This is a genomic window from Castellaniella hirudinis, assembly GCF_047468865.1.
Lineage (GTDB): Bacteria > Pseudomonadota > Gammaproteobacteria > Burkholderiales > Burkholderiaceae_B > Castellaniella > Castellaniella hirudinis_A.
Map to the genome: position 1 here is coordinate 1 of NZ_JBLGTV010000003.1, position 56,843 is coordinate 56,843.

General features: G+C 65.7%; 50 protein-coding genes and 2 rRNA genes (1 of these 52 running past the window's edge). 32 read left to right on the forward strand and 20 right to left on the reverse strand.

The window, feature by feature from the left end; translation table 11 throughout:
- Together ACMHYJ_RS05480 and rrf are read left to right on the forward strand one after the other, a co-directional pair.
- Window positions 1–184 (forward strand): 23S ribosomal RNA (locus tag ACMHYJ_RS05480); the annotation flags it as partial.
- Window positions 185–497: 313 nt separating this feature from the next.
- Window positions 498–610 (forward strand): 5S ribosomal RNA (gene rrf / locus ACMHYJ_RS05485).
- 218 nt (window positions 611–828) lie between these two features.
- Here rrf and ACMHYJ_RS05490 read toward each other — a convergent pair.
- From ACMHYJ_RS05490 to ACMHYJ_RS05530, 9 genes are all read right to left on the reverse strand, one after another.
- Complete coding sequence (locus tag ACMHYJ_RS05490) at window positions 829–2,292, reverse strand: Nramp family divalent metal transporter (protein ID WP_414245207.1); 1,464 nt, start codon at window positions 2,290–2,292, stop codon at window positions 829–831.
- A 170-nt stretch (window positions 2,293–2,462) separates the two neighbouring features.
- Window positions 2,463–3,101: a Maf family protein gene (locus ACMHYJ_RS05495; RefSeq protein WP_414245208.1), complete on the reverse strand. Its 639-nt coding sequence runs from the start codon at window positions 3,099–3,101 to the stop codon at window positions 2,463–2,465.
- Window positions 3,101–4,546 (reverse strand): pyruvate kinase, encoded by a 1,446-nt coding sequence (pyk, locus tag ACMHYJ_RS05500; protein ID WP_414245209.1) that lies wholly within the window; start codon window positions 4,544–4,546, stop codon window positions 3,101–3,103. Before pyk ends, ACMHYJ_RS05495 begins: the two co-directional genes overlap by 1 nt.
- A 116-nt stretch (window positions 4,547–4,662) precedes the next feature.
- Window positions 4,663–5,133 carry a 23S rRNA (pseudouridine(1915)-N(3))-methyltransferase RlmH gene (rlmH, locus tag ACMHYJ_RS05505; protein ID WP_414245210.1) on the reverse strand — a complete coding sequence of 157 codons (471 nt, stop codon included), beginning with the start codon at window positions 5,131–5,133 and terminating at the stop codon, window positions 4,663–4,665.
- Between the two features lie 57 nt (window positions 5,134–5,190).
- Window positions 5,191–5,607: a ribosome silencing factor gene (gene rsfS / locus ACMHYJ_RS05510; protein ID WP_414245211.1), complete on the reverse strand. Its 417-nt coding sequence runs from the start codon at window positions 5,605–5,607 to the stop codon at window positions 5,191–5,193.
- A complete protein-coding gene (gene nadD / locus ACMHYJ_RS05515) occupies window positions 5,604–6,224 on the reverse strand; it encodes a nicotinate (nicotinamide) nucleotide adenylyltransferase (protein WP_414245212.1) in 621 nt (206 codons plus the stop codon). Before nadD ends, rsfS begins: the two co-directional genes overlap by 4 nt.
- A complete protein-coding gene (hemF, locus tag ACMHYJ_RS05520) occupies window positions 6,215–7,117 on the reverse strand; it encodes an oxygen-dependent coproporphyrinogen oxidase (protein WP_414245213.1) in 903 nt (300 codons plus the stop codon). The genes nadD and hemF overlap by 10 nt, the downstream gene beginning before the upstream one ends.
- A gap of 11 nt (window positions 7,118–7,128) precedes the next feature.
- The gene (gene purD, locus ACMHYJ_RS05525; protein WP_414245214.1) at window positions 7,129–8,427 is read right to left on the reverse strand and encodes a phosphoribosylamine--glycine ligase; all 1,299 of its coding nucleotides are present in this window, start codon (window positions 8,425–8,427) and stop codon (window positions 7,129–7,131) included.
- A complete protein-coding gene (locus ACMHYJ_RS05530; RefSeq protein ID WP_414245215.1) occupies window positions 8,424–9,155 on the reverse strand; it encodes a YebC/PmpR family DNA-binding transcriptional regulator in 732 nt (243 codons plus the stop codon). The genes purD and ACMHYJ_RS05530 overlap by 4 nt, the downstream gene beginning before the upstream one ends.
- A 129-nt stretch (window positions 9,156–9,284) precedes the next feature.
- Between ACMHYJ_RS05530 and ACMHYJ_RS05535 the strand changes: the two genes are divergently transcribed.
- Window positions 9,285–10,268, forward strand: a complete 984-nt coding sequence (locus ACMHYJ_RS05535) for a quinone oxidoreductase family protein (RefSeq protein WP_414245216.1) — start codon at window positions 9,285–9,287, stop codon at window positions 10,266–10,268.
- Here the strand turns inward: ACMHYJ_RS05535 and ACMHYJ_RS05540 are convergent, their stop codons facing one another.
- The 3 genes from ACMHYJ_RS05540 to ACMHYJ_RS05550 form a co-directional block, all read right to left on the reverse strand.
- Window positions 10,269–11,279, reverse strand: coding sequence for a class 1 fructose-bisphosphatase (locus ACMHYJ_RS05540; protein ID WP_414245217.1), 1,011 nt, complete (start codon window positions 11,277–11,279; stop codon window positions 10,269–10,271).
- 58 nt (window positions 11,280–11,337) lie between these two features.
- Window positions 11,338–14,040, reverse strand: a complete 2,703-nt coding sequence (gene pepN, locus ACMHYJ_RS05545; RefSeq protein ID WP_414245218.1) for an aminopeptidase N — start codon at window positions 14,038–14,040, stop codon at window positions 11,338–11,340.
- Between the two features lie 124 nt (window positions 14,041–14,164).
- Window positions 14,165–14,533 (reverse strand): H-NS family nucleoid-associated regulatory protein, encoded by a 369-nt coding sequence (locus ACMHYJ_RS05550; protein ID WP_414245219.1) that lies wholly within the window; start codon window positions 14,531–14,533, stop codon window positions 14,165–14,167.
- A 256-nt stretch (window positions 14,534–14,789) separates the two neighbouring features.
- On the opposite strand from ACMHYJ_RS05550, the gene ACMHYJ_RS05555 reads away from it, so the two are divergent.
- Both ACMHYJ_RS05555 and tldD read left to right on the forward strand, forming a co-directional pair.
- Window positions 14,790–15,602, forward strand: a complete 813-nt coding sequence (locus tag ACMHYJ_RS05555; protein WP_414245220.1) for a carbon-nitrogen hydrolase family protein — start codon at window positions 14,790–14,792, stop codon at window positions 15,600–15,602.
- Window positions 15,603–15,623: 21 nt separating this feature from the next.
- Entirely contained in the window at window positions 15,624–17,078 is a 1,455-nt protein-coding gene (gene tldD, locus ACMHYJ_RS05560) for a metalloprotease TldD (protein WP_414245221.1), read from the forward strand.
- A gap of 141 nt (window positions 17,079–17,219) precedes the next feature.
- On the opposite strand, the gene pncB is transcribed toward tldD, so the two are convergent.
- Window positions 17,220–18,419, reverse strand: coding sequence for a nicotinate phosphoribosyltransferase (pncB, locus tag ACMHYJ_RS05565; RefSeq protein ID WP_414245222.1), 1,200 nt, complete (start codon window positions 18,417–18,419; stop codon window positions 17,220–17,222).
- 12 nt (window positions 18,420–18,431) lie between these two features.
- Entirely contained in the window at window positions 18,432–21,272 is a 2,841-nt protein-coding gene (locus tag ACMHYJ_RS05570; protein ID WP_414245223.1) for a valine--tRNA ligase, read from the reverse strand.
- Between the two features lie 183 nt (window positions 21,273–21,455).
- Here ACMHYJ_RS05570 and ndk point away from each other — a divergent pair, with 183 nt between their 5' ends.
- The 19 genes from ndk to rpoD all read left to right on the forward strand — a co-directional run bounded on the left by ndk (window position 21,456) and on the right by rpoD (window position 42,048).
- The gene (ndk, locus tag ACMHYJ_RS05575; protein ID WP_414245224.1) at window positions 21,456–21,881 is read left to right on the forward strand and encodes a nucleoside-diphosphate kinase; all 426 of its coding nucleotides are present in this window, start codon (window positions 21,456–21,458) and stop codon (window positions 21,879–21,881) included.
- A gap of 57 nt (window positions 21,882–21,938) precedes the next feature.
- Window positions 21,939–23,090: a 23S rRNA (adenine(2503)-C(2))-methyltransferase RlmN gene (rlmN, locus tag ACMHYJ_RS05580; RefSeq protein WP_414245225.1), complete on the forward strand. Its 1,152-nt coding sequence runs from the start codon at window positions 21,939–21,941 to the stop codon at window positions 23,088–23,090.
- Window positions 23,087–23,587 (forward strand): helix-turn-helix domain-containing protein, encoded by a 501-nt coding sequence (locus ACMHYJ_RS05585; protein ID WP_414245226.1) that lies wholly within the window; start codon window positions 23,087–23,089, stop codon window positions 23,585–23,587. Before rlmN ends, ACMHYJ_RS05585 begins: the two co-directional genes overlap by 4 nt.
- On the forward strand, window positions 23,584–24,891 hold the full coding sequence (ispG, locus tag ACMHYJ_RS05590; protein ID WP_414245227.1) for a flavodoxin-dependent (E)-4-hydroxy-3-methylbut-2-enyl-diphosphate synthase: 1,308 nt from the start codon (window positions 23,584–23,586) through the stop codon (window positions 24,889–24,891). Before ACMHYJ_RS05585 ends, ispG begins: the two co-directional genes overlap by 4 nt.
- 3 nt (window positions 24,892–24,894) lie before the next feature.
- Window positions 24,895–26,178, forward strand: coding sequence for a histidine--tRNA ligase (hisS, locus tag ACMHYJ_RS05595; protein WP_414245228.1), 1,284 nt, complete (start codon window positions 24,895–24,897; stop codon window positions 26,176–26,178).
- A gap of 8 nt (window positions 26,179–26,186) precedes the next feature.
- A complete protein-coding gene (locus tag ACMHYJ_RS05600) occupies window positions 26,187–26,825 on the forward strand; it encodes a YfgM family protein (RefSeq protein ID WP_414245229.1) in 639 nt (212 codons plus the stop codon).
- A gap of 4 nt (window positions 26,826–26,829) precedes the next feature.
- On the forward strand, window positions 26,830–27,984 hold the full coding sequence (gene bamB, locus ACMHYJ_RS05605; RefSeq protein WP_414245230.1) for an outer membrane protein assembly factor BamB: 1,155 nt from the start codon (window positions 26,830–26,832) through the stop codon (window positions 27,982–27,984).
- A 1-nt stretch (window position 27,985) separates the two neighbouring features.
- Window positions 27,986–29,371: a ribosome biogenesis GTPase Der gene (gene der / locus ACMHYJ_RS05610; protein WP_414245484.1), complete on the forward strand. Its 1,386-nt coding sequence runs from the start codon at window positions 27,986–27,988 to the stop codon at window positions 29,369–29,371.
- Window positions 29,368–30,447: a histidinol-phosphate transaminase gene (gene hisC, locus ACMHYJ_RS05615; RefSeq protein WP_414245231.1), complete on the forward strand. Its 1,080-nt coding sequence runs from the start codon at window positions 29,368–29,370 to the stop codon at window positions 30,445–30,447. Before der ends, hisC begins: the two co-directional genes overlap by 4 nt.
- Window positions 30,448–30,527: 80 nt before the next feature.
- Window positions 30,528–30,764 carry an RNA chaperone Hfq gene (hfq, locus tag ACMHYJ_RS05620; protein ID WP_414245232.1) on the forward strand — a complete coding sequence of 79 codons (237 nt, stop codon included), beginning with the start codon at window positions 30,528–30,530 and terminating at the stop codon, window positions 30,762–30,764.
- Window positions 30,765–30,905: 141 nt separating this feature from the next.
- Window positions 30,906–32,009 carry a GTPase HflX gene (hflX, locus tag ACMHYJ_RS05625; RefSeq protein WP_414245233.1) on the forward strand — a complete coding sequence of 368 codons (1,104 nt, stop codon included), beginning with the start codon at window positions 30,906–30,908 and terminating at the stop codon, window positions 32,007–32,009.
- Window positions 31,987–33,279: an FtsH protease activity modulator HflK gene (gene hflK / locus ACMHYJ_RS05630; RefSeq protein WP_414245234.1), complete on the forward strand. Its 1,293-nt coding sequence runs from the start codon at window positions 31,987–31,989 to the stop codon at window positions 33,277–33,279. Before hflX ends, hflK begins: the two co-directional genes overlap by 23 nt.
- 9 nt (window positions 33,280–33,288) lie before the next feature.
- Window positions 33,289–34,167 carry a protease modulator HflC gene (gene hflC, locus ACMHYJ_RS05635; protein WP_414245485.1) on the forward strand — a complete coding sequence of 293 codons (879 nt, stop codon included), beginning with the start codon at window positions 33,289–33,291 and terminating at the stop codon, window positions 34,165–34,167.
- Between the two features lie 11 nt (window positions 34,168–34,178).
- Window positions 34,179–35,345 carry an ATP phosphoribosyltransferase regulatory subunit gene (locus ACMHYJ_RS05640; RefSeq protein ID WP_414245486.1) on the forward strand — a complete coding sequence of 389 codons (1,167 nt, stop codon included), beginning with the start codon at window positions 34,179–34,181 and terminating at the stop codon, window positions 35,343–35,345.
- 57 nt (window positions 35,346–35,402) lie between these two features.
- Window positions 35,403–36,698, forward strand: a complete 1,296-nt coding sequence (locus ACMHYJ_RS05645) for an adenylosuccinate synthase (protein WP_414245235.1) — start codon at window positions 35,403–35,405, stop codon at window positions 36,696–36,698.
- Between the two features lie 102 nt (window positions 36,699–36,800).
- On the forward strand, window positions 36,801–37,361 hold the full coding sequence (locus ACMHYJ_RS05650) for a phosphoribosyltransferase (RefSeq protein ID WP_414245236.1): 561 nt from the start codon (window positions 36,801–36,803) through the stop codon (window positions 37,359–37,361).
- 166 nt (window positions 37,362–37,527) lie between these two features.
- The gene (gene rpsU, locus ACMHYJ_RS05655) at window positions 37,528–37,740 is read left to right on the forward strand and encodes a 30S ribosomal protein S21 (protein WP_298015764.1); all 213 of its coding nucleotides are present in this window, start codon (window positions 37,528–37,530) and stop codon (window positions 37,738–37,740) included.
- On the forward strand, window positions 37,741–39,672 hold the full coding sequence (dnaG, locus tag ACMHYJ_RS05660) for a DNA primase (protein WP_414245237.1): 1,932 nt from the start codon (window positions 37,741–37,743) through the stop codon (window positions 39,670–39,672).
- 111 nt (window positions 39,673–39,783) lie between these two features.
- A complete protein-coding gene (gene rpoD / locus ACMHYJ_RS05665) occupies window positions 39,784–42,048 on the forward strand; it encodes an RNA polymerase sigma factor RpoD (protein WP_414245238.1) in 2,265 nt (754 codons plus the stop codon).
- Window positions 42,049–42,113: 65 nt separating this feature from the next.
- Here the strand turns inward: rpoD and ACMHYJ_RS05670 are convergent, their stop codons facing one another.
- Window positions 42,114–42,989: a DMT family transporter gene (locus tag ACMHYJ_RS05670; RefSeq protein ID WP_414245239.1), complete on the reverse strand. Its 876-nt coding sequence runs from the start codon at window positions 42,987–42,989 to the stop codon at window positions 42,114–42,116.
- 9 nt (window positions 42,990–42,998) lie between these two features.
- The gene (locus ACMHYJ_RS05675; RefSeq protein WP_414245240.1) at window positions 42,999–43,703 is read right to left on the reverse strand and encodes an SDR family oxidoreductase; all 705 of its coding nucleotides are present in this window, start codon (window positions 43,701–43,703) and stop codon (window positions 42,999–43,001) included.
- Between the two features lie 105 nt (window positions 43,704–43,808).
- Here ACMHYJ_RS05675 and ACMHYJ_RS05680 point away from each other — a divergent pair, with 105 nt between their 5' ends.
- Window positions 43,809–44,678, forward strand: coding sequence for a LysR substrate-binding domain-containing protein (locus tag ACMHYJ_RS05680; protein WP_414245241.1), 870 nt, complete (start codon window positions 43,809–43,811; stop codon window positions 44,676–44,678).
- Between the two features lie 84 nt (window positions 44,679–44,762).
- Here ACMHYJ_RS05680 and ACMHYJ_RS05685 read toward each other — a convergent pair whose 3' ends face one another.
- Entirely contained in the window at window positions 44,763–46,646 is a 1,884-nt protein-coding gene (locus ACMHYJ_RS05685) for a sigma-54-dependent Fis family transcriptional regulator (protein ID WP_414245242.1), read from the reverse strand.
- 311 nt (window positions 46,647–46,957) lie between these two features.
- Here ACMHYJ_RS05685 and ACMHYJ_RS05690 point away from each other — a divergent pair, with 311 nt between their 5' ends.
- Window positions 46,958–48,484 carry an aldehyde dehydrogenase family protein gene (locus ACMHYJ_RS05690; protein ID WP_414245243.1) on the forward strand — a complete coding sequence of 509 codons (1,527 nt, stop codon included), beginning with the start codon at window positions 46,958–46,960 and terminating at the stop codon, window positions 48,482–48,484.
- 18 nt (window positions 48,485–48,502) lie between these two features.
- Here ACMHYJ_RS05690 and ACMHYJ_RS05695 read toward each other — a convergent pair whose 3' ends face one another.
- Window positions 48,503–49,399 (reverse strand): helix-turn-helix domain-containing protein, encoded by an 897-nt coding sequence (locus ACMHYJ_RS05695; RefSeq protein ID WP_414245244.1) that lies wholly within the window; start codon window positions 49,397–49,399, stop codon window positions 48,503–48,505.
- A 121-nt stretch (window positions 49,400–49,520) separates the two neighbouring features.
- On the opposite strand from ACMHYJ_RS05695, the gene pobA reads away from it, so the two are divergent.
- Window positions 49,521–50,702, forward strand: coding sequence for a 4-hydroxybenzoate 3-monooxygenase (pobA, locus tag ACMHYJ_RS05700; protein WP_414245245.1), 1,182 nt, complete (start codon window positions 49,521–49,523; stop codon window positions 50,700–50,702).
- Here pobA and ACMHYJ_RS05705 read toward each other — a convergent pair.
- Window positions 50,684–51,676, reverse strand: coding sequence for a helix-turn-helix domain-containing protein (locus ACMHYJ_RS05705; RefSeq protein ID WP_414245246.1), 993 nt, complete (start codon window positions 51,674–51,676; stop codon window positions 50,684–50,686). The genes pobA and ACMHYJ_RS05705 overlap by 19 nt on opposite strands.
- 153 nt (window positions 51,677–51,829) lie before the next feature.
- Here ACMHYJ_RS05705 and ACMHYJ_RS05710 point away from each other — a divergent pair, with 153 nt between their 5' ends.
- From ACMHYJ_RS05710 to ACMHYJ_RS05730, 5 genes are all read left to right on the forward strand, one after another.
- Entirely contained in the window at window positions 51,830–52,189 is a 360-nt protein-coding gene (locus ACMHYJ_RS05710; protein WP_414245247.1) for a protocatechuate 4,5-dioxygenase subunit alpha, read from the forward strand.
- Window positions 52,190–52,192: 3 nt separating this feature from the next.
- Window positions 52,193–53,044, forward strand: a complete 852-nt coding sequence (locus ACMHYJ_RS05715) for a class III extradiol dioxygenase family protein (protein WP_414245248.1) — start codon at window positions 52,193–52,195, stop codon at window positions 53,042–53,044.
- A gap of 102 nt (window positions 53,045–53,146) precedes the next feature.
- Complete coding sequence (locus tag ACMHYJ_RS05720) at window positions 53,147–54,175, forward strand: aldo/keto reductase (RefSeq protein WP_414245249.1); 1,029 nt, start codon at window positions 53,147–53,149, stop codon at window positions 54,173–54,175.
- A 60-nt stretch (window positions 54,176–54,235) separates the two neighbouring features.
- Complete coding sequence (locus tag ACMHYJ_RS05725) at window positions 54,236–55,144, forward strand: DUF1932 domain-containing protein (RefSeq protein ID WP_414245250.1); 909 nt, start codon at window positions 54,236–54,238, stop codon at window positions 55,142–55,144.
- 98 nt (window positions 55,145–55,242) lie between these two features.
- On the forward strand, window positions 55,243–56,823 hold the full coding sequence (locus tag ACMHYJ_RS05730) for a methyl-accepting chemotaxis protein (RefSeq protein WP_414245251.1): 1,581 nt from the start codon (window positions 55,243–55,245) through the stop codon (window positions 56,821–56,823).
- Here the strand turns inward: ACMHYJ_RS05730 and ACMHYJ_RS05735 are convergent.
- On the reverse strand, window positions 56,768–56,843 hold the end of the coding sequence (locus tag ACMHYJ_RS05735) for a LysR substrate-binding domain-containing protein (RefSeq protein ID WP_414245252.1). It continues 839 nt past the right edge of the window; only the last 76 of its 915 coding nucleotides appear in the window; the start codon falls outside the window, past its right edge; the stop codon is at window positions 56,768–56,770. The two genes, ACMHYJ_RS05730 and ACMHYJ_RS05735, sit on opposite strands and share 56 nt — an antisense overlap.

Below are 56,843 nucleotides of genomic sequence, written 5' to 3' on the forward strand. Positions count from 1 at the left end.
TAGCTACGTGCGGAAGAGATAAGCGCTGAAGGCATCTAAGCGCGAAACTCGTCTGAAGATTAGGTATCCCGGGGGCTTGACCCCCCTGAAGGGTCGTTGTAGACCACAACGTTGATAGGCTGGGTGTGGAAGCGCAGTAATGCGTGCAGCTAACCAGTACTAATTGCCCGTGCGGCTTGATCCTATAACCTTGCAGGTTGTCCCCTGGCTCACGCCAGGCGCCAACCCAGGCAAAGAGAATAGTGATTCGTGTGTAAGCCCAATTCAATTCCTTGCGTCAACCCACGCAAGCAGCGGGCGGCGCCCAAAGCGCCGCCGCGCAAAACAATCGTACAATCAACCCGTGCAGCGCAGCGTAAAACCTGCTAAACTGCGCAGCTTGCTAAACAAGCCACGCGGCAAAGCCCGCGCCTTGTTAACAAGATGCGCACAAAATGCACATCGTGCTTCTTCCAAATTCGTGAACCAGTCATAAGACTCGTTTACAACCAGTTATGCTTGACGACCATAGCAAGGTGGCCCCACTCCTTCCCTTCCCGAACAGGACAGTGAAACGCCTTCGCGCCGATGATAGTGGGTGGACACCTGTGAAAGTAGGTCATCGTCAGGCTTTTATACCGCAAAACCCCCGCAGCTTATCCGCTGCGGGGGTTTTGTCTTTTGTGCGCCGGCAACGCACCGATGCTGCATCATTCGGGCTAATCCGATCACGTGGTTTACGTGGATCACATAGCCCAGTTCCGGCAAACGCGCATCGCGCACTTGCCGGAACTGGGCCACTTGGAACCGCCTGCTCAGAAAACAGCTTTCCGACTTGGAACCGCCTGCTTAGAACAGCTTTCCGAACTGGTCGATGATCAGGTAAATGGAAAACCCGCCGTAGAACAGCACCGCCCACAGGACGGCGATCAGGCGGACGCCATTCAGGCCGATGGTGCGGGGCAGCATGCAGCGGTTCAGCTGGATCAGCAGCACCGAATACACGAACATCACCAGGCCGTTCAGGGCGGAGGCGATGACCAGCAGCAGCAGGGGCTGGCTGACGCCGGAGAGCAGGATGATGGAGCCAAAGGCCACCATCAGCCAGACCACCAGGAAGTACAGGCGGCTTTCCGTCCAGGTCTTGCTGCTGCGCAGCCAGTTGGTCTTGGCGATGTCGGCCACGATGCGGCCGATCATGTCCAGCACGGTGAGGTTGGTGGACAAGAGCACCACCACGCCGGTCAGCCAGAAAGCCGGGCCGGCCCAGCTGCCGACCCGCTCGTTGAGCGTTTCACCCAGCAGATGGACGAAGTCGAAATTCTGTGCGGTGCTGCCCACCCCCACATAAGTGAAGGCCAGCATCATGAACAGCAGGATGGCCAGCAGCCCCAGCACGAAGAACGTGATGAACTGTTCGCGGTCGGCGACGCGCCACCAGCCGCGCCAGCGGCGCATATTGGCCTCGTCTTGGGGGAAAAAGTGGCCGATGGCGGCGTCGGTGGTTTCTTCTCCGGTGATGGGCGAAACGATTTTCGGCAGCAGGGCGCCCATGCCCATCCCCTTGTCGCGCACCCAGTTGGACTGGGCCAGGTTCATCACCCCGCCGGCCCCGGCGAAGGCGATGGCCCCCAGCAGCAGGGCGATCGGCAGTTCGCCGATGGCATCCGGGATTTTCGGGACTTCGGTGGTGAAGCCGGCGACCAGGGCGGACCAGGATTCGCCGGTCAGCAGCCCGAAGATGATGTACAGCATAAAGAGCACGATCAGGGCCACCAGGAAGAACTGGATTTTTTCCACCGTCTTGTAGACGACGGGAGACACGGTGAGGATGATGCCGATCAGCACCAGCGAGGCAATGGTGATGGGGATGACCGCGCTTTCGGACAGGCCGAAGGCGTAGGTCAGGGCGGTGGAACTGCCGGTTGCCCAGCCTGGCCACATCCAGGGGATGACGGCCATGATGATAAAGAGCCAGCTCCAGGGTTTCCAAAGCCGGGTGAAGCCCGTGACGGCGGTTTCCCCCGTGGCCAGGGTATAGCGCGTGATTTCCATGTTCAGGAAATACTGCGTGAGGATGCCGATGGTGGCCAGCCAGACCAGGGCCAGGCCGGTTTGGGTGGAGATATAGGGCCACAGGACGAATTCCCCAGAGCCAATGGAGCCGGCCAGCAGCAGGACGCTGGGGCCGATGACTTTCTTCAGGGACAGGGGCTCGGGGAGATCTCGGTAGGTGGCGGCAGGCAGATTGGTGCTGCGGATTTCCGGGGCTGGCTGCGAAGGGGATGCGGGACTGACAGCGGGGTCGACCATGTGCAATGCCTCTTGATGTAGACGTTTGCATACGAGGCCGTGCAAGCCGCCACGGCCATCACCGAAGGCTTGCGATATTCAGCAAGTCGTCAGTCATCCTAGAAGCTGCCTGTCCTTTGGTCAAGGCGCTGGCGTCAACTTAAGGGAAAACCCTTGGTGCGGAGCCCGGCTCAACCGCACGGCACGCCAGAGTCGCGCAGCAGCTGCATGGTTTCGTGGGCGGGCAGCCCCATGACCCCGGAATGACTGCCGGACAAATGCGTGATAAAAGCCGCCGCGCGGCCTTGGATCGCGTAGCTGCCTGCCTTGCCGAAGGGCTCGCCCGAGGCGCAATAGCGGTCGATGTCTTCGGTGGAGAGCGCCTGGAAGCTGACCTGGCTGATCTGGCGGGTTTGGCGCAGCGCGCCGTTGACGGCCAGGACGACAGCCGTGTGCACCTGGTGGGTACGCCCGGACAGGCGCTGCAGCATGGCGCGGGCATGGGCGCGATCCCGGGGCTTGCCCAGGATGTCGCCATCCAGGATGACCGTGGTATCGGCGCACAGGATGGGAGCCTCGCGCCAGTGGGCGGGCCAGTCGGGCGGGGTCTCTGGGGGCGTCCCGCCGGCGACCAGCCATTGCAGGGCGTGCAAGGCCTTGTCGCGGGCGGTGCGCCGCACGTAGTCTTCAGCGGCCTCGCCGGGCAGCTGCGGTTCGTCCGGGCCCGCGGGGGCGGGCACGCGCAACACCCCATGGGCCAGCCCCAGCTGATCCAGGATTTCGTGCCGCCGCGGGCTGGCCGACGCCAGCAGGATGAAACCGGACGGCATCAGGCGACGCGCAGGATTTTCAGGCCGTTCGTGCCGCCGCTGTTGCTGTAGAAATCCCCCTTGGTCAGGATGATCCAGTCGCCGGATTGCAGCAGGCCCTGCTGGCGCAGGATGTCGATGGCGGCCTCGCTGACTTCGGCGGGGGGCAGGGTGGCGGCGTCGAAGGGCACGGTGTACACCCCCCGGAACATGGCGGCCCGGCGCTGCGTGGCTTCGTGGCGGGTATAGCAGTAGATGGGCACCCCGGAGCGGATGCGCGACATGATCAGCGGTGTGTGCCCGCTTTCGGTCAGGCTGATGATGGCCTTGATCCCCGGGAAATGATTGGCGGCGTACATGCTGGCCAGGGCGATGGTCTCGTCGCAGCGGGTGAAGGTCTCGCCCAGGCGATGGTGGGACTTGACGCTGGTGGGTTCTTGTTCCGCGCCCAGGCAGATGCGGGCCATGGCCTGCACGGCTTCGACGGGGTATTGCCCCGAGGCCGATTCGGCCGACAGCATCACGGCATCGGTGTAGTCCAGCACCGCATTGGCCACGTCCGAGACCTCGGCGCGGGTGGGGATGGGGCTGGCGATCATGGATTCCATCATCTGGGTCGCCGTGATCACCACTTTGTTCAGGGTGCGGGCGTGCTGAATGATGCGTTTTTGGATGCCGACCAGGCGAGCATCGCCGATTTCCACGCCTAGGTCGCCGCGGGCCACCATGACGCCGTCGCTGGCCCGGATCAGGTCGTCCATGGCGGCGTCGTCGGCCACGGCCTCGGCGCGCTCGATCTTGGCGATGATCCAGGCGTGGCTGCCGGCCTCGCGCACCAGGCGGCGGGCTTGTTCCATGTCGGTTCCGCTGCGGGGGAAGGACACGGCGACGTAGTCCAGGTCGAGTTCGGCGATCAGGCGGATGTCCTGGCGATCTTTGTCGGTCAGGCTGGGGGCCGAAATGCCGCCGCCCCGGCGGTTGATCCCCTTGTTGTTGGATAGGGGGCCGCCCACGGTCACGGTCGTGTGGACGGCGAACTCATCCACCGAGTCGACTTTGAGAATGACCCGGCCGTCATCCAGCAGCAGTTCGTCGCCGGGGGTGCAGTCTTGCACCAGCGGCGGGTATTCGATGCCGACGATTTGCCGGGTGCCGGCATCCACGGGGTGCTGGATGGACAGGGTGAACGGATCGCCCACCTGCAGTTCGATCTGGCCGTCGGCGAAGCGGGCAATGCGGATTTTCGGGCCTTGCAGGTCGCCCATGATGGCGACGTGGCGGCCAAGCCGGTCGGCGATTTCCCGCACCAGGCGGACACGCGCGCGGTGGTCGTCGGCTGACCCGTGCGAAAAATTCAGCCGGGCTACGTCCAGCCCCGCGTCGATCAGGGCTTCGATGCGTTCTGGGCTGGACGTGGCCGGCCCAAGGGTTGCCACAATTTTTGTGCGACGGCGTGGGGCATGCATGCGTAAACTCCGTGAAAGTCCGGCGCAAGGCGCCAGAATGGGTGAGAGAACCCACCAGCATACTCTATCCAGGGCGTCGGGCAAGCAGGCGCCGCCAACCGGGCGCGGGGCCGCGCTTATTCCCGGTGATAGGGATGGCCGGCCAGAATGCTCCAGGCGCGGTACAACTGTTCTGCTAGCAGAACCCGGACCAGGGGGTGCGGCAGGGTCAGGGATGACAGGCGCAGGGTCTGGCGCGCCGTGCTTTTCAGTGCGGGATCCAGGCCGTCCGGCCCGCCCACGATGAGTGCGATGTCCTGGCCCGCTGCGCGCCAGGCCTCCAGGTGCCGGGCCAGATCGCGGGTGCCGAGGTCTTGGCCGTGTTCATCCAGGATGACCCGCCAGGCGGTGGCGGGCAGGGCGGCCTCGATACGCTGGGCTTCGGCCTGCATCAGCTGTGTCGGGGTCTTGCCGCTGGTGCGGGGCTCGGGGCGGATTTCGTGCAGCTCGACCAGACAGTCGCGCGGCATGCGTTTGCTGTAATCCTGCCAGGCGTCCTGCACCCAGGCGGGCATGCGGTGGCCCACGGCGTAAATGCGAAGTTTCATGCGTCTTGATCCGGGTGGCGGCCGCGACGGGGCGGCCCATGGCGCCGATGCGCGGCGTCAGGCATCCAGGTCGTCGTCCGCGCTGTCCAGGGGGGCGTCGTCATCCCAGCCGGCCCGGGCCGGGCCGGTGGGCAGCAGCTTGACGCGCACAGGGTGCGCCCCCCAGATTTCTTCCAGGTTGTAGTAGCTGCGGATGGCCGGTTGCATGCAGTGCACGACGATGTCCCCCAGGTCGATCAGCACCCATTCGCCGGTATCCTCGCCTTCGAAGGCGATCACCTGCAGGCCGTTTTTCCTGGCCTGATCCGCCACGTGGCCGGCGATGGCGCGGGTTTGGCGGTTGGAGGTGCCGCTGGCGATGATGACGCGGTCGAATAGGCCGGTCAGGGCGGTGGTGTTGAAGACCTTGATGTCCTGGGCCTTGGTGTCCTCCAGGGCATCAATGACGAGGCGTTGCTGCTTTTGTAGATTCATGGCGTGCGGGGGGTTGGGTTGGCGGGCGCTTGGTACAGCCCGTGGGTGCGGATGTAGTCGAGCACGGCGGGGTCGAGCGCCGGGATCTGGGTCTGGCCCTGCCGCAGGGCCTGCCGGATGGCGGTGGCGGCGATGTCCTGGGGAGGGAAGGGCAGGCGAACCAGGCCATCGGCGGGCAGGACGGCCTGCAGGGCCGGGGGGATGCGGAGCGCCGAACCCGGGCGTTGGGCAACGGCCAGGCGCGCATGCTGGATGATGTCCCGCCAGCGGTGCCAGCTGCAGAAATTGAGCAGCTGATCGGCCCCCATGATCCAGGTGTAGCGGGCGGTGTCCGGCAAGGCCAGGAGCGTGTCGATGGTGTAGGTGACGCCTGCCCGGTGCAGTTCGGCGGGGTTGACGGCCAATTGGGGGTGGTGCCGACAGGCCAGCAGCAGCATGGCCAGGCGGTGCTGGGCGGTGGCGCCCAGGGCGGGTTTCTGCCAGGGCTGCCCGGCGGGCAGCAACTGAACCTGATCCAGGGACAGGGCCTGGATGGCCGCCAAGGCCAGCGCGATGTGGGCCTTGTGAACCGGATCGAAACTGCCCCCCAGCAGACCCACCCGTGGCGCTACAGCCATGCGCGCGGGGTCAGGTAGGCCGCCAGCGCGGATTCGGGCGAACCCGGCTCGGGGGCCCAGCTGTAGCGCCATTGGGCCATGGGGGGCATGGACAGCAGGATGGATTCGGTTCGACCGCCGGATTGCAGGCCGAACAGCGTGCCGCGGTCGTAGACCAGGTTGAACTCGACGTAGCGCCCCCGGCGGTAGGCCTGGAAGGCGCGTTCGCGTTCGCCGTATGGGGTATCTTGCCGGGCCTGGACGATGGGCACATAGGCGGGCAGGAAGCAGTTGCCCACGGATTGGGTCAGGGCGAAGCTGGTGGCGAAGTCGGGCGTGTTCAGGTCGTCGAAGAACAGGCCCCCCACGCCACGGGTTTCCTGGCGGTGCTTGAGGGTGAAATAATCATCGCACCAGGCTTTGAATCGGGGGTATTTGTCGTCGCCGTAGGGGCTGACCGCGTCATGACAGACCTGGTGAAAATGGCGCACGTCGGCTTCGACGGGATAGTAGGGGGTGAGATCCAGCCCGCCGCCGAACCAGAAGACATCCTGGTCTGGATTCGGGCCGTGGGCCACGAACATGCGGACGTTCATGTGGGTGGTGGGGACGTGCGGGTTGCGCGGATGCAGCACCATGGACACCCCCATGGCCTCCCAGCTGCGCCCGGCCAGGTCGGGCCGGTGGGCGCTGGCCGAGGGGGGCAGGGTCTTGCCCCGGACGTGGCTGAACAGCACCCCCGCGCGTTCGAATATACGGCCGTTTTCGCAGTAGCGCGTCAGGCCGCCGCCGCCTTCGGGGCGCGCCCAGGGGTCGCTGCCGAAGGCGCTGCCTTCCAGGGTTTCCAGCGCGGCCACAATCGTGGCCTGCAGCCCGGAGAAGTAATCGTGAACCTGTCCAACGGGAACGTGCATGGGGGCTCCGCCTAGTCGTGTTTTGGGGGGGTGGCCAAGGCGCGCCAGCCGATATCGCGGCGATACTGGCGGCCCTCGAAGAGGGTTTGGTTGACCGCGTCGTAGGCGGCCTGCTGGGCTCGGCGCAGGGAATCGGCCAGGGCGGTGACGCACAGCACCCGCCCGCCGCAGGTCAGCAGCTGGCCGTCCTGGCGCGTGGTGCCCGCATGGAAGGTCACGCAGGTGTCGGTGTCCGGGGCCAGGCGGGTGATGGGCGCGCCCTTTTGGGGGGCTTCCGGGTAGCCCGCCGCGGCCAGAACCACCCCGACGGCGGTGCGGCGATCCCAGTCGATGTCGGTTTGATCCAGCGTGCCGTCGACGGCGTGGTCGAAGACCTCGGCGAGGTCGTTCTTGACGCGCAGCATGATGGGCTGGGTTTCGGGGTCGCCCATGCGGCAATTGAATTCCAGAACCTTCAGGGCCCGCGCGGCGTCGGCGCCGTCGCCGATCATCAGGCCGGCATATAGAAACCCCGTATAGGGAATGCCGTCCTTGGCCATGCCCTGGATGGCGGGCTGGATGACTTCGCGCATGATGCGGTTGTGCAGGGCCGGCGTGACGATGGGCGCGGGCGAATACGCCCCCATGCCCCCGGTGTTGGGGCCGAGATCGGCGTCCAGCAGGCGTTTGTGGTCTTGGCTGGTGGCCAGGGGCAGGATGTGCTGGCCGTCGCACATGACGATGAAGCTGGCTTCTTCGCCGGACAGGAATTCTTCGATGACCACCTGGGCGCCGGCCGCGCCGAATGCGCCGTCCGCGCCCAGCATGTGGTCGATGGCGTCCAGGGCTTCGTCCAGGGTCTGGGCCACGACGACGCCCTTGCCCGCCGCCAGGCCGTCGGCCTTGATCACGATGGGCGCGCCTTGGGCCTGGATGTAGGCCTTGGCCTGGGCCGCGTCGGTGAAGGTCTGGTAGGCCGCCGTGGGGATGCCGTGGCGCAGCATGAAGGCTTTGGCGTAGTCTTTGGAGCTTTCGAGCCGGGCCGCCGCCTGGGTGGGGCCGAAGATGCGCAGGCCGGCCGCGCGGAAGGCGTCCACGATGCCGGCGGCTAGGGGGGCTTCCGGCCCCACCACGGTGTAGGCGATTTTTTCCTGGCGGGCGAAGTCGATCAGGGCCTGGGTGTCCTGCAGGGGCAGGTTTTCCAACAGGGGGGGCTGGGCGGTGCCGCCGTTGCCCGGCGCGACGTAGATTTTTTGCACCCGGGGCGATTGGGCCAGCCGCCAGGCCAGGGCGTGTTCGCGGCCCCCCGAGCCGATCACCAGGATTTTCATTCGGCGTCGTCCAACACGGCGGTGGTATAGACTTCCTGGACGTCGTCCAGGCCTTCGAGGAGGTCGATGATTTTTTGCATGCGCTGGGCGTCTTCGCCCTGCAACTGGACTTCCGACAGGGCCTTCATGACGACGCCCTGGACTTCGGCGGCGAGACCCGCCTGGTCGAAGGCCAGTTTCAGGGCGGCGTATTGGCCGGGTTCGCAAGTGACTTCGATCACGCCTTCGTCGTCGGTCTGGACGTCGTCGGCGCCGTTGTCCAGGGCGATTTCCATGACGTGGTTTTCGGCCGTGCCGGGGGCGAAGATGAATTGCCCGCAGTGCTGGAACATGAAGGCCACGCAGCCGTCTTGGCCCAGGTTGCCGCCGTGCTTGCTCAGGGTATGGCGAACCTCGGAGACCGTGCGCTGGCGGTTGTCGGTCATGCAGTCGATGATCAGGGCCGCGCCGCCGATGCCATAGCCTTCGTAGCGGATTTCTTCGTAGTTGGCGTCATCCGCCCCGCCCGCGCCGCGCTGGATGGCCCGCAGGATGTTGTCTTTGGGCATATTGGCCGCCGTGGCCTTGTCCCAGGCCAGGCGCAGGGCCGGGTTGGCATCGGGGTCGGGCCCGCCCGCGCGGGCGGCGACGGTGATTTCACGAATGATTTTTGTCCAGAGCTTGCCGCGCTTGGCGTCTTGGCGCCCTTTGCGGTGCTGGATGTTCGCCCATTTACTGTGTCCGGCCATAATGTGTCAACTAGGATAAAACATGGAATCCGTCATTTTACCCGCTACCGGCGCGGTCGTCTGGCGGGGCGGGTTTTCATGCTAGTCTGATCGCATATGGCAGCCCATGACGGGCCGGAGGAATTTGCCGTGGAAAAAACCCGAATCGTTCAGGTTCGCCAGCATGGCGGGCCGGAAGTCATGCAGATCACAGAAGCCGAGCTTCCGGCGCCGGCGCCCCACGAGGTCCAGATCCGCCAGAAAGCCATCGGGCTGAATTTCATCGATATTTATTGCCGCACCGGCCTGTACCCCAATCCCCTGCCGCATGGCCTGGGGTTCGAGGCCGCCGGGGTGGTGGCGGCCGTCGGGGCCGAGGTGCGGCACTTGCAGGCGGGCGACCGGGTAGCCTATGGCCAGGGCCCCATCGGCGCCTATGCGGACGTCCGCAACATTCCCGCCGACCGGGTGGTGGCCATTCCCGACTCGGTCGATTTCGAGCAGGCGGCCGCCCTGATGCTGAAAGGCCTGACGGTTCAGTATCTGTTTCGCCAGACCTACCGCCTGAAAGGCACGGAAACCATTCTGTTCCACGCCGCCGCGGGCGGGGTGGGGCTGATCGCCTGCCAATGGGCGCGCGCCTTGGGGGTGCGCCTGATCGGCACGGCGTCTTCGCCCGAAAAAGCCGCCCTGGCGCGCCAGCATGGCGCCTGGGAGGTCATCGACTACACCCGCGAGGACGTCGCCGCCCGGGTGCTGGAACTCACCGAGGGCCAGAAGGTGCCCGTGGTCTACGACGGGGTGGGGCGCGATACCTGGGAAACCTCGCTCGACTGTCTGCAGCCGCGCGGCCTCATGGTCAGTTTCGGCAATGCCTCCGGCCCGGTCGAAGGCGTCAACCTGGGCCAGCTGGCCGCCAAGGGTTCCTTGTACGTCACCCGGCCGATACTGGGCGCTTATGTGGCCACGGCCCAGGCCATGCAGGCCGCGGCCACGGATCTTTTCGACTTGGTCACGGCGGGCAAAATCCACATCGTGATCGGCCAGCGCTTCGCCCTGGAAGACGCGGCGCTGGCGCACGAGGCCCTGAAGTCCCGCCGGACCACCGGGGCCACGGTGCTGACGCTGGACTGATCAGCCCTGCTGGTGGTAGCGCTGCACGCGCTCGACTTCTTCCCGGGAACCCAGCACCACCCCGACGCGCTGGTGGATGGCGTCGGGCTGGATGTCCAGGATGCGCGTGTCGCCGTCCACGGCGCGGCCGCCGGCCTGTTCCACCAGGAAGCTCATGGGATTGGCCTCGTACATCAGGCGCAGCTTGCCCTTGCGCCCGGACGCCCGGGCGTCGCGGGGGTACATGAAGACCCCGCCGCGAGTCAGGATGCGGTGCACATCGGCCACCATCGAGGCAATCCAGCGCATGTTGTAGTTTTTGCCCAACGGGCCGGTTTCGCCGGCCAGGCATTCGTCGATATAGCGCTGGACGGGCGCTTCCCAGTGGCGCTGGTTGGACATGTTGATGGCAAATTCGGTGGCTTGTTCCGGGACGCGGATGTTTTCGTGGGTCAGCAGCCATGAGCCCATTTCCCGATCCAGGGTAAAGCCCATCACCCCGTTGCCGACGGTCAGCACCAGCATGGTCTGGGGGCCGTAGATGGCGTAGCCCGCCGCCACTTGCCGGCTGCCGGGCTGAAGAAAATCGGCTTCGGTGATCTCGCGTCCGGCGGCGGACGGCGGCGCCTGCAGGACGGAAAAAATCGTGCCGATCGACACATTGACGTCAATGTTCGAGGACCCGTCCAGCGGGTCGAACAGCAGCAGGTTCTGGCCTTTTGGATAGTGGTTGGGAATCCGGTGGATGGTTTGCATTTCCTCGGAGGCCATCGCCGCCAGATTGCCGCCCCATTCATTGGCTTCCAACAGGATTTCGTTGGACAGCACATCCAGTTTTTTCTGGATTTCACCCTGGACGTTTTCGGTGCCCTGGCTGCCCAGCACGCCGCCCAGGGCGCCTTTGCTGACCGCATGGCTGATGGCCTTGCAGGCCCGGGAGACAGTTTCGATCAGGAGCCGAACCTCGGGCGAGACCGCCTGGTGCAGCCGCTGCTGTTCGACCAGATACTGGGTCAAGGTTTTGAATTTCAAGGTATGCCTCGTAAGTAATGAAAAAATCGAGCGCCCCCGCCCGGGCGGGGGGCGTGGATCAGACGTCCAATGCTTTGGAGATGATTTCCCGGACGTTGCGCGACAGGTCGGGGGCGGCCAGCACCCGCTGCAGCGCCGCCCGCATGCCGTCCCGGCATGACGGCTCGAAGCGCGCCCAGTTGTCGAACGCGCGCGCCAGGCGGGCGGCGATCTCGGGATTGAGCGGGTTGAGCGCCAGGACTTGTTCGGCCCAGAAGTCGTAGCCTTCGGGCGTGTGCAGCTGGGCGGGGTTGTCCAGACAAAAGCGGAAGATCACCGCGCGGGCCCGGTTGGGCGTGCGCAAGGTGAAGTCGGGCAGCGCCATCAGGGCGCGGGCCTGATCCACCGTGCAGGCGGGCGCGCTGGCCTGCAGGCCGAACCAGCTGTCCAGAACCAGGGGGTCGGCTTGCCAGCGCTGGTGAAAATCCCGCAGCAGGTCGTCGCAATCCTGGGGGGCATGTTGCACCAGGGCGGACAAGGCCCCCAGGCTTTCGGTCATGTTGCGCGCCTGGGCGTACTGCCGGCGCGCGCTGTCGATGGCGGCAGGTTCTTTGCCCGCCAGCAGGTAGGACAGCGCCAGGTTGCGCAGGGCGCGCCGCCCGGCGGCGACGGGGTCGGGCGAATACGGGCCGCCATCGTCGGCCAGGCTGTCATACAGGCGGCGCCAGTCGCCGGCCAGGGCGGTGCCCAGCGCCCGTTGCGTCTGATCCCAGGCGGCCACGGCGGCCTGGGGCGCCATCGGGCGACTGCGTTCGATCACTTCGCGCGCGGTGGGCAGGGCCAGCAGGCGGGCGCGGTAGGCGGCCGACAGCGCCGGGTTCCGCAGGGCGGCTTGCCAGGTTTCGATCAGGATATCCGCGGGCGGCGCATCGGTATCGTGGTCGGTTGCGGGCATCCGGGACAGCAGGTGGCGCAGCGCCAGTTCCTGGGTGGCGTCCCAGCGGGCGAAGGGGTCGGGATCGTGGCGGGCCAGCAGGGCCAGGTCGGCCGTGCCGCGCGGGGTGTCGATGAGCACCGGGGCCGAAAAACCGCGCAGCAGCGACAGCACGGGGGCGCTGGGGATGTCGTCCAGCACCCAGGTCTGCCGGGCCTGCTTGAGTTCCAGGATCACGGTGTCCTGCCGGCGGCCCTGCCAAGTGATGGGCAGGGGGTGTCCGTCGGCATCCAGCAGACCGATGGCGACCGGCAGGTGCAGCGGCGGTTTGTCGGCCACGGGCGTGGCGCGGGCCTCCAGCCCGACGGGGGCGCATTGCTGGGACAGCGTCAGGCTGAGTTGCCGGCGATCCGGGTGGTACTGCGATTGCACCCGCAGGCGCGGGGTGCCGGCCTGGGCGTACCACTGCCGGAACACCTGGAAATCCTGCCCCGGGTTTTGCCGGGTGTAGATGGATTCCATCACGTCGACGAAATCGTCGCAGGTGACGGCCTGGCCGTCGTGGCGGCGGAAGTATTCGTCCATGCCGGCGCGAAAGCCGGCTTCGCCCAGCAGGGTATGCTGCATGCGGATGACTTCGGCGCCTTTCTCGTACACCGTGGCGGTGTAGAAGTTGCCGATTTCCTGGTAGCTGTCCGGGCGGATAGGATGGGCCATGGGGCCGGCGTCCTCGGGAAACTGCATCATGCGCAGGACATGCACGTCGTCGATGCGCTTGACGGCCCGGGCGCTGGCGGCTTCTTCGGGCGGCAGGCCTTCGGCCAGCATGTCGGCCGAGAATTCCTGTTCACGAAAGACGGTCAGGCCCTCTTTGAGGGATAACTGGAACCAGTCGCGGCAGGTGACCCGGTTGCCGGTCCAGTTGTGGAAGTATTCGTGTCCGATGACATCTTCGATGCGCCGGTAGGCGGTGTCCGTGGCGCTGTCCGGGTCGGCCAGGACATAGGCGGCATTGAACACGTTGAGCCCTTTGTTTTCCATGGCCCCCATGTTGAAGTCGCGCGCCGCCACCACCATGAAGCGGTCGAGGTCGAGCGCCAGCCCGAAACGCCGCTCGTCCCAGTGGAGGGCGCGCGTCAGGCAGTCCAGCGCCCAGTGGGTCTTGGGGCCGCTGCCTTTGTCGCTGTACACCTGCAGCAGCACGGGCCGCCCGCTGCGCGTGGCGTCGCGGCGCTCGATGCAGTCGAAGTCGCCCGCCACCAGGGCGAACAGGTAGGCGGGCTTGGGGTGGGGGTCTTGCCAATGGGCCTGGATGCGGCCGTCGGCCAGCGTGGTCTGCTCGACCAGGTTGCCGTTGGACAGCAGGATGGGGTAGGCCGAAGGCTGCGCCCGCAGGACGACGTCGAAGCGGGACATGACGTCGGGGCGGTCGGGAAACCATGTGATGCGGCGAAAGCCCTGGGCCTCGCATTGGGTAAAGAGCTTGTCGCCCGAGACATACAGCCCCATCAGGGTGGAGTTGCGGGCCGGATGGCAGTGGCTGGCGATGCCCACGGTGAAGGCTTGCCCGCCGGCCGGCGGCGACAGCCGCAGGGTCTGGGTATCCAGCTGGTATTCGCCGGGCACCAGCGCGCGGCCGTCCAGGGTGACGTCGATGAGTTCGAGGTCTTCGCCGTGCAGAACCAGGGGCGTGCCCGGCGCGGTGTGCGCGGCGGGCTGGAAATGCAGCTCGGACTGTACCCGGGTGGTGTCGGGGTCCAGATCGAAGGCCAGCCTGACGTGGGACAGGCGATAGGGGAAAGGGGTGTAATCCTGGCGATGAATCGTCTGGACGAGATCTGTGCGCATGATTTTTCCGTAAAGCCGATATCAGGCCTGTATTGTAGTCGGCCGGCAGTACGGGGGCGGCGTGCCGCGCCCAGCCAGGCGCGGCGGTGGCGCGCCACGGGTGTGGCGGGCGGGTGGCGTTGGATCAGGCGGTTTTTTCGATCAGGAAAGTATCGCGGGAAGTGCCGGCGGCCTCGGCGTCGGACACCCAGCGCGGCGGCTTGCCGCGGCCGGTCCATTCGGCTTTGGTTTCGGGGTGGCGGTATTTTGGCGGAATGACGCGCTTGGCGCCGGTGCTGGGCTTGCGGGTGCCCGCGGCGGCGCGGCCAGCGGGTTTTTTGTCGAATGCCTCGGCGATTTCTTCCGGGGTGATGCCATAATCGCGCATCGAGCGCACAATGGAGGTAATAACGGGCTTGCGTTGTTTGGCCTGCAGCGATTCCAGTTGCTTTTCTATTTTGGCCATTTCTTTTTCGAGGCGGGTTTTCTGTGCGGCAAAATTACTGCGGGCCATATGGGGGCTCCTGAGGTGGCGGCTGGAAATCCAACCGGGCTATTGATAGGCGGAAAAATCAAAGTGCCTGGTATTTTAATCTGATTGCCATGCCTTTATGCAAGTTTGTGCCGGATTTAAAATGTATCAACTGTTTAGTCTCTCTTTTGCCGTGTTGTTTTAAGCTTGTTTATTTCTTTTCCAAGCCGGCCGCCTCGTGATGGCGCGTCCGCCGGATGGAAATCATCGAAACGAAATCTGGATCAGGAATATCACCATGCAAGAGGATGTCTTTCCCGTGGCTGCCGTGCAAATGGTATCCGGCCTGTCGTTGGACGATAATCTGCGGCAGGCGGCGCACTGGGTCGGCGAGGCCGCCCGGGCGGGGGCCCGGTTGGTCGCTTTGCCCGAATATTTTTGTTTCATGGGGCGGCGCGATCCCGATAAGCTGGCCTTGGCCGAAACCCCCGGCGCGGGGCCCATCCAATCTTTTTTGGCCGACCTGGCCCGGCGGCATGGGCTCTGGCTGGTTGGCGGCACCTTGCCATTGCACAGCCCGGATGCGCAACGCATCTACAATGCCTGTCTGGTTTTCGATCCCCAGGGACGGCAAGCGGCCCGCTACGACAAAATCCACCTGTTCGGTTTTAAAAAGGATGCCGAATCCTACGACGAATCCATTTCGATCCGGCCGGGGGATAATCCGCCCCAGGTGTTTTCCATGCCGTTCGGACGGGTCGCCCTGGCGGTCTGCTACGACTTGCGTTTCCCGGAGCTGTTCCGGGCGCAAGGGGATGTGCGCCTGATGGTGGTGCCCGCCGCTTTTACCTACACCACGGGTTCTGTACACTGGCAGGTGTTGTTGCGCGCGCGCGCCATCGAGAACCAGTGTTATGTCCTGGCCAGCGCCCAGGGCGGGGTGCACGAAAACGGCCGTCGCACCTGGGGGCATTCCATGCTGATCGACCCCTGGGGCGATGTGCTCGCCAGCCTGCCCGAAGGCCCGGGCCTGGTCTCGGGGGCCCTCGAAGCCGCCCGCCTGGCTGCGGTGCGCCAGGCTTTGCCGGCGCTGCGCCATCGCGTTTTATAAAGTCTGACGGACCTCATATAGATGAAATTGATAGAACCGGGCCTGGACGCCCTGAATACCGCCCGCTCTCTGCTGCTGGACCCCTGGGGCCTGGACGAATCCCATCTGGCGCGGGCCCTGTCCGAAATCCACAGCCATCGGGTCGATTATGCCGACCTGTATTTCCAATACAGCTGCTCCGAGGGCTGGGGGCTCGAAGAAGGCATCGTCAAGACCGGCAGTTTTTCCATCGACCAGGGGGTGGGGGTGCGTGCCGTCAGCGGCGAGAAAACCGCGTTTGCCTATTCGGATTCGCTATCGCCCGAGGCCTTGCTGTCGTCGGCCCGGGCCGTGCGCACGATTGCCCGCCAGGGGGCCGGGCGGCGCCGGGTGTCGGGCGGGCAGGATGCCCCGCATCATCTGTATCTCGGGGTCAACCCCGTGGATTCCCTGTCCGCACCGGACAAGGTGGCCTTGCTCGAACGCGTCGAGGCCATGGCGCGCGCGGCAGACCCCGGCATCATCCAGGTGATGGCCGGGCTGGCGGCCGAATACGACGTCATCCTGGTGGCCGGCAGCGATGGCCGGCTGGTGGCGGATGTCCGCCCCCTGGTGCGCCTGTCGCTGACGGTGATCGCCGAGCACAAGGGCCGCCGCGAAATGGGCCATGGCGGCGGTGGCGGCCGTACCGGCCTGGCCTACTTTACCGACGACGTGCTGCGCGGCTATGTCGAGCGCGCAGTTCACGAAGCCCGGGTCAATCTGCAGGCGCGGCCCGCGCCGGCCGGGCAGATGACCGTGGTGCTGGGGTCGGGCTGGCCCGGCATCCTGCTGCACGAAGCGGTCGGCCATGGACTGGAAGGGGATTTCAATCGCAAGGGCTCCAGCGTGTTTTCCGGCCGCATTGGCGAACAAGTCGCCTCCAAGGGGGTGACGGTGGTCGATGACGGCACCTTGCCCGACCGCCGGGGGTCGCTCAATGTGGATGACGAGGGCCACCCCACCCAGCACAATGTGCTGATCGAAGACGGCATCTTGCGCGGCTACATGCAGGATTCCCTGAATGCCCGCCTGATGAAGCAGGCCCCCACGGGCAATGGGCGCCGGGAATCCTATGCGCACCTGCCCATGCCGCGCATGACCAACACCTACATGCTGGCGGGACAGGCCGATCCGCAGGAAATCGTCCAGTCGGTCGAACGGGGGCTGTATGCGGTGAACTTCGGCGGGGGCCAGGTGGATATCACCAGCGGCAAGTTCGTGTTTTCCGCCTCCGAGGCCTATCTCATCGAAAACGGCAAGGTGACGCACCCCGTCAAGGGGGCCACCCTGATCGGCAGCGGCCCGGAGGCCATGCGCCGCATCGGCATGGTCGGCCACGACCTGGCCCTGGATTCGGGGGTGGGCACGTGCGGCAAAGAAGGCCAAAGCGTGCCGGTCGGGGTGGGCATGCCCACCCTGCGCATCGACGGCCTGACCGTGGGCGGCACGGCCTGAGCCGTCCGCGCAGCGGCGCGCGCGCCGGCAGCCGCGGCCTGATTCGCGTCGCGGCGCAGCGGCAGCTGTGGCCTGATTCGCGCCGTGGCGCGCCGGCAACCGTGGCTTGATTCGCCCAGGCGCGCCGGGCCGCGCCGCCGTTCAGTGGCCGAACACCTGGCGCAGGTAGGCCAGGAAAGTCGCGTCGGTGCAGTGTTCCTTGCCGGGGCTGTCGGCCAGCTTGGCCGTGGGCATCCCGTTGCATTCAAACAGCTTCATCACGATGTTCAAAGGCTGCGGGCCCAGGTCGTTGGTGAGGTTGGTGCCGATGCCGAAGGCCAGCTGGACGCGGTCGGCGAAATGCCGGTAGATGTCCAGCGCCCTGGGCAAGTCCAGCCCGTCCGAAAACACGAAGCGCTTGGTGGCCGGGTCGATGCGCAGGGCCTGGTAGTGCGCGATGGCTTTTTCGCCCCAGGCGATGGGGTCGCCGGAATCATGCCGCAGGCCGTCGAACAGCTTGGCGAAATACAGGTCGAAATCGGCCAGGAAGGCATCCATGCCCACCACGTCGGTCAGGGCGATGCCCAGGTCGCCGCGATATTCCTGCACCCAGTCTTCCAGGGCGCTGCGCTGGAAATCGCGCAGGCGCACCTTGCCGAAGGCCTGGTAGGACTGCAGGTATTCGTGCGCCATCGTGCCCACCGGCACCAGCCCGTGGGATCGCGCCAGCGCCACGTTGGATGTCCCCGTGACAATATGCGGAACGGCCTGGCGCAGCCGGTCGACGACTTCAGCCTGCCAGGCGCGGGAAAAGCGCCGGCGCAGGCCGAAGTCGGATATCTGCAGGGGAAAGCGGCGCGCGGGTTCGGCGGAAAAGCCGCGCAGCAGATCGATTTTGCCCTGCAGACGGCGGCGGCCCTCGGCCAGTGTTTCCGGGGTGTCGTAGCGCCGGAAATACAGTTCGTTGACGATGGCCAGCACGAAGATTTCAAAGCCCATGACGTGCACCTGGGGGCCGCGCGCCACGATCTTCAGCGTGTCGCCGTCCGTGCCGATCTCAATGAAGCGCCGCTGAAAATGAAACAGCGACAGAAAATCGACGAAATCGGATTTGATATAGCGCAGGCTGGCCAGGTAATCGAGCTCGGCCTGGGTAAACCGCAGGGTGCATAAGTGGTCGATCTGGGCGCGCACCGCCGCGGCCAGATCCGCCAGCGGGTGGGCGGGCGGCTGGCGGCAGATGAAGCGGTATTCGGCCTGTGCCGCCGGATGCCGGTGCAGCATGGTTTGCCACATCGTGAATTTGTACAAATCCGTGTCCAGCAGGGACTGGATCACGGGCTTGAAGGCGGTGTCGGCCATGTTGCGCGGGCCTCAGGCCTGCAGCCGGGCGCGCTGGGCGCGCACCCGATCCAGGGTCTCGCCAAACTGCGCCAGCCGCGCGTGCTCTTGCTCGACCACGGCGGCGGGCGCGCGCTCGATGAAGCTTGGATTGGACAGCTTGACCTTGGCCTTGGCGATTTCTTTTTCCAGGCGGTCGATTTCCTTGTCCAGGCGGGCGCATTCCGCAGCCACGTCGATTTCGACATGCAGCATCAGCTGGGTGGTGCCCACGACCTGCACCGGCGCCCCGATTTCCGGCAGCTGATCCACGGCGCGGACGCTTTCCAGGCGGGCCAGGGCCATCAGGTAAGGGGTCTGTTCCGGCAGATTGCCGCCGGCGTCCTGCACCAGCAGGGGCACCCGCTGGCTGGGGGGCAGGTTCATTTCGCCGCGCAAGGCCCGGATGGCGTCAGTCAAGGACTTGAATTCGGCCATTTGCCGGGCCGCTTCGTCGTCCAGCAATGCGTCGCATGATTGCGGGAAGGCCTGGACGCTGAGGCTGGCCGGGATGTCGGCGGGCCGCACCCCGGCGGCCACCGAGACTTTCTGCCAGAGTTCCTCGGTGATGAATGGCATGATCGGGTGCACCAGGCGCAGCAGGGTTTCCAGCACGTGGATCAAGGTGCGCCGGGTGGCGGCCTGCTGGGTGGCGTCGCCCGTGTTCAGGCGAACCTTGGCCAATTCCAGATACCAGTCGCAGTATTCGTCCCAGATGAAGTGGTACAGGCGGTCGGCCACCTGGTCGAAACGGTACTGGGCGAAGCCGGCATGCACATCGCCGACCAGCCGCTGCAGGCCGTCGATGATCCAGCGGTCGGCAAAGGACAGGTCGCCGGGCTGCGGTTGGCCCAGGGGGTGTCCCTCGACGTTCATCAGCACGAAGCGCGTGGCGTTCCAGAGTTTGTTGCAGAAATTGCGGTAGCCTTCGCAGCGCTTCAGGTCGAAGTTGATGTTGCGCCCCAGCGTGGCATAGGCCGCCATGGTGAAGCGCAGGGCATCGGTGCCGTAGGCGGGAATGCCGTCGGGGTAATCCTTGCGGGTGCGCTTGCGGATGCTGTCGGCCTGTTTGGGGTTCATCAGGCCGGCCGTGCGCTTGGCCAGCAGGGAATCCAGCCCGATGCCGTCGATCAAATCCACCGGGTCGATGGTGTTGCCCTTGGATTTCGACATTTTCTTGCCTTCCATGTCGCAGACCAGGCCGTGGACATAGACCGTGCGGAAGGGCACCTGGCCGGTGTGGTGCATGCTCATCATGATCATGCGCGCCACCCAGAAGAAAATGATGTCGAAGCCCGTGACCAGCACCCCAGAAGGCAGGTAGCGGGACAGGTCGGGGGTTTGTTCGGGCCAGCCGAGATCCGTGAACGGCACCAGGGCCGAGGAAAACCAGGTGTCCAGCACGTCCGGGTCGCGCGTCAGGGGGCCGGCGACGCCGGCCGCGCGGGCCTGGCGTTCGGCGTCCTCGGCGGAGTGCGCCACGAAGATGCGGCCATCCTCGGCATACCAGGCGGGGATCTGGTGGCCCCACCACAGCTGGCGCGAAATGCACCAGTCCTGGATTTTTTCGAGCCATTGCTTATAGGTGGTGGTCCAGTTTTCGGGCACGAACTTGACCCGCCCATCGGCCACGACGTCCAGCGCGACCTGGGTGATGCTCTTGCCCGGGTGCAGGCTGTCCGCAGGGGCGGGCTGGCTCATGGCGACGAACCACTGGTCGGTCAGCATGGGCTCGATGATGCTGTTGGTGCGGTCGCCCCGGGGCACCATCAGCTTGTGGTCGCGCACCTGCGCCAGCAGGCCCTGGGCCTGCAGGTCGGCCACGATGCGCTGGCGGGCCTCGAAGCGATCCAGGCCCCGGTACGCGGCGGGCGCGTCCTGGGTGATTTTGGCATCCAGCGTCAGCACGCTGATCATGGGCAGCTGGTGGCGCTGGCCCACGGCATAGTCGTTGAAATCGTGCGCCGGGGTGACCTTGACCACCCCGGTGCCGAATTCACGATCCACGTAGTCGTCGGCGATGATGGGGATTTCACGGCCCACCAGCGGCAGGATGACGGTTTGGCCGATCAGGTGGGCGTAGCGCTCGTCTTCGGGGTGCACCATGACGGCCACATCGCCCAGCATGGTCTCGGGCCGCGTGGTGGCGACCACCAGGTGGGTCAGGCCATCGGCCGGGGTGCCGAGCGGATAGCGGATTTCCCACATGTGGCCGTCTTCTTCGGCGCTGACGACTTCCAGGTCGGACACCGCCGTGCCCAGCACCGGATCCCAGTTGACCAGGCGCTTGCCCCGGTAGATCAGGCCTTGTTCGTACAGGCGGACAAAGACTTCGATCACCCCGCGCGACAGGCGCTCGTCCATGGTGAAGTATTCGCGCGACCAGTCGCAGGAGGACCCCAGGCGGCGGAATTGCCCCGTGATGGTGTTGCCGGACTGCTCTTTCCAGGCCCAGACGCGATCCAGGAATTTGTCCCGGCCCAGATCGTGGCGCGACACCCCTTCGGCATCCAGCTGGCGTTCGACCACGATCTGGGTGGCGATCCCGGCGTGGTCGGTGCCCGGGATGAACACCGTGTCGTCGCCCTGCATCCGGTGGTAGCGGATCAGGCCGTCCATGATGGTCTGGTTGAACGCATGGCCCATGTGCAGGGTGCCGGTGACGTTGGGGGGCGGGAACTGGATGGCGAATGGGGCGGACGCCCGGCCCGGCGCGGGATCGACGTGCCGCCCGCCGGCAAACAAGCCGTGCTGGTTCCAGTAGGCGTACCAGCGGGATTCGATATCCTGGGGGTCGAAACTTTTTGACAGGGAGGCGGAGGAGGAGTCGCTCATGGGATTGGGCAGCGAAAAAACGATTATTGTAGGCGGATGGGCCGCGAAAGGCGCATGGTAAAATGCGCGGTTGACCGTATGCGGCGGTGATGCCCCGGCTAAGGCGGGGCCGTTGCGCGGGCTTCATTCTACCTTTTCACCAGAGAAATCCTTTTTCTCCGATTCTTACCGGAAAACTCCGTCATGGCTATTGAACGCACCCTCTCCATCATTAAACCCGATGCCGTCGCCAAGAACGTCATCGGCCAGATCGTCGCCCGTTTCGAAAAGGCCGGCCTGACGGTGGTTGCCGCCCGCCTGCAGCAGTTGTCGCGTGGCGAGGCCGAGCGCTTCTATGCCGTGCACAAAGAACGCCCTTTCTTCAAGGATCTGGTCGATTTCATGGTGTCCGGCCCGGTGTTCGTCCAGGTGCTTGAGGGCGAATCCGCTATCGGCAAGAACCGCGACCTGATGGGCGCCACCGACCCGAAAAAAGCCGAACCCGGCACCATCCGCGCCGATTTCGCCGACAGCATCGACGCCAATGCCGTGCATGGCTCGGACGCCCCGGAAACCGCCGCCGTCGAAATCGCTTTCTTCTTCCCCGAAAGCAACGTCTTCAGCCGCTGATCCCGTGGCTGGCGGGCCTCGCCGGAGCGGGGCCCGCGTGTTCATCTTCTGATTCTCATGTCCGATACCGATCTCATCAATGTCCTGGGGCTGGATCCCGCCGCACTGCAAGCCCTGGTTGCGCAATGGGGGGGCAAGCCTTTCCGCGCGCGCCAGTTGTCGCAGTGGGTGCACCAGCGCGGGATGGATCGGTTTTCCGACATGAGCGACCTGGCCAAGGATTTTCGCGCCCAGCTGGACGCCCGCTGCGTGGTTCAGGCCCCGCCGCTCAATTTCCAGAAGCATTCGGCCGATGGCACCCGCAAGTGGCTGTTCGACATGGGGGCGGGCAACGCCATCGAAACCGTCTACATCCCCGAAGACGACCGTGGAACGCTGTGCATTTCCAGCCAGGCGGGGTGCACGGTGGCCTGTCCGTTCTGTTCCACCGGCTACCAAGGCTTCAGCCGCAACCTGACCACCGCCGAAATCATCGGCCAGCTGTGGTACGCCAATCGCGCGCTGCGCGACGACCCCCAGGCCGCCCGGCTCAACGGGCCGGCGGCCGATGCTCGGCGGGCCGTCAGCAACGTGGTCATGATGGGCATGGGCGAGCCGCTGCTGAACTACGACCAGGTGCTGGGGGCGCTGCGCCTGATGGTCGATGACCACGCTTATGGCCTGTCGCGCCGGCGGGTCACGGTGTCCACCTCGGGCGTGGTGCCCATGATCGACCGTCTGGCCCGGGACTGTCCGGTGGCGCTGGCGGTGTCGCTGCATGCGCCCAACGACGCCTTGCGCGACCGCCTGGTGCCGCTGAACCGCAAGTATCCCCTGGCCCAGCTGCTCGATGCCTGCAACCGCTATCTCGAAGTCGCCCCGCGCGATTTCATTACCTTTGAATACATCATGCTCGATGGCGTCAACGACGCCGACGAGCAGGCCCGAGAACTCATCCAGATTGCCCGCCAGGTTCGCTGCAAGTTCAATCTGATCCCGTTCAATCCCTTCCCGCAGTCCGGCCTGAAGCGTTCCACTTCGGCCCGCATCCGTCTGTTTGCCCAGCAGCTGACCGATGCGGGGCTGGTGGTCACGGTGCGCAAGACCCGGGGCGACGACATCGACGCCGCCTGTGGCCAGTTGGCCGGCGAGGTCAAAGACCGCACCCGCATCGACGAGCGTCTGCCGGACCGCGCCCGCATCGTCATCCGCAAAAAGGAACATCAATGAGCGATATTCCCAGCGATACCCCATCGTCCGCCGCCGGCGGGCCTGAAACCCTCTCGCTAGGCGAAACCTTCAGGCGTCTGCGCGAGACCCGCGGCCTGACGCTGCCGGAAGTCTCCGCGCGGATCAAGTATTCGGCGGTGCAACTGGGCCACCTGGAAGCCTGCGACTGGTCGCGCCTGCCGGATGGGGTGCCCTTGCGCGGGCTGGTGCGCAATTATGCGCGCTTCCTCGAAGCCGACTCGGCGGCGCTGTTGCAGCTGCTGGATCAGGCCGTGGGCGCCACGCGGCCGCCCACGGTGGCCGGCGGCGCGTCGGCGGCGCGCCGCGTCGTCCAGCAGGCCGACATGACGCCCCGGGGCGAGCCCGCCCATCGCACCTGGGCCTGGCTGCTGGTTTTGCTGATCTTGCTGGCCGTGGCGGGGGGGTATGCCATCAACCGGGGCTGGGTGCCCGAAGAATGGCTGATTTTCGATTGGTTGAAGGCTTTGCGGCCATGACATCCGAAGCGCTTGCCGCTGAACCCGCCGCCGCTGCCCGGCGCATCACCCGCGCCGTCGCCGTGCGCTGGGGGGATCACGCGGTTCAGGTCGGGGGGGATGCGCCGGTGGTGGTGCAGTCCATGACCAACACCGATACGGCCGACCCCCAGGCCACCGCTTTGCAGGTGCGCGATCTCTGGCAGGCGGGTTCCGAGCTGGTCCGCGTGACGGTCAATACCCCGGAGGCCGCCGCCCAGGTGGCCGCTCTGCGCAATGCCCTGGACGGCCTGGGGGTGCCGGTGCCGCTGGTGGGGGATTTTCACTATAACGGCCACAAGCTGCTTACCCAGTTCCCGGATTGCGCGCAGGCCCTGTCCAAATACCGCATCAATCCCGGCAATATGGGGGCGGGCAAGCACCGCGACGACAATTTCGCGCAGATGATCGAAGTCGCCTGCCGCCACGACAAGCCCGTGCGCATCGGGGTCAACTGGGGCAGTCTGGATCAGACGCTGTTGGCGCGCATGATGGACGAAAACGCGGCGCGCGCCCGGCCCTGGACGGCCAATGCCGTGATGCGCGAAGCCCTGGTGGTCTCGGCCATCAGCAATGCCGAACGCGCCCAGGCGCTCGGCCTGCCCGGCAATGCCATCATCCTGTCCTGCAAGGTCAGCCATGTGCAGGACTTGATCGCCGTCTACCAGGATCTGTCCCGGCGCTGCGACTATCCCCTGCACCTGGGCCTGACCGAAGCCGGGATGGGCTCCAAGGGCATCGTCGCGTCCACCGCCGCCCTGGCCGTGCTGCTGCAGCAGGGGATTGGCGACACCATCCGCATTTCCCTGACGCCCGAACCCGGCGGCGACCGCTGCCGCGAGGTCGTCGTGGCCCAGGAAATCCTGCAGACCATGGGGCTGCGCGCGTTCACGCCCATGGTGGTGGCCTGTCCCGGATGCGGGCGCACCAGCAGCACGGTGTTCCAAGAGCTCGCCGCCAGCATCCAGGACTACCTGCGCCAGCAGATGCCCGTCTGGAAAAACCAATATCCCGGGGTCGAGAACATGCACGTGGCCGTGATGGGCTGCGTGGTCAATGGCCCGGGCGAGAGCCGCCATGCGGATATCGGCATCAGCCTGCCGGGCACGGGAGAAGTCCCGTCCGCGCCGGTGTATGTCGATGGCAAGCGCGTGGTCACCTTGAAAGGCGAGCACATCGCCCGGGAATTCAAGCAGATTGTCGAAGATTACGTGGCACGCCGCTATGGGCCGGACGGGGACGCCCCCGCGCATCGTCCCGGCGTGGTGCCGCGCCAAGCAGGTTGATTCATGTCCGCATTCAAGAAAGTCGCCGGCCTGACCGGCATGAAAGACGCTTTACCCCCGGAATCCGCGCAATGGGAGGCCCTGGAGGCCCTGGTGCGCGATTGGCTGGCCGCGTATGGCTACCAGAACATGCGCACGCCGGTGCTGGAACACACCCGCCTGTTTGCGCGCGGCATCGGTGAAGTCACCGACATCGTCGAAAAAGAAATGTATTCCTTCGTCGATCCCCTGAACGAAGACCGCCTGACCATGCGGCCGGAATTCACGGCGGGCATCGTGCGCTCGGCCATCGAGCACAACTTCCTGTACGACCGGCCCCGGCGCATCTATGCCATGGGGCCGGTGTTCCGTCACGAACGCCCGCAACGCGGCCGCTACCGCCAGTTTCACCAGATCGACGTCGAAGCCCTGGGCTTTGCCGGGCCCGACGTCGATGCCGAACTGATCCTGATGCTGGCGCGCCTGTGGCGCCTGCTGGGCCTGGACGACATCCGCCTGGAACTCAATTCGCTGGGGCAGCCCGCCGAGCGCGCGGCCCACCGCGCCGCCCTGGTCACCCACCTGGAAAAGCACATCGACGTGCTGGACGATGAGGCCCGCCGCCGCATGCACAGCAACCCGCTGCGGGTGCTGGACACCAAAAATCCCGCCATGCAGGACATGGCCGACAGCGCGCCGCGCCTGTTCGACTTCCTGGGCGAAGAATCCCTGGCGCATTATCGCGGCCTGTGCGCCCGCCTGGATGATGCCGGGATTGCCTACACGCTCAATCCCCGGCTGGTGCGCGGGCTGGATTACTACAATCTCACCGTTTTCGAATGGGTGACGGATCGCTTGGGCGCGCAGGGCACGGTCTGCGGCGGGGGGCGTTATGACGGCCTGATCGCGCTGCTGGGGGGCAAACCCGCCCCGGCGGTGGGTTTCGCCATCGGCATGGAGCGCCTGCTGGATCTCTGGTCGCAACGGGCGGACACCCTGGCCGCGCCCGAATGCCAGGTGTACCTGATCCACCAGGGCGATGCCGAACAGCGCTGCGCCGCCCGCCTGGCCGAGGCGCTGCGCGATGCCGGCCTGCGGGCACTTGTCCATGCGGGCTCAACTGGGTTTAAATCACAGTTTCGCCGAGCGGACGCCAGCGGCGCGCAGGCCGCGGTCATTATCGGCCCGGACGAACTGGCCGCGGCCCAGGCCTCGGTCAAATGGCTGCGTGCCGGCGATGCGGGCGAAGCCCAGCAAGAAACCGTCGCCTTTGACGCGCTGGCCCAATACCTTAAACAAAGGATCTGATTTCAGGCATGGCATACGATCTCGAAGAACAGGAAAAACTCGACGCGCTGAAGGCCTGGTGGGAACGCTATGGCACACTCAGCATGGTGCTGGTGCTGGCGGTGGTGCTGGCTTTTGCCGGCTGGCGCGGCTGGCAGTGGTATGCTTCGCACCAGGCCGCGCAGGCCATGGGCTACTACGAAGCCCTGGAGACCGCGGCCAGCCAGCCGGGTGAAGAATCCATCGCGCGCATCAAGGCCGCCAGCGCGGCGCTGCGCGACGGCTACCCGGCCTCTGGCTATACCGCGCGCGGCGTTCTGGTCGCCGCCTGGGCGCTCCAGGATCGCAAGGATCTGGATGGCGCCCGTGCGCAGCTGGAATGGCTGGCGCGGGATGCGTCGGCGCCGGCGTTGCAGGCGGTGGCGCGGCTGCGCCTGGCGGGCGTGCTGCTGGCCCAGCAGCAATACGAGCCCGCGCTGGCCCAGATCCAGGGGACGGCGCCGGCCGGTTTCCAGGGCCTGTATGCCGACCGGCGGGGCGATATCCTGGCCGCGCAGGGGCAGGCCGACCAGGCAGCCCAGGCCTGGCACGAAGCCCTGGCGGCCTTTGGCGCGGACCCCGCCGCCCAGATCGTCCAATTGAAAATCGACGCCTTGAACGGAGCCTGATCCCATGCGTACCCCTGTTCGACTGTTTCGCGCCGCTGTGCTGTGCCTTGCGGTGGCGGGCCTGGCCGGCTGCGGCCTGTTCTCCACGACTGACCCCCGGTTCGATCCGGCCGAACTCACCGAATACACCCCCACGCTGGCCGTTTCCGCCCGCTGGACGGCGGCCATCGGCAGCGGCGGGGATTACGGCTTCTCGCCCCAACTGGTGGGCAGTGCGGTGTATGCCGCCACGCCTTCGGGCGCCGTCGCCGCCGTCGACCTCGATACCGGGGCGATCCGCTGGCGCGCAACGGGCGGACAGCCCTTGCAGGCCGGGGTGGGCAGCAATGGCAATACCACGGCGGTGGTCACCCGTCAGGGCATGGTGGTGGCCTACGATGCCCAGGGCCAAGAGCGCTGGCAGGCTCAGGCCGCCAGCGCCGTCAACATCCCGCCCGCCGTGGGCAACGGCATCGTGGCGGTGCGCACCACCGATTACCGCATCCAGGCCTTCGACGAGGCCACGGGCAAACTGCGCTGGTCGGTCCAGCGGCCCGGCCCGGCGCTGGCCTTGCGCACCAGCATGCGCATGACGATGGTGCCCGGCAACCTGGTGGCCGGGATGCCCAACGGGCGCCTGCTGGTGATTGATACCGCTTCCGGCGCGGTGCGCTGGGAAGGGACCATCGCCGCGTCGCGCGGGGCGTCTGATCTCGAACGCATCAGCGACGTCGTCGGCCAGCCGCTGGCCGCGGGGCCCTTGCTGTGCGGGGTCAGCTACCAGGGGCGGACGCTGTGTTTCGATATTTCCCAGGGGGGGCGCGCCCTTTGGGCGCAGGATATTTCATCGGCCACGGGCCTGGATGCGGACGGCGAGCGCCTCTACCTGGCCGACTTGCATGATGCGGCCCATGCCCTGAGCCTGCGGGACGGCCAGGAAGCCTGGAAGCAATCCGCCTTGCTCAATCGTCACCTGACTTCGCCCGCCTTCGCGGGCCGGGCCGTGGCTTTCGGCGATTACGAAGGCTATCTGCATTTTCTGTCGCGGGCGGACGGCAGCCTGATGGCGCGGGTGCAGTTGGGCGGCGGGCCGATCCAGTCCGCCCCGCTGACCACGCCACGCGGCGTGGTGGTCCAGACCGGGGCGGGCAACCTTATCTTGGTGGGTGTCAGTGACTGACCTGCATTTAAAACCCGTGGTGGCTTTGGTGGGGCGCACCAATGTCGGTAAATCCACGCTGTTCAACCGCCTGACCCGTTCGCGTGCCGCCCTGGTGGCCAATATCTCGGGCCTGACCCGGGATCGCCACTATGGCGAGGGCCGTGTGGGCGACCACCCTTTCATCGTCGTGGATACCGGCGGGTTCGAGCCCGTCGCCACGAAGGGCATTCTGGTCGAGATGGCGCGCCAGACGGCCCAGGCCATTGCGGAATCCGACGTCGTGCTGTTCCTGGTGGACGCCCGCGACGGCATCAACGCCCACGACCACGAAATCGCGCGCTTGCTGCGCAAGTCGGGCCAGCGGGTGCTGTTGGCGGTCAACAAATCCGAGGGCATGCGCGACCACGGTGCCCTGGGCCAGTTCCACGAACTCGGCCTGGGCCAGCCGCACCCGATTTCCGCCGCGCATGGGGACGGCATCCCCGCGCTGGTCGAAGAAGCCCTGCTGCCCTTGCTGCGGGAAGTCCACGCGGATCAGCCCGCCGCGGACGACGATGCGGGCCTGCCGGCCGACCCGGATGCCCCGGTCGATCACCGCATCAAGCTGGCCATCGCCGGGCGGCCCAATGTCGGCAAATCCACCCTGATCAATACCTTGGTGGGTGAAGACCGCGTCATTGCCTACGACCTGCCGGGCACGACACGCGACGCCATCGAAATCGAGTTCCAGCGCGGCGAGCGGCGCTACACCCTGATCGACACGGCGGGGCTGCGCCGCCGGGGCAAGGTCTTCGAGACCATCGAGAAATTCTCGGTCATCAAGACGCTGCAGGCCATCGAAGCGGCCAATGTGGTGCTGCTGCTGATCGACGCCGAATCCGGCATCTCGGATCAGGACGCCCATATTGCGGGGTTCGCGGCCGAGGCGGGCCGCGCCCTGGTGGTGGGCCTGAACAAATGGGACGCGATCGACCGCGAACAGCGCGAGTGGGTGCAGCGCGAATACGACCGCAAGCTGCGGTTTCTATCGTTCGCCAAGATGCTGCACCTGTCCGCCCTGAAAGGGCAGGGCATCGGCCCTGTGCTCAAGGCGGTGGATGCGGCCCATGCCGCCGCCTTCGCCAAGCTGTCGACCCCGAAGCTGACCCGCACCCTGCAGGCGGCGGTCGAGCAGCAGCCGCCGCCGCGCAAAGGGATTTTTCGTCCCAAAATGCGCTATGCGCACCAGGGCGGGCAGAATCCGCCGCGCATCATCATCCACGGCAATGCCCTGGATGCCGTGCCGGAGTCGTATCGGCGCTATCTTGAAGGCCAGTTCCGGCAGGCCTTCAAGCTGGACGGCACCCCGTTGAGCGTCGAATTCAAGTCTTCGCACAACCCCTACCTGAAGGATAGCAATTCGTGAGCACGCTCTGGAGCGATCACCTCGCCGGCTTGATTCCGTATGTGCCCGGCGAGCAGGCGCGGATTCCCAACCTGCTGAAGCTGAATACCAACGAAAACCCGTATGGGCCGTCGCCCAAAGCGCTGGCCGCCATGCGCGACGCCCTGTCGGACGACCTGCGCCTGTATCCCGACCCCCAAGGCACGTTGCTGCGGCGGGCGATTGCGCGCCGCCATCGGCTGGCGCCCGACCAGGTGTTTCTGGGCAATGGCTCGGACGAAGTCCTGGCGCATGTGTTCAATGCGTTTTTCCTGCGCGGCGGGCGGCCCTTGTGGCTGCCGGACATCACCTACAGCTTCTACCGCACCTATTGCCGGTTCTTCGATGTGCCGCACCGCCTGATTCCCCTGGCGGACGATTTCACCCTACGGGTATCGGACTACACCGAGGCCGTGGATCAGGCGCCCGCGGGGGTGATCTTCGCCAACCCCAATGCGCCGACCGGCTGCGCCCTGGGCCTGGATGCCATCCGCCGGATCGCCCAGGCGCGGGCCGACTGCGTCGTGGTCGTCGACGAGGCCTATGTCGATTTCGGCGCCCAATCGGCGGTCGCTCTCCTTCATGAGCTGCCCAACCTCCTGGTCGTGCACACCTTGTCGAAATCCCGCGCGCTGGCGGGTTTGCGGGTGGGCTATGCCATGGGGTCGCCCGAACTGATCGCCGGCCTGGTGCGGGTCAAGGACAGCTTCAATTCCTATCCGCTGGATCGGGTGGCGCTGGCCGGCGCCCAGGCGGCCATCGAAGACGAAGACTGGTTCGAACGAACCTGCCGCGCCGTGATTGATGCGCGCACGCGGCTGGCCCGGGATTTGCAAGCCCTGGGGTTTGTCGTGCTGCCGTCCGAGACCAACTTCCTGTTTGCTTCGCACCGAACCCGCGAGGCGGCCGAGATTGCGCGGCTGTTGCGCGCTCAGGGCATCCTGGTGCGCCATTTCCAGGCGCCGCGCATCGACCCGTATCTGCGCATCACCGTGGGGACGCCCGAACAGTGCATGCGCTTGTGTGATACGCTGAAAAACGTGCTGTCTACAAATTGATTGCCGCTTGCCGTGTGCGATGGCAATCAACCCATTAAAATTACTTCAACACGATCACTTTAATCACCGGAGCCTCGTCCATGAGCAACAAAGGGCAAATTCTTCAAGACCCGTTCCTCAACGCTTTACGCAAGGACCACGTGCCCGTGTCCATCTATCTCGTCAATGGGATCAAGCTGCAGGGCCAGGTCGAATCCTTCGACCAATACGTCGTGCTTTTGCGCAACACGGTGACACAAATGGTTTATAAACACGCCATCTCCACGGTGGTTCCGGCCCGTCCGGTTGCCTTTCAGGTGGATGATTCTGCTCAATAATCGCCTGCTTTCCCCGCGTCCGTCCATGCCCGCCAGGCCATCCGCCGTGGCGGGCCTTCGTTTCGCCCGAAAAAAGCCGCGTGTCGCGCCGCCGCGCGGCCCGGCCCGGCGGCTTGCCGGCGCCGCCCCCGGAGCCCGGACATGACCGCCCTGGTCATCAGCGTCGATCTGGGCGAGCCCGATTACGCCGCCCACGCCGAAGAATTCCTGATGCTGGCCAGCGGGGCCGGGGCCGACATTGCCGAAGTCCTGGTAGCCCGGCGCAGCCGGCCCGATGCGGCGGGTTTCATCGGCTCGGGGAAAATCGAAGAAGCCGCCGCTCTGGTCAAGGCCACCGAGGCCGACGTCGTTCTGTTCGACCAGCCCCTCAGCCCGGCGCAGCAGCGCAATCTCGAACGCCATTTCGGCGTGCGGGTCGTCGACCGCGTGGCCTTGATCCTGGATATCTTCGCCCTGCGGGCCCAAAGCCACGAAGGCAAGTTGCAGGTCGAGCTGGCGCAGCTGCAGCATTTGTCCACGCGCCTGACGCGTTTGTGGACTCACCTGGAACGGCAAAGCGGCGGGATCGGGGTGCGCGGCCCCGGCGAATCTCAGCTGGAAACCGACCGGCGCCTGATCGGGGCGCGGGTGCGGGCGCTGAAAGACCGCCTGGATCGCGTGCAGCGGCAGCGTCTGACTCAGCGCCGCGCGCGGGTGCGCGGCCAGACTCTGTCGGTTTCTTTAGTGGGCTATACCAATGCGGGCAAATCCACGCTGTTCAATGCGCTGACCCGGGCCGACGCCTATGCGGCGGATCAGCTTTTCGCCACCCTGGACACCACCACGCGGCGGGTCTGGATCGAGGGGGCGGGGCAGGTGGTGGTGTCCGACACCGTGGGCTTCATCCGCTCGTTGCCCACCATGCTGATCGCCGCTTTCCGGGCCACCCTGGAAGAAACCGTCCACGCCGATCTCCTGCTGCACGTTGTCGACGCGGCCAGTCCGCAGCGTGACGAACAGGCGGCGGCGGTCAACCAGGTCTTGAAAGAAATCGGCGCGGACGAGATCCCGCAAATCCGCGTCTACAACAAAATCGACATGGCAGGGTATGAACCCCGGGTCGAGCGAAATGAACATGGTACGATTGCGCGAGTCTTCGTCAGTGCGCTGCAGCGCAGCGGGCTGGACGGTTTGCGGCAGTCAATTGCAGAATATAAGGGACCAACGGTAAACAATGCGTGGAATGAAACTGTTCAACCTGAATGATCCAGGCTGGGGGCGCGGTCAGCAAAACCAGGACAACGACCCGCCTCCGGGCCGGCAGAAAGGCACCGACGGTCCCCCGGACCTCGATGAGGTCTGGCGCGATTTCAACAAACGCCTGTCCGGCCTGCTGGGTCGCAAGGGGGGCGGGCGCGGCCCGCGCATGCCCGCCGGCGGCGGGATGCCGTCCATGCCGGGGCCTTCGCCGCGCTTTGTGATCCTCCTGGTCATCGTCGGCGTGCTGCTGTGGCTGGCCAGCGGTTTCATGATCGTCCAGGAAGGCCAGGTGGCCGTGGTGACGCGCTTTGGCAAGTACGTCCACACGCTCAGTCCCGGCCTGCAGTGGCGCATGCCTTACCCCATCGAGAACGCGCAGGACGTCGATATTTCCCGCCTGCGCACCTTCGAAGTCGGCTTCCGGGGGTCGGCGCGCAACAAGGTGCTGTCCGAATCCCTGATGCTGACCAACGACGAGAACATCGTCGATGTGCAGTATGTGGTGCAGTACCGCCTGCGGCCCGATGGCGCGCCCGATTACCTGTTCAACACCAGCCAGCCGGACGAATCCGTGCGTCAGGCGGCGGAAACCGCCATGCGCGAAGTCGTCGGCAGCAAGCCCATGGACTTCGTCCTGTATTCGGGCCGCACCGAGGTCGCCTCCGAGGTTCAGTCCCTGGCGCAGACCATTCTCGATCGCTACGACACCGGGATCGAACTCTCCACCGTGGCCATCCAGAACGTGCAGCCGCCCGAGCAGGTTCAGGCCGCCTTCGACGACGCCGTCAAGGCGGGTCAGGATCGAGAACGCCAGATCAACGAAGGCAACGCCTATGCCTCGAAGATACTGCCCGAGGCCGAAGGCCAGGCGGCGCGCATGGTGCAGGACGCCGAAGGCTACAGCGCCCAGGTCGTCGGCCAGGCGCAGGGCGATACCTCGCGCTTCAACAGCGTGGCGGCCGAGTACGCCAAGGCCCCCGCCATCACCCGCGAACGTATTTATCTGCAGACCATGCAAGACATTTTCACGGACACCGCCAAGGTCATGATCGACGCGCCCGTGGGCAACAACATGCTGTACCTGCCGCTGGACAAAATCATGCAGCAGGCGGCGGCCGACACCAAGGCCGCGCCTGGCGCCGCGTCCAGCAGCTCCACGGTCAGTGCGGCGGGCACAGCCCACGCAGCCAGCCAGAAGTCCTCATCCGGCACGGCCGCTGCGCGCGGCGTTCCGGCCGGCCTGGATTCGCTGATGCAAAGCCCGTACTCGAACTAGGAGCCCATGATGCAACGTTTTTTCCCCGCCCTGGTCGGTCTGGTATTGCTGGTCGCGGCGCTGTCGTCGTGCCTGTATATCGTGCCCATGCGCGATTACGCCCTGCTGTTCGCCCTGGGCGAGGTCCGCGAGACCATCACCCAGCCCGGCCTGTATTTCAAGTATCCGCCGCCCTTTGAAAACGTCGTCTACCTGGACAAACGGCTGCAGACCATCGAAAGCCGCGACCCCGAGCGCATCCAGACGGCCGAAAAGAAAAACCTGCTGATCGACTCGTATGTCAAGTGGCGGATCACCGACCCCCGGCTGTACTACGTCACCTTCGGCGCCAACAGCGGGGCGGCGGTCGAGCGCCTGCAGGCGCAGATCCGGGACGCCCTGAACGCGGCCATCAACGTGCGCACGGTCAAGCAGGTCGTTTCCAGCGACCGCGACGCCATCACCCGGGAAATCCAGGCGGCGGTGGCTAAACGCGCCGCGCCGCTGGGCGTGGACGTCGTCGACGTGCGTTTGCGCCGTATTGACTTCACCCCGGAAATCTCCGAATCCGTGTTCCGCCGCATGGAGGCCGAGCGCAAACAAGAAGCCAACCGCCTGCGGGCCAGCGGGGCCGCCGACAGCGAACGCATCCGCGCCGAGGCTGACCGCAAGCGCCAGGAAATTCTGGCCAAGGCATATGCCGAATCGCAGGCGAAGCGAGGGAACGGCGATGCCGCCGCCGCCGCCATCTATGCCGAATCCTATGGCAAAGACCCGGAATTCTATAGTTTCTACAAGAGCCTCGATGCCTATCGCGCCGCGTTCTCCGGTTCGGGCAGCACGCTGGTTCTGAGCCCGGATTCCGATTTCTTCCATTACTGGGACCGCACCCAGGGCAAGCAGGACTAAGGCCCATCATGCTGTCGAACTGGTTGCTACCGGAAAACCTGTCGGATATTTTGCCCGCCGAGGCGCGCCGCATCGAAGACCTGCGCCGCCAGCTGCTGGATCTCTACCGCACGCACGGTTTCGAGCTCGTCGCGCCGCCCATGGTCGAATACCTGGATTCGCTGATGCTGGCCGACGACGAAGCCTTGCGCTTGCGCACCTGCAAGCTCGTGGATCAGCTCTCGGGGCTGACCATGGGGGTGCGCGCCGATATGACGGTGCAGGTGTCCCGCATTGATGCGCATCTGCTCAACCGGCCGGGCGTGACCCGCTTGTGCTATTGCGGCCCGGTCGTGCATGCGCGGCCTTCCGGCCTGCTGTCCGACCGCGAACTGCTGCAGATCGGGGCCGAAATCTTTGGTCATCCCGGGGTTCACGCCGATATCGAGTGCGTGCGCCTGGCCCTCGAATCCGTGCGTCGCGCCGGGGTCTCGCGGCCCAGGCTGGACCTCAACCACCCCGGGGTGGGGCGGGCCCTGATCGATGCCGATCCTGCGCTGGCCGAAGTCGCCGAGACTGTGTTCGACCTGTTGAGCGTCAAGGATGTGCCCGGCCTTCAGGCCCTGTGCCGCGAAGTCGGGGCGCGGCCGGACAGTCTGCGGGCCCTGAAGACCCTCACCACGCTTTACGGCGACCTGTCCGTGGTGGATCGGGCGCGCCAGTGCCTGCCCGACCTGCCTGCGGTGCACGCGGCGCTGGACGCCTTGCGCGTCCTGTGCCTGGCGCTGCCCGACGCGCCGGTGGCCATCGACCTGGCGGACATGGGCGGCAGCTATGGCTACCATTCGGGCGCGGTGTTTTCGATCTACGCCGCCGGCTGGCATGATGCCCTGGTGCGCGGGGGGCGCTACGATGGCATTGGCCGGAAATTCGGTCGCGCGCGGCCGGCCACAGGCTTCAGTCTCGACTTGCGCAAGCTGTCGGCGGGGCTGCCCGATGCCCAGCGGGCCCAGGCCATTCGCGCGCCCTGGGCGGAAGACCCCGAATTGACGCGGGTCGTGGCCGATTTGCGCGCCCGCGGCCATGTGGTCATCCAGTATCTGCCTGGCGAACAAGCGCAGTCAGATGAATTTCACGTAGACCAGGAATTGGTTTCTTCCGACAGCGGCTGGATTCTGCGCCCGCTGGCGGTCGCCTAAGATGGTATACACTTATTCGTTTCCCAAGGCGGCATGGTGCTGCCATTAGCAAGGCATATGAGCAAGAATATCGTCGTGATCGGCACCCAGTGGGGTGATGAAGGCAAGGGCAAGATCGTGGATTGGCTTGCCGAATCCGCCCAGGGGGTGGTGCGTTTCCAGGGGGGCCACAATGCGGGCCACACACTCTGGATCAATGGCAAGAAAACCATTCTGCGCCTGATCCCCTCGGGCATCATGCACCCGCACGTGACCTGCTATGTGGGCAATGGCGTGGTGCTGTCCCCGGAAGCGCTGCTGGGCGAGATCACCGAGCTCGAAGCCGCCGGCCTGGATGTGCGTTCGCGCCTGCAGATTTCAGCCGCCTGTCCCTTGATCCTGCCCTACCACGTGGCCCTGGATCAGGCCCGCGAAGCGCGCAAGGGCGAAGGCAAGATCGGCACCACGGGCCGGGGCATCGGTCCGGCCTACGAAGACAAGGTCGCCCGCCGCGCATTGCGGGTGCAAGACCTCTACGACCCCGCCGTGTTCGACGAAAAACTGGCCGAAGTCCTGGATTATCACAACTTCGTGCTGACCCAATACCTGGGGGCCAAGGCGGTGGATGCCGCCCAGGTGCGCGACCAGGTCATGGCCCTGGCGCCGCAGCTCGAACCCATGGTGGCGGATGTCTCCAGCAATATCCACATTGCGCGCCGGGCGGGCAGCAATCTGCTGTTCGAAGGCGCCCAGGGCACGCTGCTGGATATCGACCACGGCACCTATCCCTTCGTCACCAGCAGCAATTGCGTGGCCGGGGCGGCGGCGGCCGGCACCGGCGTGGGCCCGCAGGCGCTGGACTACGTGCTGGGCATCGCCAAGGCCTACACCACGCGGGTGGGCTCGGGCCCGTTTCCCACCGAACTCCTCGACGACACCGGCCTGCGCCTGGCGACGGTGGGCAAAGAGTTCGGTTCCGTCACGGGGCGGCCGCGCCGCTGCGGCTGGTTCGATGGCGCGGCCATGAAGCGTTCGGTCATGATCAACGGCCTCACGGGCCTGTGCATCACCAAGCTGGATGTGCTGGACGGGGTCGAGCAAATCAAGATCGGCGTCGGCTATCGCTATAAGGGCCAGTTTCTGGATGTCCTGCCCTATGGCGCCCATGCCGCCGCCGAAGCCGAGCCCGTGCTCGAAGAAATGGCCGGCTGGACGGAATCCACGGTGGGGATCACCGAATACGACAAACTGCCGATCAATGCGCGGCGCTATCTCGAACGCATCGCCGAAGTCTGCGATGTGCCCATCGACATGGTGTCCACTGGGCCGGATCGCCTGGAAACCATCGTGCTGCGCCACCCTTTCCAGGGTTGACACACTAAAAACCGCAAGCTTGCTTGCGGTTTTTTCCTGCCCCGCCGGGCCGCTTTCCGGGGCGGATACGCCAAATTTTACCGAGAACCACAGGAACACCCCATGAGCATCCCCCCAAGCACCGATCGAGATCTTTGGGTCAGCTGGGAACAGTACCATACGCTGATCGAGCGCCTGACCCTGCAAGTCCACGAATCCGGCTGGGCCTTCGACAAAATCCTTTGCCTGGCACGCGGCGGCGTCCGGGTGGGGGACGTCATGTCGCGCATTTTCGACGTGCCACTGGGCATCTTGGCCACCAGCAGCTACCGCGAGGCCGCCGGCACGGTGCAGGGCCAGCTGGACATCGCCCAGTTCATCACCATCACGCGCGGCACGCTGGAAGGCAAGGTGCTGCTGGTCGACGACATGGTGGACACTGGCCTGACCTTCACCCGGGTGCGCGACCACCTGATCAAGCAGTTTCCCGGCATCACCGAACTGCGCACCGCCGTGCTCTGGAAAAAAGGCCACGCGCAGGTGCACCCCGACTATTACGTGGACGACCTGCCCACCAACCCCTGGATACACCAGCCCTTCGAGGACTACGACAGCCTGCGGCCCCACCAGTTGGAGTCCTGGATACGCAAGGGGGTGCGCACGGCGTACCCGGACTCGGACTGACCGCTGCCGGGGCGGCCCCGGCCGCCCGCTGGCACCTGGATTCGTCGCTGAATCCATGCTAGAATCCTTTGCTGTCCAGATTAGGATACTTTTAACCCCAACCATGGGTGCAGCGGCTTTTACCAAAGCCTTCGCCCGTGCTTTAACAGGCTACCCAAGGATTTACATGCCGATTGTCCGCCTCAAAGAAAACGAGCCCTTCGAGGCTGCCCTGCGGCGCTTCAAGCGCACCATCGAAAAAACAGGTCTGCTGACCGAGCTGCGTTCGCGCGAATTCTACGAAAAACCCACCGCCGAACGCAAACGCAAGCTGGCCGCCGCCGTCAAGCGCCACTACAAACGCATTCGCAGCCAACAACTGCCGCCGCGACTCTATTGATTGATCCCAGAATCCTTCATCCAGGATCTGCTCGCGCGCGTTGATATCGTCGATGTCGTCGGGCGATATGTGCAGCTGCGCAAAGGGGGTGCAAACCTGTTGGGTTTGTGCCCTTTTCACACTGAAAAATCCCCGTCGTTCACGGTCAGCCCGACCAAGCAGTTCTACCACTGTTTTGGCTGCGGCGCGCATGGCAGCGCCCTGCATTTCCTGACCGAACACACCGGGGCCTCGTTTCCCGAGGCCGTCCAGACCCTGGCGGCCAGCGTGGGCATGACGGTGCCCGAAGAGCCCCGCAGCCCCAGGCAGCGGGCGGCGGCGCGGGCGCGTCAGGAAGAATCCACCCGCCAGCGCGACGTGCTGCAGCAAGCCCAGGCCCATTACAAGGCGGCGCTGAATAATACGCCGGCCGCCGTGGCCTATCTCAAACAGCGCGGCCTGAGCGGCGAGATCGCCGCCCGCTATGGGCTGGGGTGGGCCAGCGCCGACCGGCGCGGGCTGGCCGCCGTGTTTTCGCACTATGAAGACCCCGCCTTGATCGAATCCGGCCTGGTCATCGAAGCCGAGGATGGCCGCCGCCACGACCGCTTCCGGGGGCGCGTGATGTTCCCGATCCACAACGCCCGGGGGCAGCTGATCGGCTTTGGCGGCCGCCTGATCGAGCGCGGCGAACCGAAATACTTGAATTCCCCGGAAACCAGCTTGTTTTCCAAGGGCCAGGAACTCTACGGCCTGCACGAAGCGCGGGCGGGCATCCGGGCCGAAGGCTGCGTGCTGGTGGTGGAAGGCTACATGGACGTGGTGGCGCTGGCGCAGTTCGGTCTGGCCAACGCGGTGGCCACGCTGGGCACGGCGACGACGGATACCCACCTGCAGAAACTTTGCCGAGCCAGCGACCGCATCGTGTTCAGCTTCGATGGCGATGGCGCGGGCCGCAAGGCGGCCTGGCGCGCCTTGCAGGCTTGCCTGTCCTGGGTGGCCGAAGACGTGTCCATGCGCTTCCTGTTCCTGCCGGACGGCCAGGATCCGGATTCCTATGTGCGCGCCTATGGCGTGCAGGCCTTGCGGGCCTGCCTGGACGAAGCCTTGCCGCTGTCCCGTTTCATGCTGGAAGAACTGGCGGCCCGGCACGACCTGCGCGATGCGGAGGGGCGGGCCGCCTGTTTGCACGAGGCCCGGCCGCTGTTCGCGCAAATGCCCGAAGGCGGGTTTCGCCTGCAGGTCGAGCGCGAATTCGCCCAGCTGATCCGCCTGACCCCGGATGAACTCACCCGCCTGCTGGCCCAGGGGGCGGCCCCGGAAGGCGGCGCGCCCGCGGGCCACCGCCCCGGCCCGGCCATCCGCTCCGGCGGGGCGGGCCACCCGGACGCCGATGCCCCGCCGCCGGCGCAGGCGGGCTGGCCGGCGCCCGACGAATGGCGCGCGGAGCCGCCTTGGCTGGCCGATGCGCATCCCCCCGAATTCGCCGCGCCGCCGATGCGCGGCGGCTTCGGGCGCCGCGCGCAGGCGCGCACCGTCACCCCAATGGCGCGGCGCTTGCTGCGGCTTTTATTGGGCCATCCCGGCCTGGTGGATGGCCTGGGCGATCAGCAGCTTGAATTATTGGCCCATCATCCCCATCTGCAACTGGTACGAGAACTGATCAGCCTGGCCAGCGCCACGGGCGGACGCCATGCGGGGGCGCTGCTTGAAGCCGCCGAACCGGATTCCGATCTGGCCCAGGCGATCCAGGACTTGTCCACCGAACTGCTGGCGCAAGAACTGCCCGACCCCCAGGCGGAGTGGCGGGATGCCTTGCGCCAGATCGAACTGCAGGCCGTGCAGCAGCAGTGCGATCGCTTGATCGAGACCGGGCTGCACGACGAGGGCCAGCGTCGCCGCTACCAGGACCTCAGCCGCCGCATGGCGCGACTGAAGTCCAGCAGTGGATGATTCTTCCTGTCAACTGCAGTAAACTACATGGTTTTCAATAAGTTGAATGCCTTGCTTGACTGACCGTGCGGCAGCGTGGTTGGCAACATCAAAGAACGGAACCCAGCACCTATGACCACCCCATCTACTGGCAAGACCACAAAGGCCGCCCCCAAAACGGCAGCCAAGAAAACCAAGGCCCAGAGTCCCGAGCTCGAGTCCGCGGTCGAGGCGGCCAGTGTGACGGCGGCCACGCCCGCCGCGGCCAAGAAAACCGGCGCCAAGGCGGCTGCGAAAACCACCAAGGCCGATGACAAGGCGCCGGCCAAGGCGGCCGCCGCGAAGGCGACCGCAAGCAAGACCACGGCGGCCAAAAAGACAAGCAAGAAAGCCGCGCCCAAGGCGGCCAGCGGCCGCAAACCCGGCCGTCCGGCGAAAAACGCCGGCGGCGACGGGGCCGATTACGTGGACGACGATAACGACGACGGCGAGGTCATTCCCGAGCTCAAACCGCTGCCCAAGCGCGGCGGCAAGCGGGCCAAGGGCGAAAAAGAAACCCCGTCCCGCAGCCAGCTGACGCCCGAAGAACAGGAAGCCCGCCGCAACCGCCTGAAAATCCTGATCAAGCTGGGCAAAGATCGCGGCTACCTCACCTATGGCGAGATCAACGACCACCTGCCCGACGACCTGGTGGACGCGGAAGCCATCGACGGCATCATCAGCACGTTCAACGACATGGGGATCAAGGTCTACGATCAGGCCCCCGATGCCGAAACCTTGCTGATGAGCGACAACGTGCCCTCGGCCTCCAGCGACGACGACGTCGAGGACGAAGCCGAGGCCGCCCTGACCACGGTGGATTCCGATTTTGGCCGCACCACCGACCCGGTGCGCATGTACATGCGCGAAATGGGCACGGTCGAACTCCTGACCCGCGAAGGCGAAATCGAAATCGCCAAGCGCATCGAAGACGGCCTGAAGCACATGGTGATGGCGATTGCCGCCTGCCCCACCACGGTCAACGAAATCCTCGAACACATCCGCAAGGTGCGCGAGGGCTCCGCCCAGATCGACGAGGTCGTCGATGGCCTGATCGACGAAGAAGGCGAAGACTACGCCGGTTCCGGCGTCACCTCCGACGATGACGACGGCCCGGCCGGGGGCATGAGCAGCAAGCAGCTCGAATACCTGCGCACCAAGGCCCTGAAGAAATTCGACCTGGTCGAGACCTGGTTCAGCAAGATGCGCGTCGCTTTCGAAGAAGAAGGCTATCGTTCGCCCGCCTACACCGAGGCCCGCGAGGCCATCCACGCCGAGCTTCTGGGCGTGCGCTTCACCGCCAAGATGGTCGAACGCCTGGCCGATGCCCTGCGCACCCAGGTGGCCGAAGTCCGCGCCCAGGAACGCGCCGCCATGGCCATTTGCGTCACCCGTTCGGGCATGCCCCGGGCGCATTTCATCAAGTCCTTTCCGGGCAACGAAACCAATCTCGAATGGGTGGCTCAGGAAGTCGCCCTGGGGCGCGATTACGCCGAGACCCTCGAACGGCACGCGCCCGCCGTGCAGGAAATCCAGCAAAAGCTGATCGAACTGCAGCGCAGCGTGGTGCTGCCCCTGAAAGACCTGAAAGACGTCAACAAGCGCATGGCCACCGGCGAAGCCAAGGCCCGCAAGGCCAAGCGCGAAATGACCGAGGCCAACCTGCGGCTGGTCATTTCCATCGCCAAGAAATACACCAATCGCGGCCTGCAGTTTCTGGATCTCATTCAGGAAGGCAATATCGGCCTGATGAAGGCGGTGGACAAGTTCGAATACCGCCGGGGCTACAAGTTCTCCACTTACGCCACATGGTGGATTCGCCAGGCGATCACGCGCTCGATCGCCGACCAGGCGCGCACCATCCGCATTCCGGTGCACATGATCGAGACCATCAACAAGATGAATCGCATCAATCGCCAGATTCTGCAGGAAACCGGCGCCGAGCCCGATCCCGCCACCCTGGCCCAGAAAATGGACATGCCCGAAGACAAGGTGCGCAAGATCCTGAAAATCGCCAAAGAGCCCATTTCGATGGAAACCCCCATTGGCGACGACGATGATTCCCACCTGGGCGACTTCATCGAGGACACCGGCACGGTTTCGCCATCGGATTCGGCCCTGCATGGCTCCATGCGCGACGTCGTCAAGGAAGTCCTCGATTCCCTGACCCCGCGCGAGGCCAAGGTGCTGCGCATGCGTTTCGGCATCGAAATGAGCACCGACCAGACCCTGGAAGAAGTCGGCAAGCAGTTCGACGTCACCCGCGAACGCATCCGTCAGATCGAGGCCAAGGCCCTGCGCAAGCTGCGCCACCCCAGCCGGGCCGACAAGCTGAAATCCTTCCTGGAAGGCCAGTAAGCGGCGTCCCCGCGCTGCGCGGGGATGGGGCTGCTACAGCAAGCGCGGTTGATCGCCGCGCTGCGCTAGGCATTGCGCTTCGGGGTCTGAATCAGCACGACGCCGCCGAGGATCAGGGCGAGCGCCAGCATCTCGGTGTGGGTGACCTGTTCGCCCACCATCGCCCCGATGATGACGGCAACGACCGGGGCGATATAGGTCGCGCCGGATGCCCTCACCGGGCCGAGCTTCTGGATGATATAGTAATAAATCAAGAATGATCCGCCCGTGCCCAGCGCTCCGAGGCCGATGATTGCGCCCAGCGCGGCATGGATATCCGCCGTGATGGCCGTGATGCCGTGGAAATTGGTCAGCAGCAGCAGCGTCAGCACCGAAAGCCCCGTTTGCCATGTCGCCAGAGCCAGCGGCGACAGGTGCAGCGGCGAAAGGTAGCGGCGGGCGTAAACGAAGGACACGCCCAGGCTGCATGTCCCCATCATCATCCAAAGCACGCCTGGCGGCGAGACACTTTGAGCCCCTTCCCACGGGCGGGCGCTCAGGATGATGCCCACGAAGGCCAGGGCAACCCCCATTGCCATGCGGCCGGTCGGACGTTCTTCGCGCAAGAATAGCAGGGCGCACAAAAAAGTGAATAACGGAATCGAGCCACTGAGCAGCCCGGCCACGCTGGTGGGAAGCAAGGCGGTTCCCGCCACGAAGCCGTAATAGTAGAGCGTGGTCGCCAGCACCGACATGACCGCGAAGTGCGGCAGGTGACGCCATTGTTCGCGGGTGATGGCCTTGGCCCGCAGCGCCATCGCGGCCAGCGGCAAGAAGCCAAAGAGCACGCGCAGGAACACTGTCTGCGCAGGGGAAATCAGGGCCGTCGCCCATTTCATGTAGATGAAATTCGTTCCCCAAATGAGACCGAGCGCGGCAAGTGCCGCATAAGCGCGAAACATACTGTCTATTCACACGGCCCGGGTCAGGCCGCCGTCGACCCGGAGGTTCTGGCCGGTGATGTAGCCCGCCCCGTCCGACAGCAGGAAGGCGACGGTGGCGGCGATTTCCTCGGCCTTGCCATAGCGCCCCATGGGCACGCTTGCGCGCCGTTCTTCCGTTGCGGGCAGGCTGTCGATCCAGCCCGGCAGGACATTGTTCATGCGGATGTTCTGGGCCGCATAGGTGTCGGTGAAGAGTTTGGTGAAGCTGGCCAGGCCGGCGCGAAACACCGCCGAAGTCGGGAACATCGCGGCGGGCTCGAAGGCCCAGGCCGTGGAGATGTTGACGATGGCGCCGCCCCCTTGCGCCGCCATGATCGGGGCGACCAGCCGGGTCGGGCGCACCGCGCTCAGAAAATAAACCGCCATGCCTTGGTGCCAGTCTTCGTCTGTGATGTCCAGGATCGGGGCCCGCGGGCCGTGGCCGGCGGAATTGACCAGGGCGTCGATGCGTCCCCAGCGCTGCATCGTCAGATCGACGAGGCGCCGCAGGTCGTCGTTCGATTGGTTCGAGCCAGTGACGCCGATGCCGCCCAGCGCCTGGGCCAACGCCTCGCCCTTGCCGGACGAGGACAGCACCGCGATGCGATAGCCGTCTTGTGCCAGTCGGCGTGTCGCCGCCGCCCCCATGCCGGAACCGCCTGCGGTGATGATTGCGACTTTTTCTACAGACATGAAAATCTCCTTGTATCGTGGACAGATGCTATTTTCTCAATAAAAATGCGAAATTGCATGTGATAAATAAAAGCACTAGTATGTAGAAAAACTACTGTCTAAATCATGACCCCATCGCGCCGTACCCTGCCGCCACTCAATGCGCTGCGCGCCTTCGAGGCGTCCGGCCGCAGATTGAGCTTTCGTGCCGCAGCGCAAGAACTGGGGGTGACGCAAGGGGCCGTCGCGCAGCAAGTGCGTGCGTTGGAAGCACATTTGGGCGTCGCCCTGTTCCAACGCCACCCACGCGGGCTGGCGTTGACGCAGCCGGGCGCGGCCTATCTTGTCGATGTCACCCGCGCTTTCGACACCTTGACCGAATCGACCGGGCGGCTGCTGGCCCGCCCCGACATGGTGACGATCAGCGTGACGCCCACCGTGGCCGCCAAGTTGCTGATCCCGCGCCTGGGAGAACTGCACGCGGCCTTGCCCGGTGTGGAACTGCGCACGGTGGCGACCGAAACACTATCCGACTTCGACCGCGATCAGGTGGACATCGCCGTGCGGCTGACCCGCGCGCCGTTTCCCGCAGGCTTGGAAGCGCGGCTGCTGTTTCGCCAAGATTTGGTGGCCGTGGCCAGCCCGCATTTGCTGGGCGCGCTGGTGCCGCCGCTCACGGTCGAACAATTGCGCGCACTGCCGCTTTTGCACGATGCGCACGACCATTGGCCAAGGTTTTTGAAATCCAGCAATAAGCTGCCGGGGGCGGTATTCAACCAAACCACGCTGGCGCTGGACGCCGCGATGGCGGGCCAAGGCGTGGCGCTGGCCTGCCGCGCCTTTGTGGCCGCTGATCTGGCGGCGGGCCGGCTGGTGAAGGTCGCGGACGCGGGCGCTGCGCAGGCCGATTACTTTCTCGTGCGCAAGCGTGTCTCGTCGTCCAGAAAGTCTGTAGAGGCCATATGGCGCTGGTGCATGCGATTGGCTGTCGCCTGAGGAATCGCGGCCATATCCGGTTTCCTGGTGATGCCTGTGCCCGAACTGGATCAGTTGGCCGGGATCGCCAAGACCGCAGGCCCTTCAATGGCCGCGCAGTTTTCGGTATAGCGTGCTGCGGTGGATGCCCAGCTGCCGGGCCGCCTGGGACAGGTTGCCGGCGCAGGCCTGCACGGTGCGTTGGATGAGCTCGTACTGCTGGACGTGCAGCAGGGGGCTGGCGCCGGCGGCGCAACCGTCGGCCGGCCGGGCGGGGGCGCCGCAGGCGTCAAGGGTGGTGGCGGCGCCGTCCTGTGGGGTGCTTGAGCTGCTGGCCGAGGGCGCCGGCCGGGTTTGCAGGCTGTCGGGCAGGTGCTGCGGGCCCAGGACGGCGTCGTCCGGGTACTGGCAGCGCAAGCGGCGCAGCAGGCTGACGAGTTCCCGGTAGTTGCCTGGCCAGGGGTAGGCGGCCAGCGTATCCAGGGCGGCGGGGCCGATGTGTCCGCCCAGGCCCTGGTAGGTGCGCAGGATGAAATGCGCCAGATCCGGGCGCTGCCGCAAGGCGGGCAGTTCGAGTGGCATGTCCTGCAGGCGGTAGTACAGGTCGGCGCGAAACCGCCCCTGTGCGATCAGGGCGGGCAAATCCTGGTGGCTGGCGCTGATCAGGGAAAAATCCAGCGGATAGTGTTTTTCGGACCCCAGGGGCTGGACTTCGCGTTCTTGCAGCACCCGCAGCAGCCGGGTTTGCAGGCCCAGCGGCATGTCGCCGATTTCATCCAGAAACAAGGTGCCGCCATGCGCTTGGCGCAGCAGGCCGCGCGCGCCTTCGCGGCGCGCGCCGGTAAAGGCGCCGGGCTCGTAGCCAAAGAGTTCGGATTCGATCAGGTGCTCGGGCAGGGCGGCGCAGTTGATGGCGATGAAGGCCCCTGCGGATCGTGCGCCATGCCGGTGGATGTGGCGGGCCAGGACTTCCTTGCCGGTGCCGGTTTCGCCGTGCAGCAAAATGGCCAGCCCCGCGTGAGTGGCCCGGATCGCCTGATCCAGCAGCGGCCGGGTCAGGGCGTCGGGGGCGGACTGCGTTGCGGGGTGGGCGGGCGCATCCCGGCCCGGCCCGCGCCGGGCGGCGACGGGCGCTGCGGGCGGGTGTTCGGCGGGGCGCTGCAGGCGGCCGACCAGGGCTTGCCCGTCGTGGCGAAAGAGGCGGCTGTCGTGGGGCGACAGCGCGCCGTTGAGCCATTGAGCCCAAGGGGTGCCGATCAGCCGCCAGTCGGTGTTCAGGGCTTGCAGGGCGGCTTCGTTCGCGCCGGTGATCAGGCCGTCGTCGTCCAGCAGCAGCAGCGCCTGCTGGTGGGCCTGGGGCGCCTGCTGGCCCAGATGGAAGACCAAGCGCCGCCCGGGCTGCGCCAGCAGGATCTGGCGGCTGATGGCCTGGGCCATGCTTTGAACCAGGGGCAGCGCGTGGTTGTGCAGGGTGTGGGCGGGGCCGGAGAGATCCAGAATGCCCAGGATGTCGCCCTGGCCGGAAAAAACCGGGGCCGCATGGCAGCTGAGGATGCGGTTGCGGGCCAGGAAGTGATCCGCCCCGTGGATGCGCACGGCGTGGCCGTCGTGCAGGGCGGTGCCGATGGCGTTGGTGCCCCGGTGAGGTTCGGCCCAGCTGACCCCGGGCTGCAGGGCCAGGCGCTGGGCCTGATCCAGGAACTGCAGATTGCCTTGTCCGTGCAGGATCAGGCCGGTCGGGTCGGCCAGGATCACGATGCTGTCGCGCTGGTCGGCCAGGGTGCCGAGGGCGCACAGGCTGGCCTGGGCGTGTTCCAGCAGCAGGCGGTGCGCCTGCCGGTGCAGATCCAGGTCGGCGCGCGACAGGGGGTTGGGGTCGGTCAACAGATGCTGATCGAGATCGGCGCAGCGCGCCCAGGATCGCTGGATGCGGTGGCCCGTCTGGGCCGGCGCGAGTGAAGTCAGAGAAAGCGGCGCAGCGGTTTGCATGTGGCATCTCCGTCGGGCGGCAGGTGCTGCGGCATGCAACACGGGGTGTTGCAAAATCAGCCGTTCCAGTGTCGCATTTTGCGACAAGCCCCTGTTTTTAAAATAGGATTCCATCAGTATGCCATTGTCCCGGGCGGGGCGAAAGCCATCCGAAAGCCGCCCCAACGCCGCCCCCAAGCCAGACGGCCGTGGGGCCGCTGCCTGGCCGGAAAAAACATGGCATGGATTTTGCTTTGAATGAAAACAAGCACAGAGAAAAACCTCTGGCCTTTCCGGGGCCCGCCGCTTGGCCCCAATTCAAGGAGACAATCATGGACATGACAGACCTGAAGCATTTCGGCATCGACATCGGCTTTCCGTATAAAAAGCACTACGAGAACTATATCGGCGGCCGCTGGGTCGCCCCGGTGGACGGGCAGTATTTCGATAATCTTTCCCCCATCACCGGGCAGGTGTTCTGCGAAGTGCCCCGATCCGGGGCGGCGGACATCGAGGCCGCACTGGACGCCGCCCATGCCGCCCGCAAGGCCTGGGGCGAGACATCGGTGGCCGAACGCGCCGGGGTGCTGCTGCGCATGGCCGACCGCATGGAACAGAACCTGAGCCTGCTGGCGGTGGCCGAGACCATCGACAACGGCAAGCCGCTGCGCGAGACCATGGCGGCCGACCTGCCCCTGGCCATCGACCACCTGCGTTATTTCGCCGGCTGCATCCGCGCCCAGGAAGGCGGCATCTCGGAAATCGACCACACCACGGTGGCTTATCATTTTCATGAGCCCATGGGCGTGGTGGGGCAGATTATCCCCTGGAATTTCCCGCTGTTGATGGCCGCCTGGAAACTGGGCCCGGCGCTGGCGGCGGGCAATTGCGTGGTGATGAAGCCCGCCGAACAGACCCCCGCGTCCATCCTGGTGCTGATGGAACTGGTGGGCGACCTGCTGCCCCCGGGGGTGCTGAACATCGTCAATGGCTTTGGCCGCGAGGCCGGCGCCGCCCTGGCGTCCAGCCAGCGCATCGCCAAGATTGCGTTCACCGGCTCCACGCCCACGGGCAAGCACATTCTGCATGCCGCCGCCGACAACCTGATCCCCAGCACGGTCGAACTGGGCGGCAAGAGCCCCAATATTTTCTTCGCCAACGTCATGGATCAGGACGATGCCTTTTTCGACAAGGCGCTGGAAGGCCTGAGCATGTTCGCCCTGAACCAGGGGGAAGTCTGCACGTGCCCGTCGCGTATCCTGGTGCAGGAATCCATCTACGAGCGCTTCATCGAGCGCGCCATCCAGCGCATCGAATCCATGAAAACCGGCCATCCCCTGGATGCCGGCACCATGCTGGGCGCTCAGGTATCACAGGCGCAGATGGACAAGATCCTGGGTTATATCGACATTGGCCGCGAAGAAGGCGCGCGCTGCCTGACAGGCGGGGCGCGCAATGCGCCGGGGGCGGGCCTGGATCAGGGCTTTTACGTGAAGCCCACCCTGCTGTTCGGGGACAACAGCATGCGCGTGTTCCAGGAGGAAATCTTCGGCCCGGTGGCGTCGGTGACCACCTTCAAGGACGAAGACGAAGCCATCGCCATCGCCAATGACACCTACTATGGCCTGGGGGCCGGGGTCTGGACGCGTGATGGTTCGCAGGCGTATCGCGTGGGCCGCCAGGTGCAGGCGGGGCGGGTCTGGACCAACTGCTTTCACTTGTATCCCGCGCATGCGGCGTTCGGCGGCTACAAGCAATCGGGCATCGGGCGGGAAACCCACAAGATGGCGCTTTCGGCTTATCAGCAGACCAAGTGCCTGCTGGTCAGCTACAGCCCCAATGCGCTGGGCTTCTTCTAAGCCGTTTCATTGATCGCATCAAACCGTTTCGTCCGCCGCGAAGCGGATGCGCAGCCGGAAGTCCCTGGGGGATTGTCCGGCTGCCTTGCGGAAGAACCGCGTGAAATGCGCGGGTTCTGAAAACCCCAGATCGTCGGCGATCTCCTGGATGGTCATGGAGGTGTAGATCAGGCTGCGGCTGGCTTCCAGGGCCAGGCGCTGGTGGATCAGTTGCAGGGGGCTCTTGCCGGCGTGGGTGCGGGTCAGCAGGTTCAGGTGGGTGGTGCTCAGTCCCAATTGGCGGGCATACCAGGCCACGGTGTGCTGGCGCTTGTGGGCTTGTTCCAGCAGATCGCTGAAGCGGGTGTAGTGCCGCAGGCCGCGGGCGGCCTGCGGGGATCGGCCGGCGCCGGCCGGCTGGCTGCGCAGGCGCGTGTAGAGCAGGGTCAGCCAGGCTTCGATTTGCGCTTCCCGGAACGGATGCCGGGCGGCGTACTGGGCGTTCAGTTGGGTGCAGGCTTCGTGGAGGCCGCGGCTGTGGACGTCGTCGGCCGCCAGTTGGCGCAGCACGGGGTGCGGGCTGGGCGCGGCCCCCGGCCCCAGGCGCCGGGCCAGGTGCGTCAGCAGCGTCTGGGTGATGGTGATGACGTAGCCGCTGCTGTCGTCGCCGAATTCAAAACCGTGGACGTAGCCTTGGGGGATTTCCACCACGGCGGGCCCGTGGATGGGCGGGCGGGCGGTGTCCAGGCTGACGATGGACAGCCCCTGGTGCAGATACAGGATTTGATACAGGCCGGTATGGCGATGGGGCCGGATATGCCAATGGTGCAAGCGGCTGCGCGAAGCGATGGTTTCGCAATGCAGCATTTCCCCCAGCGGCCAATCGGATTGTTCACCGTAAAGCTGAAAAAGCGGGGCATCTTGAAAATAGTCCATATTGGCAATTTTATGCTTGAAAAATGCATTCTCAAAACACCGGGGCGACGCCATCATGGGGCCTATGCCGGGTCGGATGGCGCGCCGTGGGGCGCACGGTCCCGGATGGAGGAGCTTTCACATGAAAACACAAGTTGCCATTATCGGGGCCGGCCCGTCGGGGCTGCTGCTGGGCCAGCTGCTGACGCGCTGCGGGATCGACAACGTCGTCCTGGAACGCCATACGCCGGAATACGTGTTGGGCCGGGTTCGGGCCGGCGTGCTGGAATATGGTTTCGTCGATCTGATGCGCGAGGCCGGCGTATCGGCCAATATGGATGCCGAGGGCCTGGATCACGGCGGGTTTTCCCTGCTGTTTCAGGAGCGGCGGCAGCGGGTGGACATGCGGGCGCTGACGGGCAAGTCCGTGCTGGTCTATGGGCAGACCGAAGTCACGCGCGACCTGATGGAGGCCCGCCAGGCCAGCGGCGCGCCCACCTACTACGAAGCCACCGACGTCCAACTGCACGACTTCCTGGCGGGCGACAAGCCCCGTGTCAGTTTCGTGCACGCGGGCCAGCGTCATGAGTTGACGTGCGATTACATCGCTGGATGCGACGGTTTCCATGGCGTTTCGCGCCAATCGGTTCCCCAGGATCGCATCCGCAATTTCGAGCGGGTCTATCCGTTTGGCTGGCTGGGCCTGCTGACCGACACGCCGCCCGTCGAAGATGAACTGCTGTATGTCCACCACGAACGGGGCTTTGCCCTGTGCAGCATGCGTTCGCATACGCGCAGCCGCTACTATGTACAGTGCAGCCTGGCCGAGCACGTCGAGGATTGGTCGGACGACCGCTTCTGGACGGAACTGTCGGCGCGCCTGCCGCAGGACATCGCCGCCAAGCTGCAAACCGGCCCGTCCTTCGAAAAAAGCATTGCGCCCTTGCGCAGTTTCGTGGCCGAGCCCATGCGCTTCGGACAGCTGTTCCTGGTGGGGGATGCCGCGCACATCGTGCCGCCGACGGGGGCCAAGGGCCTGAACCTGGCATCCAGCGACGTGTATACGCTGTACCATGCCCTGCGCGGCGCCTGCCTGGACGGCCGCCCCGATCTGCTGGATCGATATTCGGAAATCTGCCTGCGCCGCATCTGGAAGGCCGAACGGTTTTCCTGGTGGATGACGATGCTGTTGCACACGTTCGACGACGATGCCTTCAGTCAGCGCATCCAGCGGGCCGAGCAGGACTACTACACCAGCACCCAGGCGGGCCTGACCACGATTGCGGAAAACTACGTGGGCCTGCCCTACGAGCCGGTCGTCTGACCCGGCGGCTGCGGCGCTTTCCGGTTGCGGCGGAAGTCTTTGGGCGCCTGGCCGGCCAGGCGCTTGAAAAATCGGGTGAAATACCCGGGGTCGGCAAAGCCCAGGGTATCGGCGATCGTGCTGATGGGGCGGGTTGTGTAGATCAGCTCGCGCCGGGCCTCCAGAACCAGCCGCTCGTGGATCAATTGCAGAGCCGTCTTGCCCGCCAGGGCCTGGGCGATGCTGTTCAGGTGCGCCGGGGTCACGCCGATGCGCCGTGCATACCAGGCGACCTGGTGTTGCCCGGCGTAGTGGCTTTCGATCAGCTGCATGTATTTGTCCAGGTGCCGCACGCTGGCCTGGATGTCCCCCGCGGCGGCGTCGGCCGGCTGGTGCCGGCGCTGTATCCAGACCAGGATGATTCCCAAGAGGGCTTCGAGCAGCGGCCCGCGCTGCGGCGTGGGCAGGCTGCGGTATTCGTCGTCCAGCGCGTGGAACAGCGCGATGACCTGGGCGTCCTGGGCGTCTAGCGTCAGGATGGCCGGACGGGTTGCGCCGGACAGGCTGAGTTCGTGGCGCTCGCACAGGGGCTGCAGCAAGGCGTAGGTGAGTGTCAGGATATAGCCGCTGGCCCCCGGCTGGAAGATGAATTCGTGCACGACCTGGCGCGGCACGGCAATCAGGTGCCCGTGCGGGCCGCTGGTGAGGGGGGGGTGGCCCGCGGCGGCCTGGCCGCCCGGATCGGCGTGCGTGGTCAGGGTGCGCGCCTGGCCGTCCAGCACCACCGTGACGCTGCCCGATTCCAGGCACAGGATCTGGAACAGATCCATGTGCTTGTGGGCAGTGACATGCCAATTATGCAATTTTTCTTGGGCGGCAATGGTCTCGCAATATAAGGGGTCGGCGGTCGTCCAGACGTTGCCGTACCCGTATAACTTATAGATTGGTATGGCGGTGTGGTCGTGCGCCGGCGGCGCGGGCGTCAAGGGTTCCATGGGGGCGGCCTTCTGCTTTCTATCCGCTAAATGTACAATTTTTAAATTCAAAAATCCATTCTGCGCGGGCCATGCCTAGTCCATCATGGGCTTGTCTGGTTTTCTGCTGCCGATCCCTTGCGGCACAGGACTTTTTCTAAGGAGACAAACACCATGAACACCCCCACACGGCGCCGGCGGACAGGCATCCCCGGCACGATCATCTTCGACGGGGATTTGGCCCGCATCGGCTACGCCCTCAATAAAATGTGCTTCAGCTTCAATTCGGCGCAATGCCGCGAGGCGTTCTTGCAGGATGAAGAAGCCTACATGCACCGCTATGGCCTGAACGAGACGCAAAAGGCCGCCGTGCGCAGTCGCCAGGTGCTTGCCATGATCGACGCCGGCGGGCATCCCTATTACCTGGCCAAGCTGGCGGGTATCTTCGGCTTGGACATGCAGGACATCGGCGCCCAGCAAACTGGGGTAAGCAAAGCGGAATTCCAGGCAAAACTCGTTGCCGCAGGAGCTTGAATCATGGCAAAACTCATCGGTAGTATCAGCACCTCCCACGTCCCCGCGATCGGCGGCGCATTGGCGCGTCAGAAACAGCAGGACCCCTACTGGAAGCCCTTTTTCGATGGCTACGACAAAGCGCGCGAATGGCTGGCCCAGGTACGCCCCGACGTCGTCGTCATCGTGCACAACGATCATGGGCTCAACTATTTTCTGGACAAAATGCCCACGTTCTCGGTGGGCGCGGCCGACACCTACCAGACGGGCGACGAAGGCTGGGGGATTCCGGCCCTGGTTCAGCCGCGCGGCTGCGTGGACTTGTCCTGGCACATGGTGGAAACCCTGGTCGAGGACGAATTCGACATCACCACTTGCCAAGAAGCCATGATCGACCACGCCGTGTCGCTGCCCTTGGCCTTGCTGTGGCCGGAAGGCCAGGAATCCGGGGCCTGGCCGGTGGAAATCGTGCCGGTCTGCATCAATACGGTGTTGGCGCCTTATCCCTCGGCGGCGCGCTGTTACCGGCTGGGCCAGTCGCTGCGCCGGGCCATCGAGACCTGGGACGACGACCGGCGGGTGCTGGTGATCGCCAGCGGGGGGCTGTCGCACCAGCTGGACGGTGAACGGGCCGGCTTTACCAATAAGCCCTTCGACCTGCAGTTCATGGAAAGCCTGGTGGACGATCCCACCTGGATCACCCAGTATTCCAATGACGAACTGGTCGAATTGACCGGCACGCAGGGCATCGAGCTGTTGATGTGGGTGGCCGCGCGCGGCGTGCTGGACGATACCCCGGTGCGCAAGCATCACGCCCATTACCACCTGCCGATTTCCAACACGGCCACCGGCTTGCTGGTGCTGGAACCCGTATGAACGCAGGTCGGGGCGCTGCGCGTCATCCATAGCAGATCGCTATAGCTGTTAGTGCCGGGCCGGGGCTTACCCCGGCCCGGCGTTCTGAGGATAATCGGTTTCATGACATCGAATACACGACCAAACCGACAGACGCGCGCCATCGCCGGCACGCCCGTGTTTTCCATCGGCCTGGGCTGCATGGGCCTGAGCCACGGCTATGGCCCGGCGGCTTCCGCCGAGCAGGCAAAATCCTTGCTGCTGGCCGCGCTGGATCACGGGGTAACCTTGTTCGATACGGCGGCCTTGTATGGTTTCGGGCACAACGAAACCTTGCTGGGCCAGGTGCTGCCGGCCCATCGCAGCCGGATTTTCCTGGCCAGCAAGTGCGGCCTCTTTCGGGGCCCGGACGGCTTGCGCCGCATCGACGGCCGCCCCGACACCCTGCGCCGCACCTGCGAAGAATCCTTGTCGCGCCTGCGCACCGAGACCATCGATCTGTACTATCTGCATCGCTGGGACAAATCCGTGCCCATCGAGGACAGCATTGGCGCCCTGGCGGATCTGGTTCGCGCCGGGAAAATCCGCCACATCGGGCTGTCCGAAGTCTCCGCCGGCACCTTGCGCCGGGCGCATGCCGTGCATCCCATTGCCGCTGTGCAAAGCGAATACGCCCTTTGGGCGCGCAACGTGGAAATCGGCGTGCTGCGGGCGTGCCGCGACATCGGGGCCGCGCTGGTGGCCTTCAGCCCCTTGGGCCGGGCCTTTCTGGCCGATGGCCTGCATGCGCTGGATGGCCTGTCGGAAGGCGATCTGCGGCGCCGCATGCCGCGCTTCCAGCCGGATGCCCTGGCGGCCAATCTGGCCCTGCTGGGGCTGTTGCGGGATCGCGCGCGGGCCTTGCGCTGCACCCCGGGGCAGTTGGCCCTGGCCTGGCTGCTGCACCAGGGGCCGGACATCATCCCCATCCCCGGGACCACCCAGCCGGCGCATCTGCGGGAAAACCTCGCGGCGGTGGATATCGTGCTGGATGATGCGCTGTCCGCCGAGCTGTCCGCCCATTTCGATCATCGCCGGGTGGCGGGCGACCGCTACGGGCCGGCCACGCTGCGGGAAATCGACACAGAACAATTCCCCGCCGCGTCGGCCTAGGGCGTTGCCGGGCCGCCGCCCGCGCGCGGCGTCTATCGTCTTTTTTATTCAGGAGCAATCATGCAGGACACACGACTGGGCTTGATCGGCTATGGCGAGGTCGGCGGGATTTTCTGCGCCGGCCTGGGGCCTCAGGTGCGGGCCGTCCGGGCCTGGGATCTCAAGCTGGCGGACGCGGCGGCGGCCGGGGCGCTGCAGGATCGGGCCGCGCGCGATGGCGTCGCCCTGTGCCTGTCGGCGGCGGAACTCTGCGCCGACAGCAATCTGGTGATCTCCGCCGTCACGGCCTCCAATACCGTGGCCGTGGCCCGCGAGGCCGCGATCTCCCTGCGCCCGGGAACCGTTTTCCTGGACCTGAATTCCGCCTCGCCCGGCGCCAAGCGCGAAGCCGCCGCCCTGATCGAGGCGGCGGGGGGGCGCTACGTCGAGGCCGGGGTCATGACCTCGGTGCCGCCCTATGGTATCCGGGTGCCGATGCTGTTGGGCGGCGCGCATGCGCAGGATCTGGCCGCCCGCCTGAATGCCTGGGGCATGGACGCGCAGGCGGTGTCCGCCGAGCTGGGCGTGGCGTCGGCCATCAAGATGTGCCGCAGCGTCATGATCAAAGGGCTGGAAGCCCTGGTCATCGAAAGCTATACCGCCGCGCGCGCCTATGGCGTCGAGGACTACGTCCTGCCCACTTTGCAGGAAACCTTCCCGTCCATCGACTGGACCGAGCAGGGGCGGTATTTCTACAGCCGGGTCGTGCAGCATGGCCGCCGCCGGGCCGAAGAAATGCGCGAAGTCGCCAACACCGTGCGCGAGGCCGGGTTTCAGCCCCTGATGGCGGCGGCGACGGCGGAAAAACAAGACTGGGTGGCCGGCCTGGCCGCCCAGGGGCTGTTTGCCGGCGTGCAGCAGGCGGGGGGCTGGCAGGCCTATGCCGATCGCCTGATCGGCCAGGCGGGCCCGGCCGACCAGCCCGCCTGATGCCGGGCCGTCGCCGTCCGGCCCGGCCCGCTGCGCCGGACGGCGACGGCCCGGACGGGCCTGGACGGCGGGTCACGATGCCAAAGGAGGCCATTGCCATGACCGAAGAATCCATCTATGTGTCGGGCCGTGAGCGCCGGCTGGACGCGGCGGATCGCATTGTTTTGACGACGGATCTCGATGGCCGCATCACATATGTGAATCGGGATTTCCTGCGCATCAGCGGCCATGCGGCCGAAGAAGTCATCGGCGCGTCGCAGGCCATCCTGCGCCACCCGCACATGCCGCGGGAACCCTTTGCCGACCTGATGCACACTGTGCGCCAGGGGCGATCCTGGTCGGGGCTGCTGAAAAATCGCTGCAAGAATGGCGATCATTACTGGGTGCGCGTCGATGCCGCCCCGTTGTTCCACGAAGGGCGGGTGGCGGGATATACCTCGATCCGAACGCGGCCCGAGCGCGCGCAAATCGACCAGGCCGATCAGGCGTATCGGGCGCTGGCCCAGGGCGAAAAGCGGATCGCCATCCAGGATGGGCGGATTGTGCGCCATCGCCGCGGCCGCCGCATGCGATCCTGGGCCCTGAAATATCAGCTCATGGCCTACGGCGGCGGGATGCTGCTGATTGCCGGCTTGCAGGCCGCCTGGCCCTGGGAACCCGTCCTGGCGGCCGCCTGGCTCTTGCTGCTGGGGCTGTGGGCGGTGGCGGGGGGGATCGGCCTGCACCAGGCGCTGGCCGGCCCCCTGAAACGCCTGCGCGGCGAAATAGAATGCATCAGCGCGGGCGACCTGTCGCGTGCGCTGCCGGTCGATCAGGCCGTTGAAATCGCCCGCCTGGCGCACGGCCTGCGCATTGTGCAGATCAACATGAAGCTGCTGCTGGTGCGTATCCTGGAGGCCACCGAGGTCGTCGTCATCGGCGTGCGCGACATCGCCCGGGGCGGCGGCGATTTGTCCAGCCGCACCGACACGCAGGCCAGTTCACTGGAAGAAACGGCGGCCGCGATCGAGCAGCTGGCCGGTTCCGTGCGCTTGAATACGGAAAGCGCCCGGCAGGCCACCCGGCAGGCGGGGACGCTGCAGCAGCTGGTGGGGCAGGGGGAAGCCTCGATGGCGGCGGTGGTGCGCACGATGGACGATATCCAGCAAGAAGCCCGGCGCATTGCCGACATCACCAGCGTCATCGACGGCATTGCATTCCAGACCAACATCCTGGCCCTGAACGCTTCCGTGGAAGCGGCCCGGGCCGGCCCGCAGGGCCGGGGGTTCGCCGTCGTGGCGGCCGAGGTTCGCACCCTGGCGCAGCGCACCACCGAGGCCGCGCACGAAATCGAAGCCCGCATCGCGGCTTCGGTGCGCGCCGTGGATACGGGGGCGGGCCAGGTGAGCCAGGCCAGGCAGGTGTCCACCGGGATCGGCGAGGCGGCCGACCGCTTCGCCGACCTGGTGCGCGAGATCGCCCTGGCCTGTCAGGAACAAGAACAGGGGATCGGCGAGATCAGCCAGGCGGCGAGCCAGATCGACCAGGCCGCCCGCAGCAGCGCCGGGCTGGTCGGCCAGGTGGCGCATGCGGCGGATCATATCCACGAGCAGGCGGAAGCCTTGCAGGCCCTGGTCGGCAGCTTCAGCTTATTTGAATCATCGACGGCGGATAGACCTGCTGCACCGTTGTCCGAATGAGGTCCAGAACGGCTTTCTGG

Bases quoted from the DNA above. Each gene is read 5' to 3' on its own strand.
- ACMHYJ_RS05490 (WP_414245207.1), bottom strand. From the start codon at position 2,292: ATGGTCGACCCCGCTGTCAGTCCCGCATCCCCTTCGCAGCCAGCCCCG.
- ACMHYJ_RS05495 (WP_414245208.1), bottom strand. From the start codon at position 3,101: ATGCCGTCCGGTTTCATCCTGCTGGCGTCGGCCAGCCCGCGGCGGCAC.
- pyk (WP_414245209.1), bottom strand. From the start codon at position 4,546: ATGCATGCCCCACGCCGTCGCACAAAAATTGTGGCAACCCTTGGGCCG.
- rlmH (WP_414245210.1), bottom strand. From the start codon at position 5,133: ATGAAACTTCGCATTTACGCCGTGGGCCACCGCATGCCCGCCTGGGTG.
- rsfS (WP_414245211.1), bottom strand. From the start codon at position 5,607: ATGAATCTACAAAAGCAGCAACGCCTCGTCATTGATGCCCTGGAGGAC.
- nadD (WP_414245212.1), bottom strand. From the start codon at position 6,224: ATGGCTGTAGCGCCACGGGTGGGTCTGCTGGGGGGCAGTTTCGATCCG.
- hemF (WP_414245213.1), bottom strand. From the start codon at position 7,117: ATGCACGTTCCCGTTGGACAGGTTCACGATTACTTCTCCGGGCTGCAG.
- purD (WP_414245214.1), bottom strand. From the start codon at position 8,427: ATGAAAATCCTGGTGATCGGCTCGGGGGGCCGCGAACACGCCCTGGCC.
- ACMHYJ_RS05530 (WP_414245215.1), bottom strand. From the start codon at position 9,155: ATGGCCGGACACAGTAAATGGGCGAACATCCAGCACCGCAAAGGGCGC.
- pepN (WP_414245218.1), bottom strand. From the start codon at position 14,040: ATGCGCACAGATCTCGTCCAGACGATTCATCGCCAGGATTACACCCCT.
- ACMHYJ_RS05550 (WP_414245219.1), bottom strand. From the start codon at position 14,533: ATGGCCCGCAGTAATTTTGCCGCACAGAAAACCCGCCTCGAAAAAGAA.
- ACMHYJ_RS05555 (WP_414245220.1), top strand. From the start codon at position 14,790: ATGCAAGAGGATGTCTTTCCCGTGGCTGCCGTGCAAATGGTATCCGGC.
- tldD (WP_414245221.1), top strand. From the start codon at position 15,624: ATGAAATTGATAGAACCGGGCCTGGACGCCCTGAATACCGCCCGCTCT.
- pncB (WP_414245222.1), bottom strand. From the start codon at position 18,419: ATGGCCGACACCGCCTTCAAGCCCGTGATCCAGTCCCTGCTGGACACG.
- ACMHYJ_RS05570 (WP_414245223.1), bottom strand. From the start codon at position 21,272: ATGAGCGACTCCTCCTCCGCCTCCCTGTCAAAAAGTTTCGACCCCCAG.
- ndk (WP_414245224.1), top strand. From the start codon at position 21,456: ATGGCTATTGAACGCACCCTCTCCATCATTAAACCCGATGCCGTCGCC.
- rlmN (WP_414245225.1), top strand. From the start codon at position 21,939: ATGTCCGATACCGATCTCATCAATGTCCTGGGGCTGGATCCCGCCGCA.
- ACMHYJ_RS05585 (WP_414245226.1), top strand. From the start codon at position 23,087: ATGAGCGATATTCCCAGCGATACCCCATCGTCCGCCGCCGGCGGGCCT.
- ispG (WP_414245227.1), top strand. From the start codon at position 23,584: ATGACATCCGAAGCGCTTGCCGCTGAACCCGCCGCCGCTGCCCGGCGC.
- hisS (WP_414245228.1), top strand. From the start codon at position 24,895: ATGTCCGCATTCAAGAAAGTCGCCGGCCTGACCGGCATGAAAGACGCT.
- ACMHYJ_RS05600 (WP_414245229.1), top strand. From the start codon at position 26,187: ATGGCATACGATCTCGAAGAACAGGAAAAACTCGACGCGCTGAAGGCC.
- bamB (WP_414245230.1), top strand. From the start codon at position 26,830: ATGCGTACCCCTGTTCGACTGTTTCGCGCCGCTGTGCTGTGCCTTGCG.
- hfq (WP_414245232.1), top strand. From the start codon at position 30,528: ATGAGCAACAAAGGGCAAATTCTTCAAGACCCGTTCCTCAACGCTTTA.
- hflX (WP_414245233.1), top strand. From the start codon at position 30,906: ATGACCGCCCTGGTCATCAGCGTCGATCTGGGCGAGCCCGATTACGCC.
- hflK (WP_414245234.1), top strand. From the start codon at position 31,987: ATGAAACTGTTCAACCTGAATGATCCAGGCTGGGGGCGCGGTCAGCAA.
- hflC (WP_414245485.1), top strand. From the start codon at position 33,289: ATGCAACGTTTTTTCCCCGCCCTGGTCGGTCTGGTATTGCTGGTCGCG.
- ACMHYJ_RS05645 (WP_414245235.1), top strand. From the start codon at position 35,403: ATGAGCAAGAATATCGTCGTGATCGGCACCCAGTGGGGTGATGAAGGC.
- ACMHYJ_RS05650 (WP_414245236.1), top strand. From the start codon at position 36,801: ATGAGCATCCCCCCAAGCACCGATCGAGATCTTTGGGTCAGCTGGGAA.
- rpsU (WP_298015764.1), top strand. From the start codon at position 37,528: ATGCCGATTGTCCGCCTCAAAGAAAACGAGCCCTTCGAGGCTGCCCTG.
- rpoD (WP_414245238.1), top strand. From the start codon at position 39,784: ATGACCACCCCATCTACTGGCAAGACCACAAAGGCCGCCCCCAAAACG.
- ACMHYJ_RS05670 (WP_414245239.1), bottom strand. From the start codon at position 42,989: ATGTTTCGCGCTTATGCGGCACTTGCCGCGCTCGGTCTCATTTGGGGA.
- ACMHYJ_RS05675 (WP_414245240.1), bottom strand. From the start codon at position 43,703: ATGTCTGTAGAAAAAGTCGCAATCATCACCGCAGGCGGTTCCGGCATG.
- ACMHYJ_RS05680 (WP_414245241.1), top strand. From the start codon at position 43,809: ATGACCCCATCGCGCCGTACCCTGCCGCCACTCAATGCGCTGCGCGCC.
- ACMHYJ_RS05685 (WP_414245242.1), bottom strand. From the start codon at position 46,646: ATGCAAACCGCTGCGCCGCTTTCTCTGACTTCACTCGCGCCGGCCCAG.
- ACMHYJ_RS05690 (WP_414245243.1), top strand. From the start codon at position 46,958: ATGGACATGACAGACCTGAAGCATTTCGGCATCGACATCGGCTTTCCG.
- ACMHYJ_RS05695 (WP_414245244.1), bottom strand. From the start codon at position 49,399: ATGGACTATTTTCAAGATGCCCCGCTTTTTCAGCTTTACGGTGAACAA.
- pobA (WP_414245245.1), top strand. From the start codon at position 49,521: ATGAAAACACAAGTTGCCATTATCGGGGCCGGCCCGTCGGGGCTGCTG.
- ACMHYJ_RS05705 (WP_414245246.1), bottom strand. From the start codon at position 51,676: ATGGAACCCTTGACGCCCGCGCCGCCGGCGCACGACCACACCGCCATA.
- ACMHYJ_RS05710 (WP_414245247.1), top strand. From the start codon at position 51,830: ATGAACACCCCCACACGGCGCCGGCGGACAGGCATCCCCGGCACGATC.
- ACMHYJ_RS05715 (WP_414245248.1), top strand. From the start codon at position 52,193: ATGGCAAAACTCATCGGTAGTATCAGCACCTCCCACGTCCCCGCGATC.
- ACMHYJ_RS05720 (WP_414245249.1), top strand. From the start codon at position 53,147: ATGACATCGAATACACGACCAAACCGACAGACGCGCGCCATCGCCGGC.
- ACMHYJ_RS05725 (WP_414245250.1), top strand. From the start codon at position 54,236: ATGCAGGACACACGACTGGGCTTGATCGGCTATGGCGAGGTCGGCGGG.
- ACMHYJ_RS05730 (WP_414245251.1), top strand. From the start codon at position 55,243: ATGACCGAAGAATCCATCTATGTGTCGGGCCGTGAGCGCCGGCTGGAC.